26 protein-coding genes and 3 pseudogenes (1 of these 29 running past the window's edge) are annotated in these 57671 nt (G+C 71.4%); 18 read left to right on the forward strand and 11 right to left on the reverse strand.

Translation table 11 applies throughout. The features are described 5' to 3' along the window. Positions 1–176: 176 nt before the first annotated feature. Positions 177–629 carry a MarR family winged helix-turn-helix transcriptional regulator gene (locus ACIA8X_RS35490; RefSeq protein ID WP_399460021.1) on the reverse strand — a complete coding sequence of 151 codons (453 nt, stop codon included), beginning with the start codon at positions 627–629 and terminating at the stop codon, positions 177–179. A 508-nt stretch (positions 630–1137) separates the two neighbouring features. On the opposite strand from ACIA8X_RS35490, the gene ACIA8X_RS35495 reads away from it, so the two are divergent. The 4 genes and pseudogenes from ACIA8X_RS35495 to ACIA8X_RS35510 all read left to right on the forward strand — a co-directional run. After that, a complete protein-coding gene (locus tag ACIA8X_RS35495; RefSeq protein ID WP_399460022.1) occupies positions 1138–2043 on the forward strand; it encodes an NmrA family NAD(P)-binding protein in 906 nt (301 codons plus the stop codon). Between the two features lie 265 nt (positions 2044–2308). After that, a complete protein-coding gene (locus tag ACIA8X_RS35500; RefSeq protein WP_393462671.1) occupies positions 2309–2782 on the forward strand; it encodes a VOC family protein in 474 nt (157 codons plus the stop codon). A gap of 96 nt (positions 2783–2878) precedes the next feature. Next, complete coding sequence (locus tag ACIA8X_RS35505) at positions 2879–4330, forward strand: dihydrolipoyl dehydrogenase family protein (RefSeq protein WP_393462670.1); 1452 nt, start codon at positions 2879–2881, stop codon at positions 4328–4330. A 166-nt stretch (positions 4331–4496) separates the two neighbouring features. Continuing rightward, positions 4497–4685, forward strand: a pseudogene (locus ACIA8X_RS35510) (transposase); the annotation flags it as partial. 12 nt (positions 4686–4697) lie between these two features. Here ACIA8X_RS35510 and ACIA8X_RS35515 read toward each other — a convergent pair. After that, positions 4698–5183: a transposase gene (locus ACIA8X_RS35515; RefSeq protein ID WP_393462668.1), complete on the reverse strand. Its 486-nt coding sequence runs from the start codon at positions 5181–5183 to the stop codon at positions 4698–4700. A 1160-nt stretch (positions 5184–6343) separates the two neighbouring features. Here ACIA8X_RS35515 and ACIA8X_RS35520 point away from each other — a divergent pair. After that, a complete protein-coding gene (locus ACIA8X_RS35520; RefSeq protein WP_393462666.1) occupies positions 6344–6814 on the forward strand; it encodes a hypothetical protein in 471 nt (156 codons plus the stop codon). Positions 6815–6894: 80 nt separating this feature from the next. Here the strand turns inward: ACIA8X_RS35520 and ACIA8X_RS35525 are convergent, their stop codons facing one another. Both ACIA8X_RS35525 and ACIA8X_RS35530 read right to left on the reverse strand, forming a co-directional pair. Further along, a complete protein-coding gene (locus ACIA8X_RS35525) occupies positions 6895–7248 on the reverse strand; it encodes a hypothetical protein (protein WP_393462664.1) in 354 nt (117 codons plus the stop codon). 153 nt (positions 7249–7401) lie between these two features. Beyond that, positions 7402–7635: pseudogene (locus ACIA8X_RS35530) on the reverse strand (transposase); the annotation flags it as partial. Positions 7636–7667: 32 nt separating this feature from the next. Between ACIA8X_RS35530 and ACIA8X_RS35535 the strand changes: the two are divergent. Next, positions 7668–7874: a hypothetical protein gene (locus tag ACIA8X_RS35535; protein ID WP_393462662.1), complete on the forward strand. Its 207-nt coding sequence runs from the start codon at positions 7668–7670 to the stop codon at positions 7872–7874. A 162-nt stretch (positions 7875–8036) separates the two neighbouring features. Beyond that, on the forward strand, positions 8037–9290 hold the full coding sequence (locus tag ACIA8X_RS35540) for a serine hydrolase domain-containing protein (RefSeq protein ID WP_399460023.1): 1254 nt from the start codon (positions 8037–8039) through the stop codon (positions 9288–9290). 1789 nt (positions 9291–11079) lie between these two features. On the opposite strand, the gene ACIA8X_RS35545 is transcribed toward ACIA8X_RS35540, so the two are convergent. Both ACIA8X_RS35545 and ACIA8X_RS35550 read right to left on the reverse strand, forming a co-directional pair. Then, positions 11080–11955, reverse strand: coding sequence for a hypothetical protein (locus ACIA8X_RS35545; RefSeq protein WP_399460024.1), 876 nt, complete (start codon positions 11953–11955; stop codon positions 11080–11082). Between the two features lie 148 nt (positions 11956–12103). Beyond that, entirely contained in the window at positions 12104–12541 is a 438-nt protein-coding gene (locus ACIA8X_RS35550) for a glutaredoxin domain-containing protein (protein WP_393462656.1), read from the reverse strand. Between the two features lie 139 nt (positions 12542–12680). Here ACIA8X_RS35550 and ACIA8X_RS35555 point away from each other — a divergent pair. From ACIA8X_RS35555 to ACIA8X_RS35590, 8 genes and pseudogenes are all read left to right on the forward strand, one after another. Then, a pseudogene (locus tag ACIA8X_RS35555) lies at positions 12681–14105 on the forward strand (NF041680 family putative transposase). Positions 14106–14261: 156 nt separating this feature from the next. After that, entirely contained in the window at positions 14262–14468 is a 207-nt protein-coding gene (locus ACIA8X_RS35560; RefSeq protein WP_393462654.1) for a hypothetical protein, read from the forward strand. A gap of 242 nt (positions 14469–14710) precedes the next feature. Beyond that, complete coding sequence (locus ACIA8X_RS35565) at positions 14711–15121, forward strand: Fic family protein (protein ID WP_393462652.1); 411 nt, start codon at positions 14711–14713, stop codon at positions 15119–15121. Beyond that, positions 15118–15420 carry a DUF5958 family protein gene (locus ACIA8X_RS35570; protein ID WP_399460025.1) on the forward strand — a complete coding sequence of 101 codons (303 nt, stop codon included), beginning with the start codon at positions 15118–15120 and terminating at the stop codon, positions 15418–15420. The genes ACIA8X_RS35565 and ACIA8X_RS35570 overlap by 4 nt, the downstream gene beginning before the upstream one ends. Before the next feature lie 14 nt (positions 15421–15434). Continuing rightward, the gene (locus tag ACIA8X_RS35575) at positions 15435–15521 is read left to right on the forward strand and encodes a DUF5958 family protein (protein WP_399460041.1); all 87 of its coding nucleotides are present in this window, start codon (positions 15435–15437) and stop codon (positions 15519–15521) included. Between the two features lie 739 nt (positions 15522–16260). Further along, entirely contained in the window at positions 16261–18864 is a 2604-nt protein-coding gene (locus tag ACIA8X_RS35580) for an AAA family ATPase (RefSeq protein WP_393462648.1), read from the forward strand. Continuing rightward, a complete protein-coding gene (locus tag ACIA8X_RS35585) occupies positions 18837–21617 on the forward strand; it encodes an AAA family ATPase (RefSeq protein WP_393462646.1) in 2781 nt (926 codons plus the stop codon). The genes ACIA8X_RS35580 and ACIA8X_RS35585 overlap by 28 nt, the downstream gene beginning before the upstream one ends. A 425-nt stretch (positions 21618–22042) precedes the next feature. After that, positions 22043–22735: a LuxR C-terminal-related transcriptional regulator gene (locus tag ACIA8X_RS35590; RefSeq protein ID WP_393462644.1), complete on the forward strand. Its 693-nt coding sequence runs from the start codon at positions 22043–22045 to the stop codon at positions 22733–22735. 85 nt (positions 22736–22820) lie between these two features. Here ACIA8X_RS35590 and ACIA8X_RS35595 read toward each other — a convergent pair whose 3' ends face one another. Together ACIA8X_RS35595 and ACIA8X_RS35600 are read right to left on the reverse strand one after the other, a co-directional pair. Beyond that, complete coding sequence (locus tag ACIA8X_RS35595; RefSeq protein WP_393462642.1) at positions 22821–23594, reverse strand: thioesterase II family protein; 774 nt, start codon at positions 23592–23594, stop codon at positions 22821–22823. 111 nt (positions 23595–23705) lie between these two features. After that, complete coding sequence (locus ACIA8X_RS35600; protein ID WP_393462640.1) at positions 23706–26558, reverse strand: ATP-binding protein; 2853 nt, start codon at positions 26556–26558, stop codon at positions 23706–23708. Positions 26559–26914: 356 nt separating this feature from the next. Here ACIA8X_RS35600 and ACIA8X_RS35605 point away from each other — a divergent pair, with 356 nt between their 5' ends. The 3 genes from ACIA8X_RS35605 (at position 26915) to ACIA8X_RS35615 (ending at position 30419) form a co-directional block, all read left to right on the forward strand. Further along, positions 26915–28096 carry a cytochrome P450 gene (locus tag ACIA8X_RS35605; protein ID WP_393462638.1) on the forward strand — a complete coding sequence of 394 codons (1182 nt, stop codon included), beginning with the start codon at positions 26915–26917 and terminating at the stop codon, positions 28094–28096. Between the two features lie 243 nt (positions 28097–28339). Further along, complete coding sequence (locus ACIA8X_RS35610) at positions 28340–29530, forward strand: cytochrome P450 (RefSeq protein WP_393462636.1); 1191 nt, start codon at positions 28340–28342, stop codon at positions 29528–29530. A gap of 55 nt (positions 29531–29585) precedes the next feature. Continuing rightward, positions 29586–30419 (forward strand): phytanoyl-CoA dioxygenase family protein, encoded by an 834-nt coding sequence (locus ACIA8X_RS35615; RefSeq protein ID WP_393462634.1) that lies wholly within the window; start codon positions 29586–29588, stop codon positions 30417–30419. Positions 30420–30508: 89 nt separating this feature from the next. Here ACIA8X_RS35615 and ACIA8X_RS35620 read toward each other — a convergent pair whose 3' ends face one another. From ACIA8X_RS35620 to ACIA8X_RS35630, 3 genes are all read right to left on the reverse strand, one after another. Further along, entirely contained in the window at positions 30509–39079 is an 8571-nt protein-coding gene (locus ACIA8X_RS35620) for a type I polyketide synthase (RefSeq protein ID WP_399460026.1), read from the reverse strand. A gap of 11 nt (positions 39080–39090) precedes the next feature. Next, entirely contained in the window at positions 39091–56508 is a 17418-nt protein-coding gene (locus ACIA8X_RS35625) for a type I polyketide synthase (RefSeq protein WP_399460027.1), read from the reverse strand. 77 nt (positions 56509–56585) lie between these two features. After that, a protein-coding gene (locus tag ACIA8X_RS35630; protein WP_399460028.1) for an SDR family NAD(P)-dependent oxidoreductase crosses the window boundary here: on the reverse strand, positions 56586–57671 show its 3' end. 11511 nt of this gene lie beyond the right edge of the window; 1086 of the gene's 12597 nt are visible here — the last part of the coding sequence; its start codon lies beyond the right edge, outside the window; its stop codon occupies positions 56586–56588.

Genomic DNA, 57671 nt, shown 5'->3' on the forward strand with positions numbered 1-57671 from the left:
AACGGCTCGATCCACTTCGGATCATCCGCTGAGATCACCCCACCCATGCCCAGCCAACGCACCAACCGCCCCACCGGTTACGGGACAACCTCTAGGGCCCGGTGCGGCGTCGTGGCCCGCTATGGGCGTCAGTGAGCCGCCGTGACCGACCGCCGCGACGGCCCGGACGGAGCCGCCTACTCGGCCCAGGGGTGGAACCCGGTGCTGAGGACGTCCTCGAGTGCGGCGCGGAGCTGGGCGGCCTTCTCGCTGCCGAAGCTGTCTTCGAACTGGGCCTGCGCGGTGCGCCAGTAAGGGAGGGCCGCCTGCAGGCGGGCGAGGCCATCCGGGGTGATGGTGACCATGCGGGCCCGGCGATCGGTGGCTGAGGGCTCGACCGTGACGAGGCCTTCGCGTGCGAGCGGTTTGAGGTTGGTGGCCAGCGTGGTGCGATCCATGGCGATCGTCTCGGCCAGGCTCGTGATCGTTATCTCGTCGTGCTGACTCAGGTGCTGCAGGATGCTGAACTGCGTGGCGCGCAGGCCCGTCGGGGCGAGGGCCTTGTCGTAGGTGGCGCTCAGATAGCGGGCCGCTTTGCGCAGGGCCAGGTTGTTGCACGAGCCGACGCCGTCCGCCGCGGTGCGAGTCATGATCTCCTCCAGAATTCATATACGAGTATATGCGCCTAACCGTCGCCGTGCCTACCTGTCGCACCGCCGCTGCTGCCGACGCGCGACGCACGGCGGGCATTCCCTCGCTTGGCCGCGACGTTGCGCCAGTCGGGGCGTAGGCTCGATGGGTGCCGCAGTTGCCGGGTGTTGCAGCCGGGCAGACATGGGCGCGGGAACAACTGTCGCGACGTTGCCTCACCGGCATAGACGTTGCGCAGGGCGAGCGGGTCGGCGCACCTCGCACACCCCGGGAGGCGAGTGAGCCGGAGCCGGTCGGAATGGTTTGCACTCACAAAATTAGGAGCATATGCTCCTAATGTGTCGACGGGTGGCATCGCTTCCGCGTCGCGCTCTCTCGCCCAGCACGTGCAACACATGCACCACATACAGCACGTGCGCCGGCACCCCGCCGAACGGGCGCGCGCCGCCCAACACGTGCGGCACGCATACGCACAATCTTGTCCACCACGAAGAAGGTGACCCGCGGATGACTATCGGCAACCTCGTCCTGATCACTGGCGCGGGCGGTGTGGGCAGCGCCGTCCTGGAGAAGCTGCGGGCGCAGGACGTGCCCGTGCGCGTCATGGTCCGCCGGGACGACGGCCGTGCCGCGCGGCTGCGCGCCCTCGGCGCGGAGGTCGTCCTCGGTGACCTTACGCGGCCCGAGACCGTAGCGGCCGCCATGGACGGCGCCCGGAGCATGTACTTCGCCATGCCGGTGTCGCCCGACCACCTGCTGGCGGCGACCGTCGCGGCAAGTGTCGCGCGCGAGTACGGCGAGCTGGACGCGCTCGTCGGCATGTCGCAGATGACGGTGTCGCAGATGACCGCCACCAGCACCGCCGAGTCGCACCAGCAGCGGCTGCACTGGCTGGCAGAGCAGGTGCTGAACTGGTCCGGCCTGCCGGTCATACACATCCGGCCCACGTCGTTCCTGGACAACCCGCTGTTCACCACGCTCCCGGCCCGGACGATCCAGGAGAACGGCACCATCGTGCTGCCGTTCGGAGCGGGGCGCACCTCGCCGATCGCCGTGGACGACGTGGCTCGGGCGGTGGCGACCGTGCTGCGCGACCCGGGCCCTCACGTCGGACGCGTCTACGAGCTGACCGGGCCGCGCGCGATCGACATGACGGAGATGGCCGACGCCTTCGCGAAGGCGCTGGGCCGGCCGGTGTCGTACGTGGACGCGCCGCTCGAGACGTGGCGCAAAGAGGTGCTCTCGACGATCGGCCTGCCGCCGCACATCGAGCAGCACATCATCACCATGTGCCGCCTGCACCAGCAGAACCGCTACGACCGGGCTTCCGGCGATGTCGAGCGCCTGACCGGGCGCCCCGCCCGGACGATCGAAGAGTTCGTGGCGGCACGCAAGGACTTCTACCTGGGCTGATGGATACCGCAGGCGGATCGCCGCTCATCGGACGAGGCGCGGGACAGCGCAGTGCGGGTCGCCGAGCACGCAGCCCGCCGTCCGTGGTGTTCACGGCTGCGCCACAAGCCCCTTCCGCGCCGACAGCCCCGACACTCTCGTGGCCGCTATGCGCCCGCCGCCGCACCGGACCCGCTGAACGAGCGGAGAACTGGTACCAGGCCTTTCCTCTCACGACAAGTCCCGTAAGAGGTACGGGACTCGAACAAGGAAGGTGAACACAGACATGGACATGAAACTCGAACTCTTCGTCCTGCCCGTCTCGGACCTCGACCGCGCCAGGGCCTTCTACGAGAAGGCGGGATTCCGGCTCGACCTCGCCAAGGATGTCACCGACGACTTCAAGGTCGTCCACCTCACGCCGCCCGGTTCCGAGGCCTCGATCATCTTCGGCGAAGGCCTGACCACGGCCCCGCCCGGATCGGCCCAGGGGCTGTACCTCATCGTCACCGACATCGAGCAGGCCCGTGCGCAACTCGTCGACCGCGGTGTCGAGGTGAGCGAGGTCTTCCACGACGACAAGGGCATCTTCTTCCACGGACACGACGCCGGAGAGGTCGTCCACAAGGGTCAGGGGCAGGAGCGGCTCGCCGGGCCGCACCCCGAGCGCGCCAGCTACGGCTCCTACGCCACCTTCAGCGACCCGGACGGCAACGGCTGGGTGCTCCAGGAGATCACGCAACGAGCCCCCGGCCGCTGACCTCTGCTCTCACCACCGACGCCACAGGGTGCCGTCCAGGCTCCTCGCCAGGGGCGTGACGGAGCCAAGCCGAGCCGACAGGAAGCAGGACCAGAGATGAGTGGAACAGCGACCGGAACGACGCAGAGCTACGACGTCGTCGTCATCGGCGCCGGTCCGGTCGGGGAGAACGTCGCCGACCGGACCCGTGCCGCAGGGCTCAGCACCGTCATCGTGGAAAGCGAACTCATCGGCGGCGAGTGCTCGTACTGGGCCTGTGAGCCGAGCAAGGCCCTGCTGAGGCCGGTCCTGGCCCGTGCCGACGCCCGGCGTGTCCCGGGGCTCCGCGAGGCGGCGGCCCGACCGCTGGACGTCGCCGAAGTGCTCGCCCACCGCGACGAGATGACCTTCCATTGGGACGACGGCGACCAGGTCGCCTGGCTCGGCTCGGTCTCCGTCGATCTCGTCCGTGGCCATGCGCGCCTGGAAGGCCCCCGGCGTGTGTCGGTGGTGACCCCGGACGGGGACACCGTCCTGCTGACCGCGCGTCACGCCGTCGCCCTGTGCACGGGTACCACCACCGCACTGCCCGACGTGCCCGGGCTCGACACCACGCGGCACTGGACCAGCCGGGAGGCGACCAGCGCGGAGCACGTGCCCGGCAGGCTCGCGGTGGTGGGCGGCGGGGTGGTGGCGGTCGAGATGGCCACAGCCTGGCAGGCACTCGGGTCCCAGGTGACCATGCTCGTGCGTGGCGACGGTCTGCTCCACCGGATGGAGCCCTTCGCGGGCGAACTCGTCACCGACGGCCTGAGTGAAGCAGGCGTCGACATCCGCCTCGGTGTCACCGTCACCGCGGTGAAGCGGCACGGCACCGACGACGGTGAGGTGACCGTCACCCTCGACGACGGCGGCGACCTGGTCGTGGACGAGATTCTCTTCGCCACCGGCCGCCGGCCGCGAACGACCGACGTCGGACTGGAGAGCGTCGGCCTGACCCCGGGTGACTGGCTCGCCGTCGACGACTCCTGCCAGGTGACGGCCGTGTCCGGCGGCTGGCTCTACGCCGTCGGAGACGTCAACCGCCGTGCGCTGCTCACCCACCAGGGCAAGTACCAGGCCAGGATCACCGGAGCCGTCATCGCGGCCCGCGCGAAGAGCGAGCCCGTCCTGGCCCAACGATGGGGCCCGCACACCACCACCGCCGACCGTGCGGCAGTCCCGCAGGTCGTCTTCACCGACCCGGAGGTCGCATCCGTCGGCCTGACCACATCCGAGGCCGAACGGTCCGGGCGGCGGATCGAAGTGGTCGACTACGACCTTGCACACGTCTCGGGCGCCCACCAGTACGCCCAGGGCTACCGAGGCAAGGCCCGCATCCTCGTCGACGCGGACCACGGCACGGTCGTCGGTGCCACGTTCGTCGGCCCCGGCCTCGGTGAGCTGCTCTACTCCGCCACCGTCGCCGTCGTCAGCGAGGTGCCGCTGGAACGCCTGTGGCACGCCGTACCGGCCTTCCCGACGATCAGCGAAGTATGGCTGCGGCTCCTCGAGACACACCGGGGCTGAGCACAGAAGCGGCAAAACACCCCCGACGCGCGCTCCGGTCGGCGATGTCCGACTCCCGCCTCCAGACCGCGCAACGGGAGATCATCGACCGCGTGCTCGGCGTGCCGACGCGCCCCTGCGTGGCGGGGTGCTGGATCACGATCATGACAGCGCCATCATCCAGACCCCGAAACTCCGCACTCCCGACGCCGCGGACCGCTGGACCTGGATCCTGATCGTCGCCCACACCCAGCTCCGACTTGCCCGGCCCCTCGCCGCGGACCTCCGCCGGCCCTCCGATCGGCTCACCCCAGCCCGGATCCGCCGAGGGTTTCGGCACCTCCGCCCGCACCTGGGAGGCTGTCGCACGGCTCCCGCCCGGTGAACGTCAAGAGTGCTTCTTGGGCGTGTGGTTGATGAGCTTGTTGAGGTTGTGCACCGTGCCGAGGAGCTTGATCTCGGCGTCCACTGCCTGGCGGCCTCGGTAGTTGAGGTGTCGTCCGAAGTGTTGGAAGATCTGGGCGAATCCCGGCTCGACCAGGGCACTGCGTTGACGGTACTGGGCCCGTCCTGTCGGGGTGGCGAGGCGGGCCGCCATGTCCTGCTGGCTGGCAGGGGCCTGCTGACGTTTCGCGGGAAAGCCGGCTTGGTCTGCATCGCTGGTGACCGAGACCAGTAGCGGGAGGTCGGTGAGGTCCTCGAAGGACGCGGCGGAAGCGTACCCGCTGTCGGCGAGCCAGAGTTGGATGTCGCCGGGGAGTCGTGCGGCCTGATGATTGTGCTGGGTCTTCCTCACCATCGGAACGAGGGCCGTCCGGTCCGAGGGATTGTCGTGCGCTTCGATGGCCATCAAGAATTGGCGGCGGGCGCACACGATCTGGATGTTGTCCCTGCAGGTAGCCGCCGCGTTTCCCGGGAATCAGCCGGGAGTCGGGATCGCTCAGGCAGGCACGGGACTCCGGGGAGGGGGCCGGTCGGGGTGTGCGGGCCCGCTCCAGCCAGGCCCGCATCTTCACCAGTCGCGTTCGCTGGCGAACGAGGACGGTCTTGTGCTCCATCGGGACCGGCGGCCGTCCGTTCGCTCCACGACGTCCTGCCGCCCGGTCCTCTCGGACGCGGAGTTCGTACTTCTTCAGTTTCTCCTGGTGAGCCTCGGTCTCGGCGGCCAGGCGCTTCTCCGCGCGGGCCACCATCCGCTCGGCGGCTCCGACCTTGATCCGGATCTCGGTGGGTGAAGGCATAGCCCGTTCATGCAGTCTGTCCCTGGCCAACTGGGCCCGGGTGAGCCGTCGCACAGTCGCGATAGGCGAGGCCAGTTGTCCCACGCGTCCTCGCCACTGCCCTGTGCTGGCGAGCTGTCGGCCTCGACGCTGAGCGCGTGGTCGGCTGCATCCTCAATCAGCGCGTGGATCTCTTTCTCGCACTGGGAGATGGTCTCCTCCAGGCGCTGGAGCCGCTGGTTGGCGTCGCGTGAGGCGTTCGCCTCCATCGGTGAGCCGTCCACGGCCACCGCCGAAAGATCGACCAGGCCGCGTCGGCCGCACAGCGACAACACCTGCACGAACAGCGAGTTCAAGGCGGCACGGTGGCGTCGTACGAACCGCGCGACGGTGGAGTGGTCCACTCTGGCTTCGTAGGTGGAAACGGGCTCTGGCCCACTTCTTGTGGTGCGGTCACTCGCTGTCGGATCCGAAGCCGAGTTCCTGCGGCAGGTATTCCCAGGCGATCCTGGTATGCAGCACGAACAGACGAGAAATACGCGGGTATCGGGATCAGCGACCGAGGAATGGCCAGTGCCGTTTCCTACGCGGCGTAGGTTCCGGCTCGATCTCTCGCGGCGCGGGGGCGATCCGGTCCGGCTCCAGCCCCACCTTGTCGGGGTGCACAGAAGCGGCCGGCGCGTTACTGCTCGTCGCCGCTAACCTGCTCGGTCTCGGCCTGGTCGGTGCCACCGTGGTCGAAGACGTCCAGGACCAGACCGTGACTGTGCCGGATGCCGGGGCGGGCGACTGAACGAGCGGATACGGTTCCCCCATGACGAAAACTGCCCGGACCATGAAACGTACGGGAGCCCTCGTTGCGGCAGCCGCCGTGGCCGCGCTCGCCTTCCCCGCCCAGGCCCACGCCGCTGCCGTCGCCTGCGGCGGCGGGGTCTCGACGCAGAACATCGGCGCCCGGGGCTGTATTTCCGCCGAACGCTGGAAGGACGGGGAGATCTGGTGGCGCGACATCACCGCCCACGCGCTCCTCACCAACTCCCGTTCCCACGCCTCATGGGTCGAGTACGAGGCGTACCTCCACGTGCAGGGGGACGGCGACGACTGGATGAAAATGGGCAGCGGCCGGACCATCGTGGAGCGGCGTTCCACGGTCGGCCCGATCGCCATCGCCACCAACACCCGCCTCTGTGGTCCCGTCAAAATCACGATCCGCGTCCACGTGAGGCCGGCGGGGGGCGCCTGGTCGAACTGGTCCAGCGCGGCGACCTCGCAGTGCCAGACCTGACGCTGCCAGACCTCGCACACCGCAGCGCCCCCGCCTCCGCGACCAGGAGGACGGGGGCTCTCGTGTTTCCTGCGGGGGAATTATGCGGCCACGGGACGCCTGTGCAGCTCCTTCGCCGCCTTCGCGGTCTCCCGCTTCAGACGCGCCTCGAACTCCTCGCGTGTCTCTACCCGCAGCCGGTCCGGGTACCGCTTCATCGGCACCTCCTCCCCCAACGCCGCGAACCGCGCAGCGATGGCGTCACGGTCCAAGTCGGCCTTCCCCGGCACCCGGGACAGGAACCAGTCGGCATACCAGCCGGCCGGCGCCAGATGCAGCACCTCGTCCGCCCCCTTCTGATCGGTGGCAGCCGCGTTCGCCCGCGCCCGCGCATCCCTGCGTACTGCGCACACCTCGGCGACCGCCTCCGCGTCCTGTCCGATCCGCTGAGGCATCTGACGGTGGCGCTCCGCAGTGATGTCCTCCAGCCGTGCCGCATCAGAGAACCTTTGCCCCGCTGTAACGTGACGCGCGGTTCGGCTTCTGGTCCGTGGTTATGTGCGTGACTGCGGGCTCTGGCCCACTTCGTGCGGTCGTGTGACTCTCGGTCACGCCAGCAGGACTCGTTTGCGGAGGAGTTCAAATCCTGCGCGGCCGAACATCTGACGCTTGAGCATCTTGATCCGGTTGACGTGGCCTTCCACGACTCCGGAGTTCCAGGGAAGCGTGAGGCCGGCGATGACGGCGTCGAGGTCGCGTTCAAGGCGCTGGGCGAAGTGCCGGAGACTAGGCAGGTCGGCAGTAGAGGTGACCGCTTCGATCCAGGTCGGCAACTGGTTGCCCTGAAGGTGAGCAGGGGAAGGACTCACGGCCGGTGACGGCTGCCTCTTTGAAAGAGGTGCTGCACTTGCGTGATCATGCCGACCTCGCGGCGATGGGTCGCTATGAACGGCAGTACGGCGTCCTGGCCGAGGCCGTGCTCGAGGGCTGGCAGGACCAGCCGCTGGCAGCCGAGATCTCCGCGGAGGAGTTCGAGCGCCTGTGGGTCGAGGCCAGGCGAATTCATGGTGCTTCAGGCTGATCTGGCGGACTGACCGGCCTGCTGCGAACGGGGCAGTGTCGGGCCCGGTCTCCTACTCGAGGATGTGCGCCGGACTTACGTTGGGCACGGCACGCGCCCCTTCGCGACCTTCCGTCTCCGCGTGCCGCCGCACTGACCGCACGGCGGAAAGAGGCATCCGGGATGACGCGCAGCTCCGAACGCCGCAGGTGGTCGGCGGCAACAGCCCAGGGCAGACTCGCGGTGGCGGCATGCGCCGCCGCCGGGCTCCTGACAGTGACGGCGTGCACCGGCACCACGACGAACGCCCCGCCGGCGGCCGCCGCCGCGACGCCCTCCCCCAGCACCTCGGTCCGTGAACTCACCCCGGCGCTGTCGTCGCAGCTGGACAAAGCCGTCCAGCAGACGCTGAAGCAGGCGGGCGTGCCCGGGGTGACCGTGGGGCTGTGGCTGCCGGGCAAGGGCACGTACGTCCGCTCGTTCGGTGTGGCCGACAAGGGCACCGGCGCTACCATGTCGGAGAACCTGCGCGTGCGGATCGGCAGCGAGACCAAGACGTTCACGGTGACCGGGCTCCTGCGGCTGGTGGACGGGGGCCGGGTCGGTCTCGACGACCCGATCTCGAAGCACGTGGACGACGTCCCCAACGGGGACCGCATCACCCTGCGCCAGCTCGCCGAGATGCGCAGCGGACTGTTCTCGTACAGCGACGACCCGGGCTTCGACAAGGCCTTCCTCTCCGACCCCGACCGGAAATTCACGCCGCAGCAGTTGCTCGACTACGCCTTCAAGCACCCTCCGCTGTTCGCCCCGGGGCAGAAGTTCAACTACTCCAACACGAACCTGATCCTGCTCGGCCTGGTCATCGAGAAGGTGAGCGGCCAACCCCTCGGCGACTTCCTGAAGCAGCAGGTCATCGAACCGGCCGGCCTGCGCAACACGGTCTTCCCCAAGGGGGCCGAGTTCCCCGATCCGCACGCCCAGGGCTACACGGTGCAGACACGGAACGGCGAGGTCGCGAACGCGACGAACTGGGACCCGTCCTGGGCCTGGGCCGCCGGCGCGATCATCTCCGACCTGCAGGACCTGCGGAAATGGGCGCCGATCCTCGCGACGGGCACCCTGCTCGAGCCCGCCACGCAACGGCAGCGCCTGCGGATGCTGCCCACCGGCTACCCGGGAACCGCGTACGGGCTCGGTATCTTCACCACCAACGGGTGGATCGGGCACAATGGCTCGCTCCCCGGCTACGAGTCGGTGACGGTCTATCTGCCCTCGGCCAAGGCGACGTTGGTGATCCTCACCAACGCGGACTTCATCTACAAGGGCTCCGAGAACAGCACGCTGTTCGCTCAGGCCATCACCCGCATCGTGACCCCGGACAACGTCTACGCCCTGCCGCCGTCGGCGCCGTCCTCGCCGTCCCCGTCCGCCTGACGCGCCGGCCGTTCGGCGCGTCCGGGTGGGAGCACGGCCTGGAAGTAGCCGACGGCCCCGCTGGCGCCGTTAGCTGAGCTGCTGGTTGATGGCCGGCATCGGGCCGTTCTCGTCGGCGACGGTGGTGGCGATCTCGCGTCCGTACGGGCGCGCCGCGGCGACGGCGGTGAGCATATGGGAGGGCAGTGGATGCAGAACGAGCGGCGGCTCTACGTGAGGAGCTCGCCGAGTTCGCTACCGGCAACTACGGGGCCGACTCCGCCGCCCTCGTCGTGTAGGTCGTGGATCTCGCGGACCGGCACGGCCGCAAGTGGCATGAGCAGGCCGGCGCGGAGCACCGTCCGCCGCCTTCGCCTGGCAGCATCGCGCCGGGGGGGGGGATCGATCGCTCCCGAAAAGCAAGTCGCCCGGCAGGTGCGGTTCGACGTCGACGGCGGGACCGTGACCGGCGGCCGCGAGGCATGCCGTGTACGAGGTGCCGGCCGGCGTCGACACCTCGGACATGTCCGAGGAAGACGCCGAGCAGATCGCCTCCAGCAGTCCAGGAGCTGCCGTGCCGCGTCAGCGCGGTGGCCCGGGCAGCCGCTGTGCGAGGAGCTCGCCGCCGCGCCGGCCAGCTTCGGCATACACCTCGTCCGTACTGGGAACGCCGGACGTCGTTGAGTGCGGATCCGACTCGAGCGGCTCACCCGGGCGATGGGAAAAGATCTTGATATGCACGGGAAACGATCTCCGATGGCTCGGTGCTGGCCCTGATCAGCGCATTTCGTCGGTTGCCCTGCAGCCCCATGGAGCCTTCCGCCGAGAGGCGACCGCCTTCTGCACGTCACCACTCACGGCCCCGGCTGGTATCCCCCATCCAGCCGGGGCGTCGTGCATTTCCGGCGCCAACAAGCCGCCGTCTACGACAACGAGCTGTGGTGGCCGACGGACGCGACGGTTCCACCAGAGATGCAGAACAGAACATCCTGAAGCCAGTCGCATCGTTGAGCCAGACATGAAAATCGTCGCTGCCGCCGCGCTCGCTGGTGCGGCTCTCCTCACGGCCGCCATCCCCGCATCAGCAGACGACGGGCCCATTGACTTTGGCATCTTCCAGGGTGTCAACGACACCAAGAGCTCAGGTTTCACCGACTCGAGCCCGACCTGGAGACAGACAAGCAGTGGGTCGAGCGGAACCGTCCCAGAGTCGGCCCTGGCAATGCTGGTAGACAACCTGACCACTACCGGCCCACAGTGACCGGATCTCGAAGCCGACGAGGGAGGACATCGCCCGTATCTGCTGCACAGCCGGGATCAGCTGGGGACGGGCCAGGCGCGCAGCACGGCGGCGATAGCTTTGTCCGGGCCATCCACGGCCATGCCCGCCAGCGCAATCAGCCCTCCACCACTACCGAGGAGGCGCGTCACGCCCTCACGCTCGCCACCGAGTTCACCTACCAGGAGCGCCCCAAGATCCCCGAGCAGGTCCCGCGTTCCCAAGCTGGGAACGCGCCACGGCATGCGCGCCGGCGAACCCGCAGCGGCCGCCCGGCCTGCTGACCTCGCCTTGCGTATCTGTATGGCGAGGGCCGAGTTCAGCCGAGCAGCAACACATGTGCGCCGAACGCAGCTGGCCACCCGTCATATGGACCCGTGACCTGGGCTATCACTTCTGTGCGAGCGAAGCGGAACTGGAGCTTCGAATCTTGAGATAGCGCCGTACTGGACGCGTGCCCGTGTGCGCTGTCACTCAAGGTTCGATGGCACGCGATGAACCTTCCCTGGCACAGGACAATGCGCACCGCAGCTATGGCTGACCGGGCAACAGGTCTTGCAACTGCTGTGCCAGTCCGTTCGCGTCCAAGGGAGCGTTAGGCCCGGGCCCGGCCACGATCGTCTGAACCAACACGGCGACGACCTCAGCCCGCTCCTCCTCGGAAAGACCCGCGTCGGCGAGCAACCGCTCTGCCGCCAGGTAGCGGGAGAACTCCAGCGGCTGATCGAAGTATGCCTTCAGGTGGTCAGCCGCAGACTGCTGGGACTTCACGAACGTCTTGCTGATGAACCCGGCCAGCGCTGCCGAGACCGCCCCAAGCCCGCCTATCACAATTGCCCCAGTCGTGCTGCTCACGTTCAAGGCCAAGACGACGAACAGCACCAGGAGCGCAAAGCCGACCCCCATTGAGATCTGCGCACTCACAAACGAACGCCGTGCCTGGTTCGTGGCAATCTCGTGGTAGAGGTCCAGCCGTCGATGAGTGAGCGACCACAACCGGGACAGTGCCAGATACCGGCGATCTTGCTGCGTCTCCGCCTCTTCCGGGGTCAGCGCAAGGCCGCTGGTGGCCACCATTGTGACTGACGATCCGGAGCGAGCAGCCAGAGCGCCTTCCACCCCGCGCTCAGCCTCGCGAACACGCTCACGACCGGCATCAATGGCTCGGTCAGCCTGGCGCCCTTGCTGCCATACAGCCACAGCGCCGAGCCCTGTAGCCACCATCGCAACTGCTGCCCCAAGCAAGCCTGCAAGGTCCTGCGTCGAAGGGCCTTCGGGAAGCCGGTTGGCGGCCCATGCGATCCCCGCCGTCATCGCCGCTCCGACACCTACGATGACGCCGAACAAACGACCAAGTCGCAACGACTGGGGCAAGGATGAACTCTCCGGCGACGGCTCAGTACCCATAGCTGACCAGCATGGTCATCAAAGATCAGTGCCGCCGCAGAAACACCGAAACTGAGCGGCATCTGGCGGGCCAGCCACGCGCCCGTGACAGCTGTATCACCGCTCAATGTTCGATGGCACTCGCTCGAGGTTCGATGGCACAGGACAATCACGCGGAAGGGGAGAGCTGTTCGCGCACCCATTCGGGATCGGGGTTGGTGTGTGGCTGGCCCGCCACGACGACGGTCGGCACGGTCTCGTTGCCGTCGTTGGCTGCTCTCACCGCTGCGGCTCCTGCCGGGTCGCGCCAGATGTTGACCCAGTGCAACTGGCGGGCGCTGCGGCCCAGCCGGATACGTAGTCGTATGCAGTACTTGCAGCCCGGCCGCCAGAAGACGACCGGTCGGCCGTCGACCGCGCGGCGGCGTTGTGCCTCCTGCGCACCGATCGACTTCGGAAAGATCAAGGGCGAGTTCACGCCGGCGAGCGCCAGGAACGCCAGCAGGAGTGCTGCGGCTGTGCCGGGGTTCCCCGTGAAGATCTGCCCAGTCGCGACCGCTGAGCCGCTGAGCACAAGCAGCATCGGCAGGATCCAAGCGCGCATCATGGTGATGCAGGCTATCGGTGAGTCGAAATGCTCCTCGAACTAGGCCGCTCACCTGGGTGTTCGCCGGACGCTGAGGCGGCCTTCGTCTGATCATGTGCTCCGACCAAGGATGCACGTGACCACTACGAAGGCCGTGAAGGTGAGTTTGCTGCCTGATCATGTTCCGGGGGAAGCGTTCGCGAAAGCGTCACGCTTCCGGGAGGACTTATTCGACTGTCTGACCGCTCGCAGGGACGAACTGTTCGACCTCACGGATGCGCTGCTGTGTGCGGACGGGCCGGTGAGAGCGCCGGTGGAACTGACGCTGGTGGCCGAGCACCGGCGCGGGCACGGCGCCATGTACGACGCCCTGAACAACGGGAACGTGGACGTGCCCGGCTGCGGGAGGTGCTGGCCGGCCTGCCCATGCCGCAGGCCGCCGACGGCCGCCTGGTCCTCGTAGTCGACGTCAGCAACTGGCTCCGCCCCGGCGCTGTTCTGCGATGTCTACGGCCGCAGCGGATGGTCCTCGGACCAGTTCGTGCCCGGCTGGCCGTACTCGTTCGTCGCGGCCCTGGAATCGGGCCGGACGTCTTGGTGTCAGTTGCTGGACGCCGTACGTCTCGGCCCGGCCGACGACATCGCCGAGGTTACCGCCGCCCAGGTCCGCCGGGTGGTCATCGATCTGATCGAGATGGGCCGCTGGCACTCCGGCGACCGCGACATCCTGATTGTCTTCGACGCCGGCGATGACGCCCCGCGCATGGCCCACCTTCTGGCCGGGCTGCCGGTGGAGGTCCTGGGCCGGTTGCGCACGGACCGGGTGATGCGCAAGCCGGTCCCGGTTCCGTGGATCTCCCCGCCGCAGGGCGGGCGGCCTCCGAAGCACGGCAAGGAGTTCCGCTTCGCCAAGCCGGAGACGTGGGGTGATCCGGACGCGGCCACGGTGCAGGTCACCGACCGGTACGGAACCGCCCGCGCGATGGCCTGGGACCGCATCCACCCCCGCCTGACCACCCGCTCAGCGTGGATCGACCACACCGGTGAACTCCCGATCATCGAAGGCACGTTGATCCGCCTCCAGGTCGACCGCCTCCCCGGCGGCCACGACCCGCTGCCGCTCTGGCTGTGGTCGTCGGCCATCGGCCTGAGCGGCGAGGATGCCGACGTGCGCTGGCAGGCGTTCCTGCGGCGCTTCGACCTGGAACACACCTTCCGGCTGATGAAGCAGACCCTGGGCTGGACCCGGCCGAAGATCCGCACCCCCGAGGCCGGAGACCGCTGGACGTGGCTCGTGATCGCCGCCCACACCCAGCTCCGGCTCACCCGCGAAGCCGCGGCGGGTCTACGCCGCCCCTGGGAGAGGCCGACCGAGCCTGCACGGCTCACCCCGGCCCGTGTCCGCCGGGGGTTTCGGAACCTCCGCCGGCACCTTGCCTGTCCGGCCCGTGCACCGAAACCATCAACACCCGGGCCTGGAAGACCACTTGGCTCCAAGAATCGCCGCCCCGCGACCCGCTACGACGTCGGGAAGACGACCAGGCGACCCGAGAGCATCATCGAGCGCGACAGCCTCGGAGGTTAAAAGACAAGCTAGGTCCTGTCGTCAAATTCCCGCCTGCCCGGCGACGCCTGGCAGGCGGGAATTTGACGACAGGACCTAGCACCGCCGTCGAACTCGGCTGCGTCCTCGATGGATCCCTGGCACTGGGAGCGGGCGTGCACACGACTGGTCACTGTGGTGGCCGACCGCACTCAGGCCGAGAGCGGCTGGTACGGGCACTGCATTCAGGTCCTCGAATGGTTCCTCGCCTACAACGGCATTGACGAGGAGAGAGCCCGGGAGAGCGTGGTCGGTGGCCGGTTCGGCAGTTGGATCGCACCAGACGTCGCGGTGGTCGAGGCGGTGAGCTCGCGGTTCGCCCGGACCATGGGCGGAAACCGATGAGCTCCGGGCTCGACCACCACAACGACGCCCTCGCCGACTGGCTCCGTATCCGTAGGGAGATCTCCTGGCCGCGCTGGAGCGGTTAGCTCTCCGTCGCCGAACCGCCGGCGCTTGACGGCTTCCGGGACTTCTTCACCGCGACACGCGGCGGCCACAACGCCGAAGGGACCGCGCGCGTTCTGACCGCCCTCGACCGGGCTCTCACCGACGTGGAGCAGGGCGCTCAGCTGACCTTTTCCCTCATGGCGAACTGGCAGCGGACCGTGCTACACCGCGACGCCGTCGCCTTCCGCACGATGCCAGCCTTCGCGAAGGGCGGACGAGAGCGCTACAGCCTCGCGCCCGACACGCAGGCACGGTTCGAGCACTGCCTCGCCGAAAGCGCCAGCCCGGACCTGCCCCTCCCATCACGCGCCGCCCGGACCTACCTCGAGGTCCTCTTCTTTCATCCGTTCGAGGACGGCAACGCCCGCGCAGCCACGCTGGCGCTGGCCTTTGTCTTGGGCCGCGAAGGCGTCTCGCTCGACCAGGTGCACCCGCTGCAGGCCACCCGTTGGGCCGACGACGCCGAAGGCGCGGCCGATCTGGCGGTACTGCTCGGAATCCTGATCACCGCGGCGGAGCGCCGCCGGTCCCACGGGCGCCAGCCATGACCGGACGCGACGTCATACTCAACGAACTCGCCCAGGGGCTGCGCCCAATGTCACAGGGCATCGAATGGTTCGACGGTCTCAGCCGGGAGGAACAGTCCGAGACGCTGCTGTTCCTCCGCCATCACTGTGTCCAAGCTCGCGCCGTCACTGAGGACGGGCCGGAGAGCATCCGCCGTGCCGGACTGCGCCTGACGCATACGCCTGCGGTGCTGATCACACGCGGCCGGATTGACCAGCAGCTGGGAAAGATCGCCAGCCTTGCCCCCCCGACGAGCGCCGCAAGGCGTTCCGGCTGCTGATCGCGGTACTCGCGATCGCCGACGCACGGCGCCGCGAGCGCTACTGCTCCGACGGATGCGTTCACTGGTGGCACAAGCTGTCCGCCGTGAGTCCCACCTGACCGATCAGACCGGGCAGGCCTCACGGGCCGCGCGTGGCCTACTTCCCCGTACGCGGCAGCGACCCCCGGGGCGCGCCGGTCGCCGGGGCCAGCCGGGTCTGCGCCCAGCGCGGCGACGTAGCGATGCCGGTCGCGGCGGCGCTGCAACGGTAAACCACCGGATAGTCGGCCGATCCCGACAACGGAAGGCGCCCAGCGGCACCTTGAAGGAATCGAACCACGTGGTCCGATGATTCAAGGACCGGCTGCCGAATTGCAACCCGGTCCAGCTGAAAGGCTGTCAGAAGAAATCCACGCTTGAGCTCATTGGATTCGCTTTTGGCGCCGGGTAACGGACGATGGCTATGGCCACCAAGGCGGCTAATGAAGTATTCACCTACGTTACCTGCCAGTTTCTCGCCTGACACTCGGCGGTGACCGACGCAGGAGCGAGCGCATGGCCTGATCGGGCCGGGTGGCGGGCAGTAACAGCTGGACGCCGGGCGCACGTTTCAAGCAAGGCACCCCTGCCCGGCCGACTTATCAACGCGTGTTGATTCCTCGGTAACCTCAAAAAGAGCTCAGAGTTCCCTGACAAAACCGTGCGGCGCGTGCAGGTTCACTAGTCTCCGATGCGCAGGCAGAGCAGGTCACCGGCTTTCGTCAGACGAGAGGTGTGCATGACAAAGCGTCCGCGGCTCGATGACCGACCCCCCACTGTTCCCCACCGTGTGCGTGGCGCGACCCGCCAGGGTCGCCCATGACCAGCACCCCCGCTTTCCTCCTCACTCGGCTCGTCGGCAGGCAAGCCGTGCTCAGCACCCTCGACGGGCTCGTAGGGCGCCTGGACGACGGTGTCTCCGACATCGCCGTCGTCAGCGGACCCGTCGGCTCCGGCCGCAGCGCCGCCCTCGAATGGGCCGTCGCCCGGGCCCGGGCCTCCGGTCTGGCCGTCGGCGTCGCGCGCTGCTCGCCCCGCGAATCCCAGATCCCCTACGGCACCATCACGCAGTTGCTGGGCACCTTGTGCCAGCCCTCCCGGATCGGCGCCCTCGCGTCCGGCATCGGGCCCACCAGCCGCCCCACGGACACCGTCGCCCGCATGTGCGACACGCTCCTCGCACAGTCGGCCAGGCGGCCCATCATGCTGGCCGTGGACGACCTGCACCTCGCCGACCCCCAGTCGCTGCGCCGACTCGTCGACCTCATCCACCGCGCCCGCCAGGGCGCCGTCCTCGCCATCGTCACCTCCCCCGTGCCCGTCCGGTACGTCGTCGACGCGGCGGGAGCGCAGCCCGCGGCCCCCTGCCCGGTGCACACCCTGCGCCTCGACCCGCTCACCACCGACGAGGCGCGCGGTTTGGTCGAGTCCCGCGTCGGCCACTCCATCGAGCGCTCCGTGCTCACCGTGGCCGACGTCGCCGGACGGTCCCCCGCCGTCCTGCACGCCGTCGCCGAACGGATCACGGCCCTCGGCCGCCCCTTGGACACGGACGCCGTGCCCCAGCTCGTCGCCGCCGCCCGCACCGCCTGGTCGACCCGTGCCCTCACCGCCGTCCAGGGCCTGCCCACGAACGCTCTCGCCGTCCTCCGCGCGACAGCCGTGGCCGACCACGACCCGGACCTGGGCCGGCTCGCGGCCATCGCCGGGCTCGAGGCCAGCGCCTTCGCCGACGCCGTCGACGCCCTGCGGGCCTGCGGACTGCTCGCCGACGCCGACACCCCACGGCTGCGCCATCCCTGGTTCGCGGACGACGTCCTGGCGGGTATGACCGGGCCCGAACGCAACCGGCTGCACCGACACGCCTCCTCGCTGCGCGGCCAGCAGGGCTCGCGCGTCGGCACCGTCGCCGAGATGCTCGGCGACGTCGCTTCGCTCATCCGCCCCTGGAACGCGACGGACTCCGCCGACCCCTCGCGCCCTCGGCACACGGCCGACCTGACCACCGCGACTCTGCGGCACTCGCTGTGCGCGCCGGTCACCGAGACCGAGCGTGCCCGGTGCCTGGTCCGCCTCGCCGCCGCGGAGGCCGTCACCGCACCGCAGGCTGCGGACGGCAGGCTCCGCCAGGTAATGCTGCGGCACCTCACACGCGAGACCTGGCCGGACGTGCTCAATGCCGCCGACCTGCTGCTCAGTCGAGGCGACGCCGAGACCGCCCGCTGGGTGATCGCCGACGTGCACCAGCGGGCCCTGACCAAGATCCCCGACCACGAGCTGGGTCCCCTGCGTGCCCTCAGCCAGCTCGCCCACAAGGAGAAGGGCGGCCTGCCGCTCGTCGCCACGCCGCCGCTCCACTCCGACCGCCCCGGTCACCCCGCCGAGGCCGCCGTTCTCGCCTGGACCCTCGCCACCGCCGGTGACGACCGGGCCCGCGCTCTCGAACTCGCCCACTCGGCGCTCGACGAGCCCACGTCCGTGCCGTTCATGTGCCGCATAGCCGCGGCCCGGGCCCTGCTGTGCGCGGACGACGTGCCCGCCACCCTCGACCGCCTCGACGCCGTCGCCGCAGAGGCCCGTCGCGACAACGCCCTCGCGGCGGCCGCCCAGGCCATGCTCAGCCGCGCCGAAGCCGAAGTGCGTCTGGGCCGCGGCGAGGACGCGCTGCGCGACCTGACCGTCGCCACGAAGATCCTCCCGCCCGCCTCATGGCACAGCCTCCTGGCACCCCGGCTGGCCGCCGCCGAGATCCTCGCCCTGATCCGCTGCGGACGCATGGACGAGGCCCGGCGCGCCTCGGGCCGGGCCCGAGCCCGGCCCGAGGGCCACAGCGTCACCACGGCCTTCCTGCTGTATGCCCGCGCCGAACTCGCCCTCATCGACCAGGACCCCGCCCGGGCCCTGCTGTTGCTCGAGGAGTGCGGCCGCGTGCTCCGTGCGAAGCGCTGGCGCAACCCCATGCTCATTCCGTGGCGCAGCGCCGCGGCCGTCGCCCACCATCTCCTCGGCGCCCCCGCCACCGCCGACGAGGTTCTCACCAAGGAGTACGACGTCGCCGAGCGCTGGGGCACTGGGAGTGCTTTCACGGCGCTGCGCACCGGCATCCATGAGGCACTGGCGCGGCATGGCGTCGAGGTCCCCTGGGCGCCGGGCCGTGACAGGCCCTCCTCGGTGCCCGACGGGACCGGCCCGGAGCCGGATGCGCTCACCCCTTCCGAGTGCGACGTGGCCGCCTTCGTCGTCGAGGGACTGGCCAACCGGGAGATCGCCCGGCGCCTGGGCCTGGCCACCCGAACCGTCGAACTGCGGCTCACCAAGATCTACCGCAGGCTCGGCGTCAAGGGCCGTGCAGCCCTTGTTGCCCATCTGCGGGCCCTGCAAGAGGAGACTGATCCATGCTGCTGGAGCGCGAGCGGCAACTGACTGTCCTGGACGAAGCGGTGGCCCGCGCCCAGTCGGGCGCCGGCGCTCTCGTCCTCGTCGACGGCGGCACCGGCACCGGCACCACCGCGCTGCTGAACCATCTGACCGACCGGGCGTCGGCGGCCGACGCGCTGGTGCTGCGCTCCGGCGGCGCCCCGGGCGAACGTACCGTCCCCTTCGGCGTCCTGCGTCAGCTCATACTCCCGTTGGTCGCCGAACGCGACCTGCCCGCTCCGCTGTTGGCCACCGCGCCGCCCATCGCTTCCGACGGGGACGGGGTGTGCCCAGACGGCGAGAGCGGCGCCGCCGACCGCGCCGATACGCTCCACTGGCTGCACATCCTGTTCGCCTGCCTGAGCGCCGAGCGGACCGTGGTCCTGGCCGTCGACGACCTGGGCTGGGTCGACAACGCCTCACTGGAGGCTCTCGCCCATCTCACCGCGCGCCTCGACGGCCTGCGCATGCTGCTGGTCGTGGTCCGCAAGGACGGTCTGGGCGCCCGCAACCCGCTCGTCGGCGAGATCTGCGCAGCCGCCACCCACCTGGTCCGCGCCCACCCGCTGTCCCACCGTGCGGCTGCGGCGCTGCTGGCCCACCACTTCGGGCCGGACAGCCCGGACGACTTCAGCCGTGCCTGTCACGACGTCACCGGGGGCCGGCCCAAAGACCTGAAAGTGCTGTGCGACCGGGCCCGGCTCCGGCGACTGGGCGCACCCCACTGGCACACGCAGCGACTACGCGGACTCGGCGAGTCGCTGCGCCGCGAACGCCTGCTCGCGCTGCTGCGCCGAGAACCCGACGTCGACGCCTTCCTCAAGGCCACCGCCGTTCTCGCAGACAGCGCCACGGACGACCTCGTGGCGCGGCTCGCGGGCCTGAGCCGCCGACAGTGCGAACACGCCCGCGAGGTCCTCACCCACGCATGGCGCCCTGCCGCCGGCCAAGGGGAGGCCGCCCACACGCGCGCCGCCTGCGCCGTCGTCCTCGAGGCCATGGGCGACGAAGAGAGTTCAGGCCGCCACCGGGAAGCGTCCGCCCTTCTCGACGCGTGCGGCGCCGGACCGGAGCAGGCCGCCGTGCCGCTGCTGCACGTCGACCGGCTCGGCGACCCGTGGGAGATCCACCAGTTGCGCGCCGCGGCGGCGGCCGCACGTCGCCGGGGCGCGCCCGAGACGGCCGTGCGCTATCTCACCCGCGCCTTGGTCGACGTACCCGCCACCAGCCATGACCGCGCCGAGTTGCTGTACGAACTCGGGGTCACCGAACTCGACCTGAAGTCCTCGGTGGCGGGCCGCCACTTCGTCCAGGCCGCGAGGCTCATGCCCGGGCTGCGGCGCCGCGCCGAGGTCCTCTCGAGCACCCCGATGGACATCGTGCGCGGCGATCCCGAGGTCGCCGACCTCGTCCGGGAGACGGCCGCCGACCTCGGCACGCCGCAGGAGGCCGACCGGCAGGGCGCGTACCTCGCGAGGCGGCTGGAGGCGCGGGTCCGATACGCCGCTCTGGAGGACCCCGTCCTGGTGCGGTCGGCGGCGCACCGCCTGCATGAGCTGGACCAGCAGGGTTACGGCCCCTCGGCGGCCGAACGCGAACTGCGCACCGTCCTCGCCTTCACGGCCGCCATGGGCGGACAGGTCGACCACCGTTTCGTGGCCGGTATGGCCCGGCGGGTGTTGGAGGAGGAGCCCGCGCAGGACGCCCTGGCCGGCCTGGCGCTCGAACTGCTGCCTCCGGTGCTCCTCTGCACGGACACCCCGCACCTGGCCACGTCCTGGCTGCAGGCCGCCGACCTGCATGCCACGCAGGAGGACGACCGCGCGACGATGTCCCGGGTCGAGGCACTGCGCGGTCTCATGCTGCTCGCCCGGGGCGAGGTCGGCCTGGCCCGGACATGCGGCGTCCGCGCCCGAGCGTCGGCCGAGGTTGGGCCGGACCGGGACCGGGTGGAGCTCACCCTCCTCCTGGGCTGCGTCGCACTCGAACTCGAGGACGGCGAACTCGCCGAGCGGGTGCTCCATCCCGCCGAACCGCCCACCGACGCAAGGCTGTTCGCCAAACACAGGCAGCTCGAGGGCATGCTGGCGGAGGCACGGGGGGACCTGCCGGTGGCGCTCGCGCACTACCTGGACTGTGGGCGCGTCCTGGAACGCGCCGGCTGGGTGAATCCGGCGTTCGCCCAATGGCAGGTGCGGGCCGCGATGGCGCAGCACCGGATGGGCCGGACCGCGGAGGCGCTAGCGGTGGCACGGACACATCACGAGCATGCCCTTCTTTGGGGAGCCCCGACCGCCCTGAGCCGCGCGCTGCGTCTGCTCGGCGTCGTCACCGAGGGAGCGCCGGGCGTCGAGTGGCTGCGCCAGGCCGTCGACACGGTCGAAACGGAGGGCAGCCGCCTGGAGTTGGCCCGCGCCCTCACCGCATTGGGCAGGCGCCTTCAGCAGGAGTCGGTCCCGGAGGGCGACAGGTTGCTCAGACGCGGCCGCCGACTGGCCGCCGAATTGCTGGACACGCCGGCCGACACCGGGCACCGCACCACGCCCCGCCCGGCGCGGGCGCTCGCGGCCGGACTCACCCCGGCCGAGACGAGGGTGGCGGAACGCGCGGCGCGCGGTGTCAGCAATAGAGAGATCGCGGAGGAACTCGAAACGAGTCTGCGGGCCGTGGAAAGACACCTCACCAGCTCCTACCGCAAATTCTCTATTACCGGCCGGGAACAACTGGCCGAGGCTCTGGGATTGGACGAAACCCGCTAGTCTGCCCAGGACGGCCCGCACGCATGCACGCCGAGCTGCGCAGAGTTTTGTTCTTTGTGTTCACGGCATTCGGTCGACGCAAAGTCAGCACATTTTCCACAACCTTCACTGCCGCACACTCCACCAGCCCGCCCCGGCGCCCGCGCACCCACGCTGACGTGCTTGGATCCTGACCGCGGCCCCTCCCTCAGGTGAACATTCGCGGGTTACCGAACGGTACTCGGAAAGCCTCAGCAAGCGGTACCGCATTGCGCACCGAACCACCGCCGGTGGGCACCGCAGTCTTAGCCGCAAATTTGACCTACGGAAGCCGGTATGCCTTGACATGCATTTTCATTCGATGGCAATGTCATGAGGGAAGGAACACTCCCCGCCGCGGGATGCACCACTGGTCATGAGCGTTGAGAGAGAGTGGCCCACCCCCCATGAAGAACGCAGGCCTGGACTCTGCAGAAATTTTCCCCGACGCGCCGCGGAACTGGTCTCCGGAACCGTATCGCGACAGCTATTTGGCGCTTTTCGAGCAGTCCCTAGTTTGCATCGCGAATCTTGATCTGGAATTCCGGATAATGGAGGCCAACCGCTCCTTCGTCCGCCAATTCGATTGGAGCCCCGGGCAGGGTGCGGGAAAGGACTTCTGTGACCTTCTGCACCCCAGTGTGCAGGGCAAGCTCAAGAACGAGCTGATCCGGCTGGCGGACGGTCAGAGCCCGCGATTCGCCGACCACTTGGTGGCGGTGGGCGCGCAGGAGGCCGTGTTCCGCGGAGAGATGACGGGAATCGCCGTACGGAGTGGAGCCGGCCGGGTCGACCGCATCCTGGTTCTGGTCGACCCGGAGGAATCCTCGAACGGTCCGCAGCTCGCCAATGCACGGCGCAAACTGTTCAGTCCGATGCACGCCCGCATTCTGGAAGGTGTGGCATCGGGTGAGTCGACGGTCCAGCTGGCCACGAAACTCTTCCTCAGCCGCGGCGGAGTGGAATACCACGTCTCTTCGCTGCTGCGGAAGATGAAGGTGACCAACCGGCCGGCGCTGATTTCGAAGAGCTATTCCCTGGGTGTCTTCGCCGTCGGCCAGTGGCCGCCGCGGGTGCGTCCGGAGTTCGTGTCCGACTGATCGCAAGCAGCTGAAGGCCTCGCAGGCCCCGCCGTTCCCCGCGGTGGGGCCTTGCGGGTTTTGTGCCGTGGGGCCTGGGGGCCTTTCAGGACCCGGCCGCGCGGGCGCCGTCGAGCTCCTCACCGATCTCGGCATACACCTCGCTCAGGTGCCCGGTGAGGAAGAAGTGGCCGCCGGAGAAGACCCGTATGCGGAAGGTGCCCTCGGTGTGGTCCCGCCAGGCCTCGGCCTCCGCCAGGGTCGTGCGCGGGTCGGTGTCGCCCGTCAGTACCGTCAGCGCGGCACGCACCCGGCGCCCGGGCGGGCAGGTGTAGGTCTCGATGGCCCGGTAGTCGCCCCGGATCGCGGGCAGCGCCATCCGCAGCAGCTCGTCGTTACCGAACACGGCCGCGTCGGTTCCGTTGAGCAGCCGCAGCTCGGTGATCACCCCGGCGTCGTCCTGCTGGTGCACCCGCTCGTCCCGGTGGGAGGACGGGGCGCGCCGGCCCGAGGCGATGACCGCGCGCGGCGGATTGGCGCCGAGCTCCTCCAGCCGCAGCGCCGTCTCGAAGGCCAGGACGGCGCCCATGCTGTGGCCGAAGAAGACCGTGGGCTTCTCGCTCAGCCCGCGGATCTCCTCGCACAGCAGATCCGCCAGCTTTCCGATGTCCTCGACGCACGGCTCCATACGCCGGTCCTGGCGCCCCGGGTACTGGAGCGCGACCACGTCGGCCTCCGGGGCGAAGCGCACCGACACCGGGTGGAAGAAGCTGGCCGAACCGCCCGCGTGCGGAAAGCAGACCAGCCTTACGGCGCTGCCGGCCGAGGGGTGGTAGCGGCGGATCCACGCCGTGGTGGCGTCGTCGGCGATACGCGACATGGGGTCCCTTTCCAGAGTCTTGCGTCAGGACGGCGGCAACCGGCCCGCTGTCGCCGCCCATTGAACGCGGCACGCCACCTGCAAAACCCTAAACTTCCGCGGTGGACGGCCTCAGCCGATGGGTCTGCGTTCGGCGGCGAGTACCGCCGCGAGGCCCCGGCGCCCTCCGATGCCGAGCTTGCGGTACACGCTCGTGAGGTGGAACTCCACGGTGCGCTGGGTGAGGAACAGGGCCTCGGCGATCTCCCGGTTGGTGGCTCCGGCGGCGGCCCGCTCGGCGACCTGGCGTTCGCTTCCGCTCAACGCGTCGGTGGGTGACTCGGTGCCGCGCCGCAGCCGTCCGCCGGCCGCGCCGAGGGCCGGCACGGCCTGGTCGAGGAGCAGCCGGTCGCCACAGAGCACGGCGATGTCGATGGAGCGGCGCAGCCGTTCGCGCGCGCTCTCGGCGTCGCCGCGCTCCAGCAGCCGTCGGCCGAGCAGGTATTCGGCGCGGGCATGCTCCAGACGGCCCGGGGTGCCGTCGAGGAGGCCGGCGGCCTCGGTGAGTTCGTCGATGCCGGTGTCGCCGGGGGTGAGGACACCGCGGGCGAGGGCCAGCATGCCCCGGGCCCGGGGCGTGCCCCAGCACCCCACGGCCGGGGCCACGCGGTCGACGAGGTCCCGTCCCTCGCCGTGCCTGCCCAGTTCGGCGAGCAGCTGCGCGGCGTCGTACCACCAGGGGGCCAGGACAGGGTTGCCGATGCCCGCCTCGGCGAGGCTGTCACCGCACCGCCGGAGGTGACCGAGGGCTCCTTCCAGGTCGCCCAGCGCGGCACGGGTGCGGGCGCGGCTCATCAAGTACGTGTGCGACTCCAGCGTGAACTGCTCCAGGCGGGGCCGCCGGACCAGGTTGAGCACCTCCTCGGCGCGGCTGGCGTCGCCGCGGCGGACCAGGACGTCGGCGAGGGTGCAGTGCGGGCCGACGGCGCTCTTCACATGGAGGTCGCGGTGGACGAGGTCGAAGGCGAGCTGCGCGTCCGCCAGCGCCTGCGCGAGGTTGCCGGTCCACATGTGCACCTGGGCGCGGGTGCTGGAGGCGAGGGCGCTGTTCCAGGCCTGGCCGCCCTTCTGGGCGTGCTCCAGCAGGGCGGTGAGCGCGAACTCGACGGGCTTGACCTCGTCGGCGAGGTAGAGCGTGAGGCTGGCTCCGAGGGCGCCCCAGCCGCCCAGCGAGACGTCCCCGACCCGCAGGACCCGCTCGGCCGACGGGACCAGCTCGGCGGCGGGGCGGCCCTCCAGGGTGCCCAGCGCGCACAGCATGCCGAGCAGCAGCCGTTCCTCGGCGGTCTCGCCGGGCGGCCACACATGGTCGCGGAACCCCTCGCTGACACGGCGCACGGTGGACTTCTCGTCGAGCCCGGAGACCAGCGCCATCGCCTCGACGAGGTTGCGCAGCGCCTTTTCCTCCGGGGAGTCGCCGAGCTCGGACTCCACCAGGGGCAGCGTCTCGCCCACCAACTCGAAGGCGCGCAGCGAGTTCTGGGCGCCGAGGGAGGTGACGACGTACTGCAGGACCAGGCGGCAGCGCACGCGCGGGTCGGTGACGAGGGACAGCGCGTGTTCCAGTCGGCCGAGCGCGGTGGGGTGGTCGGTATGGGCGAGTAACCGGGCCGAGGCACACAGCAGCTCGATGTCGTCGACGTCATGCAGCAGGGCTCGGGAGAGGTACTGGCCGGCCGTGGCGGGGGCGCCGCGCTGCTCGGCGCCGAGGGCGGCGGACCGCAGGACGGTGACCATCCAGGGCTCGGGCACCTCGGGCAGGTGCATCAGCTGGGCGGCGACCTGGTCGCTGGGGCGCCCGGAGTCGTTGAGCAGGCGGGCGGCGCGCTCCCGCAGCGCGAGGCGTTCCGCAGCCGGCGTCGTGTCCAGGACGGCCTGGCGCATGAGGTCGTGGCGGTAGGTGAGGGAGTCGGGGCGCAGCAGTCCCGCCGCGCGCAGGGCGTCGACGGCGCCGGCGGCGGGGCCGGGGGTGGTGCCGGCGAGAGCGGCGACGGATTCGATGTCGTCGGACTCCAGGACCGCGAGCGCTTTCGCGACGGCGAGCCGTTCGGGGCCGAGCCGGTCGAGGTGGAAGCGGGCCACGGCGCCGTGCCCGAGGACGTCCCGGAGCGCGGCGGCGGCGAGTCCGGTGACCGGGGCGCGTTCCCTCATCTCGCGGGCGACGAGCTGGACCAGGAACGGGGTGCCGCCGGTGAGTTCCATGCAGCGTCCGACGACGGACGCGTCGGGTGTGACGGGGAGCTCTGCGGCGAGCATGGCGCGCACGGCGTCGTCGGTGAGCGGCTCGACGTCGACGGTGAGACAGGAGGCGTCGTCGGCCATCTCGTCGAGCACGTCGGGGCGCGCGTGCTCGACCTCGGTGCGCAGCGTCAGGAGCAGGGCGACCGGCAGGCCCTCGGCATGGCGCAGCAGGAAGCCGAGCCAGCGCAGCGAGGCCTCGTCGCACCACTGGAGATCGTCGACGGCGAGGATCAGGGGCCGCTCGGCGGCGAGGGAGGCGGTCAGCCAGTACAGGCCGTGCATGACGCCGTACATGTCGGCCGGCCGGCCGTCGGGGGCTCCGTCCGCCGTGAGAGCGGGCAGGGCGAGTGCGGCGCTGCCGGCGAGTGCCACGCTGCCGGCGAGCAGCGGATGGCGCGCGGGGTCGCCGGCGGTGAGGTCGAGCGGGGCGAACAGCCCGCGTACGGCCTCGTAGGCGGCGCCGCCGCTCTCCTGGCACTTGACGGTGAGGACGCGGGCGCCGGGGCCCAGTTCGGCGAGCGCGGCGGACATCAGCCGGGTCTTCCCGATGCCGGCGGGTCCGCGGAGCAGTACCGCACGTCCGTCGCCCGTGCCGTGGAGGTGCTCGCGGACAAGGGCGAGTTCCAGGTCTCGGCCGACGAGCGCGGGTTCGTCTTCCGCCTTCAGCCCGGGAGTCAAGGCCACCGCTCCTCCTGTACTGCCCCGCCACGCAGAGGAGTTGGCGGAATGCACGAATCGAACAACTCTTTCTTGTCTGATCATACGTACCTACCGGTGAGTTCATCGGTCGTGCGCGATCCGATCGCGAGCGCTTCGCGGCGGCCTTCATGCATTCACGGTCGCAAACACGAGCCCGGTTCCCAGCGCCTCACCGCCGGTCAGGCGCCGACGGCGGCGACCCGGTCCGGTGCGGTCCACGTCCACTGCGGCGAAGGTGAGGGAAGCTCATCTATATATGTGGCGCACTCCACATGGCGGGCTTCGCCGGCCGGCGTCGAACTCTCGGGAATTCGTGGGCACCGGGACGACAGGCTCGGGCCATGTCATCCACACCGCAGTTGCCGGCGCTCGACACCGCCTCACACCCCGTATTAGCGCCCAGCCCGCTGCGTACGCTGCGGGACAATGCGGCCGTCTGCCGGGTGCTGACGCCGGCCGGCCACGAGGCCTGGCTCGTCACCCGGCACGCTGAGACGAAAGCGCTCCTGCACGACGAGCGACTGGGCCGCTTCCACCCCACCCCCGCCACGGCGCCCAAGTACGTCGACAGCCCTCTCGTGCAGATGCTGATCAGCGACGACGCCGACACGGCACAGGAGATGCACCGCCAGGTCCGCGCCCTGCTCGGCCCGCAGTTCGCCGCGCGCCGTATGCAGGCACTGAGGCCGCGCGTGGCCGCCGCCGCGCGGGCGCTCGCCGGGGACTTCGCGGACCGTGGGCAACCCGCCGATCTTCACCGGCACTTCGCGCTGCCGTACTCGCTGAGCATCCTGCACGAGCTGATCGGCGTGCCCGCCCAGGAGCGCGAGCGTGCGGCGCGACTGCTCGCCGACATCGGCCGGGTCGGGACGGACCGGACGGCCGCACCGGGGCCGGGCCCCCTGTTCGCGCTGTTCGGCGCGCTCGCCGAGGCCAAGCGGTCCGCACCGCGGGACGATGTGCTGTCCCGGCTCGTCGCCGCCGGCACCCCCACGGAACAAGCCGCCGCGCTCGCCGCGACGCTGCTGATGGCGGGCCTGGAGAGCGTGGCGAGCTTCATCACCCTGGGCGTCGTACTGCTCACCCGCCACCCGGAGCAGCCGCGGACCGCGCTGGACGATCCGGAGGCGATGACGGCGCTCGTGGAGGAGATTCTGCGCAACGGCAAGCAGTCCGGCTCGGTCCTGCCCCGTTACGCCGCCGCCGACATCGACATCAGCGGGGTGACGATCCGGGCCGGCGAACTCGTGTTGCTGGACTTCGCGCTGGCCAACCATGACGAGCGCGTCTTCGAGCGAGCCGGGGAGTTCGAGCCGGGCCGTACGCCCAACCCGCATCTGTCGTTCGGGCACGGGATCTGGCACTGCCTCGGCGCGTCTCTCGCCCGGATCGAGCTGGCGGAGGCGTTCAGCGCACTGTTCGGGCGCATGCCGGGGCTGCGGCCGGCGGTTCCGGACGAGCGGCTCGTCACCAGCGCCGGTCGGCTCGTCGGGGGGCCCGCCGAACTGCCTGTGCGGTGGTAGCGGGGCCGGCGTTGCGGCGGTAGCGAAGGGCCGGCGCGGGATAGCGCGGGATAGCGGGCGGTCCCGGCAAGGTCCCGGATCGTGCAACCGGCCCACGGAGCGTGGTCCAGGACCAGGGAACGCGCCCCAGGACCAGGGATCGCGGGCCAGGACTAGGGATTTGCTCGCCGCCGGCGGCCCATCCTTCCTCTCGCACCGGGGTCCGGATGCCCCGGTGCACCTCCCGGTGAGAGGGGACGCCACGTGACAGCGACAGACATGAGGGACGACGCCGCACAGCAGGTCGACTTCCCGTTCCGCAGGCCCGGCGAGCCCTTCCCACCGCCCGGTTACGCCGAGATACGCGAGCGGGACGGGCTGGTGTGGTCGATGATGCCGGGCGGCCAGCGGGTCTGGCTGCTGACCCGGTTCGAGGATGTGCGGGAGGCCCTGCTCCACCCGTCGCTGAGCTCGGACTCCCGCAACGAGGGATTCCCCACCCCGGGCCGTACGGGCGGTCCGCCCGCGCAGACGCAGATTCCCGGCTGGTTCGCCACCCTCGACCCGCCCGAGCACGACCGCTACCGCAAGATCCTCATGCAGGCCTTCACCGCACGGCGGATGAAGGAACTGCGCCCCCGGATCCAGAAGGTCGTCGAGGACTGCGTGGAGTCGCTGGCCGCCAAGGGCAGCCCGGCCGATCTGGTCGCCGACTACGCGGTGCCCATCCCGTCGCTGGTGATCTGCGAGCTGCTCGGCGTGCCCAACGCCGACAGGGCGTTCTTCGAGTCCCGTATCTCGGTACTGGTCACACTGGCCGCGACCGACGAGGAACGGGACAAGGCGACGACCGAACTCCTGCGCTATCTGGGCCGGATGGTCAGCATCAAGCGGCACCGGCCCGGCGACGACCTGATCAGCACCATGATCGCCTCCGGGGAGCTGGCGCCGATGGAGGTCGGCGGAGCCGCCCTGCTGCTGCTCATCGCGGGCCAGGAGACCACCGCCAACAACATCGCCCTGGGCGCGGTCCCCCTCATGACGCGTCCGGAGTGGATCGGTGACCCGGGGATCGTGGACGAGTTGCTGCGGTTCTACTCCGTGGCCGATCTGGTGCCGCTGCGGGTGGCCGTGGCGGACCTGGAGATCGGCGGCCGGCTGATCCGGGCGGGCGAGGGCGTGGCACCTCTCGTGGCCGCCGCCAACTTCGACGAGGGCAAGTTCGCCTGCCCGCACGCCTTCGACCCGAGCCGCTCGGCGCAGGGCCACGTCGCCTTCGGCCACGGGCGGCACAAGTGCCTGGGCCAGCATCTCGTGCGCGTCGAGATGGAACTCGCCTACCGCGTCCTCTTCGAGCGGCTGCCCGGGATCCGACTCGACTGTGCCGTCGAGGACCTGCGCCACAAGGACAACGGCGTGCTGTACGGGCTCACCGAGCTGCCGGTGCGCTGGTGACCGCCCCGCCGCACCGCCTCATCGCCGACCGAAACCGACAGAACCAGGATTCCGCATGCCCGCAGATCTGACCCGGCTTCCCGCCACCGCCCCGGTGTCCGACGTCACCGCCGTCCTGGAACGCGACGGCGGTGTGATCGTCGAGGACCTCGTGGACGAGACGACCCTGAAGGGTCTGTGGGACGACCTCGGTCCCGCACTCGACGCCACCGGCTACGGGGACAGTTCCTTCACCGGCCAGCGCACCAAGCGGCTCAGCTCGCTGTTCGCCCGCTCCCGGCACATGGAGCGGATCGCGCTCGACCCGCTGTACCTGGGCGCCGCCCGGGACCTGATCGAGCGTCCCTCGACGAACTGGTTCGGCCGCACACGCACCGACCTCGCCCCGAACGTCCAGGTCAGCATCACCCAGGTGATCCAGATCTGGCCCGGCGAGACCGCGCAGCCGCCGCACCGCGACGACATCGCGCACCTGCTACCCAGCCCCGGCCCGACGAACCGGGTGCAGATCATGCTGGCGATGAGCGAGTTCACGGAGGAGAACGGCGCGACGATCGTCCACCCGGGCAGCCACCTCTGGGAGGCCGAGCGCGCGCCGCGCCCGGAGGAGGCGGTACAGGCGGAGATGGCGCCGGGGTCCTGCCTGATCTGGGTGGGCGGTCTGTTCCACGGCGGCGGCGCGAACCTCGCCGACGACGCGCGTACGGGCCTCACGCTCGCGCTGGTGCGCGGCAATCTGCGCCAGGAGGAGAACCAGTACCTGGCCGTGCCCAAGGAGATCGTCCGCGAGTACCCGGAGGAGCTCCAGCGGCTGCTGGGCTGGGGCCTGTGCCCGCCGTTCCTCGGCTGGTACGAGCAGGAGGACCCGATCCACCTGCTCAACGACTGATCTCGGCCACTGACCGACAACGGAGTACGGCTCGTCGCCCGTGGCACCCGAAGGCCGCCGCGCACACCGCGCGGCGGCCCTCGGCGTGTTCAGCGCTCCAGCAGCCAGCCGTGTACGGCCCGCGCGGTGGTGCCGGCGTCGCCGTCCAGCAGGCTGACGTGGTTGCCGGGTACCTCCACCTGCTCGTGCGGCAGCGGCCAGGCGGGCCGGTCGGCGCCCAGGAGCAGGGCGGGGTCGTGCTCGGCGGCGGCCACGAACAGGGTCCGCGGCGCATCCGCGGTGGGCACGGGCCGCCACCGGGTGAAGAGGCGGCCGTAGTGGGCCGTCGCGGTCAACTGGTCGGCGTCGACCGGTACGTCGGGGAAGTCCCGCATGAGCCGGCAGGAGGTGGCGACCATGGCGAGCGCGAGGTTCTCGTCGGGCGTCCTGGGCGAGTCGAGCAGCACCAGGCCGCGCGGTGGTGCGCCCGCCTGGGTCAGTACGGCGGCCAGGAGGTGGGCCTGCCAGCCGCCGGAGGAGTAGCCGACGAGGGTGAGCGGCTTGTCACCGAAGGCGGCGAGGACGGCCTCCGCCTGCCGGGCCGCAGCGGCCTCGGGACTGTCGGGCAGCGCCTCGCCGGGCGCGTAGCCCGGTGCGGGCAGCACCCAGACGTCGCGGGCGCCGTGCAGAGCGGCGGCGAACCGGGAGTACTGGTAGGCGGTGGCGGGCGCGACCAGGGACGGCAGGCACAGCAGGGCCTCGCCCTCGGTGCCGGTGGCGAGCCGGACCGGCCGGGGTCCGGGGACCGTCGTGCCGGGAGACGCGTCCAGGTCGGCCGTCCTGCCGGGCGGCGTTTGCGGCAGGCCGAACCCGGTACGCATCGCGGCCGCGAGGTGCAGCACGTCCAGTCCTTTGTCGTACTGCTCCCGCTCGAAGGCGTGGCGCACAAGGGCGGTCACAGCGTCGGTGGGGGTTGTCGACTGCCCTTCTCCATCGGCCAGTTCACCGCTGACATACGCGGCGAGCGCACGCGGTGTGGCGTGGTCGTACAGGGCGGAGGCCGGCAGCCGGACGCCGCACGCGCGGCCGACGCGGTTGCGCAGGTCGCCGAGCGACAGGGAAGTGAAGCCGAGTTCGAGGAACCGCTGTGTGACGCCGACCTCGCCGGTGTCGGTGTGCCCGAGGACGTGGGCCACCTGTGCGACGACGAGCTCCAGGACGGCACTCTCGCGCTCGGCCCGGGGCAGGGAGCGGAGGCGGTCGGTGGGGGTGGACACAGATGCGGGCTCGGCGGGCGAGGCCGACTCGCTCGGGGCCTGCGAGATTCCGAGGAAGCTCATCGCGCCGTTCTCGCCCGTACGGTCGGGCAGCCAGTAGCGGCGGCGTCGGAAGGCGTACGTCGGCAGGTCGACTCGGCGGGCGCCCGTCCCGGCGAACAGGGCCCCCCAGTCGACGTCCGTTCCGTGGACGAAGACCTCGGCGAGGGCGCTGAGCAGCGTGCCGACCTCCGCCCGGTCGCGGCGCAACACGCTGACGGCCACGGCGGCCCCGACGGGCGCCTGCGCGGTGAGGACCGGGTCGGGGCCGATCTCCAGGAGCCGACCGGCCCCTTGGCCGGCGGTGGCGGTGGTGACCGCGTCGTGGAAGCGCACGGGCTCGACGAGCTGGTCCACCCAGTAGCGGGCGGTGGTCCAGTCACCGTCCCGCAGGGCCTGCCCGGTGACGGAGCTGACGGCGGGCGCGGTGGGCGTGCGGTAGGTGATGCCGTCGGCCACGGCGGCGAAGTCGTCCAGGACCGGTTTCATCAGCGGCGAGTGGAAGGCGTGACTGACCCGCAGCCGGGTGGCGCGGCGCCCCCGCTCCCGGAAGACCGCGACCACGACATCGACGGCACCCTCCGCGCCCGACACGACGACGGACTGCGGCCCGTTCACGGCGGCCAGGGCGACGTCCGCGCCCATCGCCCCGGCAACCTCCTCTTCCGTGGCCTCGATCGCGGCCATCGTGCCGCCCTCCGGCAGGGCCTGCATCAGCCGAGCGCGCGCCGCCACCAGCCGTACCGCGTCCGGCAGATCGAAGACTCCGGCCGTGTACGCCGCCGCAAATTCCCCCACCGAGTGGCCGACGACGCAGTCGGGCTCGGTCCCCCAGGAGCGCAGCAGCTCCACGAGGGACACCTGTAGGGCGAACAGCGCCGCCTGCGCATAGCCCGTACGGTCCAGCAACGCGGCCTCCGCCGAGCCCTCCGGCGCGAACACCGCGTCCCGTACGCCCGTCGGGAAGCCGACGGCGCCGTCGAACTCCCCGTCGAGGTGGGCGCACACCTCGTCGAAGGTCCTCGCGAACACGGGGAACCGGGCGTACAACTCCCGTCCCATTCCCGGTCGCTGGCTGCCCTGCCCGGTGAACAGCCACGCCGTTCCGCCCTCGGTGAGCGTGCCGCTGACGATGTCCGCAGTGGTCGTCCCGGTTGCGAAGGACGTGAGGGCGGCGGCCATCGTCGGCGTGTCGGGACCCAGGACGACGGCGCGGTGGGTGAGGGCGGCCCGGGTGGTGGCCAGCGAGTAGCCGATGTCATGCGCGGAGAGGTCGTCGGTGAGCGCGGAGCCCAGGCGGTCGACCTGCTGGGCCAGCGACTCGGGCCGGTGGGCCGAAAGGACCCAGGGTACGAGCGGGACCAAGGTGTCGGTCCCGGGCTGCTCGGGCCGCTCCGGCTCGGGGGCTTCTTCGAGGATGACGTGGGCGTTGGTACCGCTGATCCCGAACGCCGAGACACCCGCCCGCCTCGGCCGCTCACCACGCGACCACGGCCGCGCCTGCGTCAACAACCGGACCTGCCCCGCCTCCCAGTCCACATGCGACGACGGCCGATCCACATGCAACGTCACGGGCAGCGCCTCCCGCTGCATCGCCAGCACCATCTTGATGACACCCGCCACACCCGCCGCCGCCTGCGTATGCCCCAGGTTCGACTTCACCGAACCCAGCCACAAAGGCCCACCCCGGCGCCCCCGGCCATACGTGGCAAGCAACGCCTGCGCCTCGATCGGATCCCCCAGCGCCGTCCCCGTACCATGCGCCTCCACCACGTCCACATCCGCGGCTTCCACCCCCGCGTTACGCAAAGCCTGCCGAATCACCCGCTGCTGGGACGGCCCATTCGGCGCCGTCAACCCATTCGACGCACCATCCTGATTTACCGCACTCCCCCGCACCACCGCCAAAACCCGATGATTATTCCTGCGAGCGTCGGACAACCGCTCCAAAACAAGCATGCCCGCACCCTCACCCCACACCGTCCCATCCGCACCCTCAGCAAACGCCTTGCACCGCCCATCCACCGCAAGACCCCGCTGACGCGAAAACTCCACAAACGCAGCAGGCGTCGACATCACCGTCACCCCACCCGCCAACGCCAAACCACACTCCCCCGACCGCAACGCACCCACCGCCAGATGAAGAGCCACCAACGCCGACGAACACGCCGTGTCCACCGTCACCGCCGGCCCCTCCAACCCCAACGCATACGCCACCCGCCCCGACATCACACTCGCAGCAGACCCCGTCCCCACAAACCCCTCAACCCCACCAAAACCACCCCGCGACGCCAACACATAATCCTGACCATTCGTCCCCACAAACACACCCGAAACCGACCCCCGCACCGACACCGGATCCACACCAGCCCGCTCCAACGCCTCCCACGCCGCCTCCAACAACAACCGCTGCTGCGGATCCATCGCCAACGCCTCACGCGGCGAAATCCCAAACAACTCCGCATCAAAATCAGCAACACCAGAAAGAAACCCACCCGCATCCACATACGAAGTCCCGGAATGCTCAGGGTCGGGGTGATGAAGATGCTCGATGTCCCAGCCACGGTCCTCAGGAAACGAGGTCACACCGTCACGCCCGGCCGCGAGCATCTCCCACAACTCATCCGGCGACGACACGCCACCCGGAAAACGACACGCCATCCCCACGATCGCAACGGCGTCGTCGTCGATTGAGTTGCCGCTGTCGGCGCCCGAGTTCGCTTCGTGGTCCTCGGCGTGGGCGTCGTCGCCGGGCAGTTGGGTGCGGATGTGGGCCGCGAGGGCGGCCGGGGTGGGGTGGTCGTAGACGAGGGTGGCGGGCAGGCGCAGCCCGGTCGCGGCGCCGAGGCGGTCGCGCAGTTCCACCGAGGTGAGGGAGTCGAATCCCAGGTCGCTGAAGGGGCGGTCGGCGGTGACCGAGGCGGCGGAGCTGTGCCCGAGGACCTCGGCGACGGTGGACCGTACGTGGGCGAGGACGAGGCGTTCCCCTTCGGCGGGCGGACGGCCGTGCAGGGCCGTCGCGAGTTCGCCGCCGCCTGCCGCGGGTCGTTCAGGGCCGGTGGCTCGGGCCTCCTGCTGTGCGGGGGCGGTGAGTTCGCGCAGGAGTGAGCCGTGGCGGGCGTAGGCGGTGGTCTCGGCGAAGCGGGCCCAGTCGGCGTCGAGGACGGTGACGCAGGTGCGGTCGTCGTCGAGGACGCGCCGGAGCGCGTCGACGGCGGTGTCGGGGGTGAGAGGGCGGATGCCGAGCCGGGCCAGGTGCGTGGTGACGACGGGGTCGGCCGCCATGCCGTCGCCCGCCCAGGGTCCCCACGCCACGGAGGTGGCCGGCAGCCCGAGGGCACGGCGATGCTGGGCGAGCGCGTCGAGGCGGGCGTTGGCGGCGGCGTAGGCGGCCTGGCCGGCGTTGCCGGTGACGCCGGCCGTGGACGAGAACAGCACGAAGGCGTCGAGGGCCCGGTCGGCGGTGAGTTCGTGCAGGTGCTGGGCGGCGTCGGCCTTCGCGGCGAGGACGCGCGCCAGCCGGTCGGGGGTGAGGTCGGCGGCGAGGCCGTCGTCGAGGATGCCCGCCGCGTGGACGACGACGGTGGGCGGATGGGCGTCCAGCAGGCCGGCGACGGCGGTGCGATCCGCCATGTCGCAGGCGACGAGGGTGACTTGGGCGCCTCGTCCGGTCAGCTCGTCGCGCAGTTCCTGGGCGCCGGGGGCGTCGGCGCCGCGCCGGGAGACCAGGACGAGGTGCTCGGCGCCCTGGTCGATGAGCCAGTGGGCGATGTGCCGGCCGAGCGCGCCGGTGCCTCCGGTGACGAGGGCCGTGCCGTGGAATCGGGGGCCCTGCGGTTGTGCGTCCGGGGCGGCGGGTTGTCCGCCCGGGCCGGTGTCCCGTACGAGGCGGGCGGCGAGGATGCCGGTGGGGCGCAGGGCGAGCTGGTCCTCGTCGCCGGGTGCGGACAGCAGCCGCGTGAGGCGCTGCGGCTCGTCGGGGTCCGGGCACGCGGGCAGGTCGACGAGGCCGCCCCAGCGGTCGGGCTGTTCGAGGGCGAGCGTGCGTCCCAGTCCCCATACGGCCGCCTCGTCGGGCCGGGACGGGCTGTCGCCGGCGCCGACCGACTGCGCGGACCTCGTGGCGCACCACAGGCGGGCGGCCGGGGCGGCGTCGGACAGCGCCTGCCACAGGGCCAGTACGGCACCCGGCGAGGGAAGCAGTGCCAGGGCGTGGGTGGGCTCGTGACCGGTGGCGCGGATGCGGTCCGCGAGGTCGGTGCGGGTGTCGGTGGCGTCGACGGTGATCAGTTCGACCTCGGCGCCGGCCCGGCGCAGGGCCGCCGCGATGTCCTCTCCGGCGGGCTCGGCCGTGGCCACGAGCCAACGGCCCGGGAGCACGGCGGTGTCGGCGGCGAGACGGGTGGGCCGCCAGCGGACGCGGTAGCGGCGCGCCGCCTGCTCCAGGGCGCGACGACCCTGCCGACGCCAGGCGGACAGCGCGGGGACGAGGGTGCCCAGGTCTTCGTCCCCGGCCAGGCCCAGCCGCTCGGCGAGCGCGTCGACCTCGCCGCGCTCCACGAGATCCCAGAAGCGTGCCTCGACGCCGTCGGGGCCGCTCTCCGAGCCGCTCTCCGCGACGGCGTGGTCGGGCAGCCAGTACCGCTCGCGACGGAACGCGATGGTCGGCAGCTCCACCCGCCGCGCGCCTGTGCCTTCGAAGAGTGCGGCCCAACGGACGTCGGCGCCCAGGACGTACATCTGGGCGACGGCGGTCAGGACGGCCTGCGGCTCGGGCTGCCCGGTGCGCAGGGTGGCCGCGGCGGCGTGTCCGGTCTCCCGGGCGAGCGCGGTGAGGACGGGGTCCGGGCCGATCTCCAGGAGCCGGCCGGCCCCCTGGGGGCCGGTGGCGGTGGTGAGCGCGTCGTGGAAGCGTACGGGCCGGCGGACCTGTTCGATCCAGTACGTGGGAGTGGTCCAGTCGCCCTCGCGCAGGGCCTCCCCGGTGAGGGTGCTGACGGCCGGCACGGTCGGCGTGCGATAGCCGACACCGGCCGCCACGATGGTGAACTCGGCGAGCATCGGGTCCATCAGCGGTGAGTGGAAGGCGTGGCTGACCCGCAGCCGGGTGGCGCGGCGCCCCCGCTCCCGGAAGACCGCGACCAGGGCATCGACGGCGCCCTCCGCGCCCGACACCACGACGGACTGCGGCCCGTTCACGGCGGCCAGGGCGACGTCCGCGCCCAGTGCCCCGGCAACCTCCCCTTCGGTGGCCTCGATCGCGGCCATCGTGCCGCCCACCGGCAGGGCCTGCATCAGCCGGGCGCGCGCCGCCACCAGCCGTACCGCGTCCGACAGTTCGAAGACTCCGGCCGTGTACGCCGCCGCGAACTCGCCCACCGAGTGGCCGAGCACGCAGTCCGGTCGCATGCCCCAGGACCGCAGGAGAGCCACGAGGGCCACTTGCAGGGCGAAGAGGGCCGGCTGGGCGTAACCGGTACGGGCCAGGGTTTCCGCGTCACCGGCGAACATGAGCTCGCGCAGAGGAATGTGACCGGGGTCTTCCGCACCGAGTTCGGCGTCCAGGAGGTCGCAGACCTCGTCCAAGGCACGACGGAACTCCGGAAACAGGTCGTGGAGTTCGCGTCCCATGCCGGGCCGCTGGCTGCCCTGCCCCGTGAACATCCATGCCGTACGTCCCTTGAGCACATGTCCGGTGACGACAGCCGGGTGCTGCTCACCGTCGGCGAGGGCCCGGACGCCGGTGCTCAGCTCGTCGCGGCCGGATCCGAGGACGACGGCGCGGTGGGTCAGGACGGCGCGGGTGGTGGCCAGCGAGTGGCCGAGGTCGGCCGGGGACGCCGGGTTCGTGGGGAGGTGCGCGGCGAGGCGCTCGGCCTGCGCGCGAAGGCTGTCGGCGTCACGCCCGGCCAACAGCCAGGGGGTGAGCGGGAGTTCGGTCGTTCGGTCTGGCTCGTCGGAGGGCCTCTCAGCCCTTTCGGCCGGGGCTTCTTCGAGGATGACGTGGGCGTTGGTACCGCTGATCCCGAACGCCGAGACACCCGCCCGCCTCGGCCGCTCACCACGCGACCACGGCCGCGCCTGCGTCAACAACCGGACCTGCCCCGCCTCCCAGTCCACATGCGACGACGGCCGATCCACATGCAACGTCACGGGCAGCGCCTCCCGCTGCATCGCCAGCACCATCTTGATGACACCCGCCACACCCGCCGCCGCCTGCGTATGCCCCAGATTCGACTTCACCGAACCCAGCCACAAAGGCCCACCCCGGCGCCCCCGGCCATACGTGGCAAGCAACGCCTGCGCCTCGATCGGATCCCCCAGCGCCGTCCCCGTACCATGCGCCTCCACCACGTCCACATCCGCGGCTTCCACCCCCGCGTTACGCAAAGCCTGCCGAATCACCCGCTGCTGGGACGGCCCATTCGGCGCCGTCAACCCATTCGACGCACCATCCTGATTTACCGCACTCCCCCGCACCACCGCCAAAACCCGATGATTATTCCTGCGAGCGTCGGACAACCGCTCCAAAACAAGCATGCCCGCACCCTCACCCCACACCGTCCCATCCGCACCCTCAGCAAACGCCTTGCACCGCCCATCCACCGCAAGACCCCGCTGACGCGAAAACTCCACAAACGCAGCAGGCGTCGACATCACCGTCACCCCACCCGCCAACGCCAAACCACACTCCCCCGACCGCAACGCACCCACCGCCAGATGAAGAGCCACCAACGCCGACGAACACGCCGTGTCCACCGTCACCGCCGGCCCCTCCAACCCCAACGCATACGCCACCCGCCCCGACATCACACTCGCAGCAGACCCCGTCCCCACAAACCCCTCAACCCCACCAAAACCACCCCGCGACGCCAACACATAATCCTGACCATTCGTCCCCACAAACACACCCGAAACCGACCCCCGCACCGACACCGGATCCACACCAGCCCGCTCCAACGCCTCCCACGCCGCCTCCAACAACAACCGCTGCTGCGGATCCATCGCCAACGCCTCACGCGGCGAAATCCCAAACAACTCCGCATCAAAATCAGCAACACCAGAAAGAAACCCACCCGCATTCACATAAGTACGGCCAGGATGTCCGGGAACGGGGTCATAGAGGCCATCGACATCCCAGCCACGATCCACGGGAAAAGGCGTCACACCGTCACCACCGGCCGCCAGCAGCTCCCACAACTCCTCCGGCGACGACACACCACCCGGAAAACGACACGCCATCCCCACGATCGCGATGGGTTCGCGGGAGGCCGCGACGAGTTGCCGGTTGCGCTTCTTCAGCGTCTCGGTCTCCTCCAGGGACTTTCGCAGGGCCTGGACGACCTTTTCGTACGGTGCGCTCATCGATGCCTCTGTCAGTCTCGTTCGTCGGAGTCGGAGTCGAAGCCGAAGTCGTCATCGGCGGCGGGGGCGGGGTCGGCTGTGTCATCCGCGTCGCCGAGAGCGAGGTTCACCAGGTCGTCGACGGCGAGGTCGGCGATGGCGGTGTCCTCGTCGAGGGTGTCCTCGGACCAGATCGCGCCCTCGTCCTCGGCGCGCCGTTCGGCTGCCTCAGCCTGGGCGAGGAGGGTGCGTAGGCCGGGCAGGAGGCCGGCGTCGCGCAGCTGGGCGAGCGGGGCGGCGGCGAGGACGCGGCGCAGGCGCGCCTCGTCGAGGTCCGTCACGTCCTGCGTGGAGCTGTCCGCGGTGTCGTCCGGGAAGAGCTCGGTGTGGAGGTGGCGGGCGAGCGCGGCCGGGGTGGGGTGGTCGAAGACGAGGGTGGTCGCGAGCCGGAGTCCGGTCGCGGCCATCAGTTGGTTGCGGAGGTCGACGGCGGTCAGGGAGTCGAAGCCGAAGTCCTTGAAGGCGCGGTCGGCGTCGATCGCGGCGGGTGTCTCGTGGCCGAGCACCGCCGCGACGCGGGACTGGACGAAGTCGCCCAGGGCACGCTCGCGTTCGCCGGACGGCAGGCCACGCAGCTGTCCGACGAGTTCGCCGGCCTGCGCGGTCGCCGTGCCGGTGCCGTTACGGGCGGCGCTCTTCGCGTCGGGAAGGTCGGCGAGCAGGGCACTGGGCCGCGCGAGGGCGAACGCGGTCGCGAAGCGGTCCCAGGAGACGTCCACCACCGTGGTGCAGGGGCGGTCGTCGGCGAGCACCTGGTCGAGCGCGGCGAGCGCACGCTCGGGCGGCAGGGGGCGCAGCCCGGAGCGGCGGATGCGTTCCTCGGCGGCCCGGTCGGCGGCCATGCCGTCGCCTGCCCAGGGCCCCCACGCCAGGGAGGTGGCCGGCAGTCCGAGGGCACGGCGGTGCTGGGCGAGCGCGTCGAGGTGGGCGTTGGCGGCGGCGTAGGCGGCCTGGCCGGCGTTGCCGAGGACGCCGGTCACGGAGGCGAACAGGACGAAGAGCCCGAGGTCCCGGTCTGCGGTCAGTTCGTGCAGCAGGTCGGCCGCGTGGGCCTTGGCTGCGAGGGCGTCGGCGAGGTGCCGTGGGGTGAGGTCGCCGAGGACGCCGTTGGCGGGGATGCCGGCGGCGTGCACGACGCCGGTCAGCGGGGTTTCCTCGCCGATGCCGTCGATCAGGGCGCGGACATCGTCCCGGTCGGTGAGGTCGCAGGCGGCCAGGGTGACGCGGGCGCCGAGTGCGGCGAGTTCGTCGCGCAGTTCGGTGGCGCCCGGGGCGTCGGCGCCGCGCCGGGAGGCGAGCAGCAGATGCCTGGCGCCCCGTTCGGCGAGCCGTCGGGCGAGGTGCCGCCCGAGCGCTCCGGTGCCGCCGGTGATCAGTACGGTGCCGTGGGTGCCGTCCGTGAGGGCGCTTGCGGGGTGGGCGGTGCCGGGGCCGTCGTCCCGTACGAAGCGCGCGGCGAAGACGCCGCCCGCGCGGACGGCGAGCTGGTCCTCGGACCAGGTGGTGGAGCGGCCGTGGGCGAGCAGTTGGGCGAGCCGGGTCAGGTCCCGGTGTCCGGGCCGGGCCGGCAGGTCGGCCAACCCGCCCCAGATGTCGGGGTGTTCGAGCGCGAGGCTGCGGCCGAGTCCCCACAGCTGTGCCTGCGCGGGGTGCTGGAGCGGATCCCCGGTGCCGACGGACACGGCCGACCGGGTCGCGCACCACAGCGGCGCGCCGGTGCCGCCGACCGCGTCGGCCCAGGCCTGGGCGAGCAGCAGGGTGAGCCCGGTGGCGGCGGGCGGCTGTCCCTTGTCCTTCGGCTGTCCCTTGTCCTTCGGCTGTCCCTTGTCCTTCTGCTGTTCCTTGCCCTTCGCCTGCTCCTCGGCCCAGCCGAGCAGGGACAGCGCACCGTCCGGGGCCAGTTCACGGACCCGGGCGGCGAGTGCCGTACGGCTGTCGTGGTTTCCGACGGTCAGGACGGTGACCTGGGCGCCGGCGTCGCGCAGGGACCGCGCGCACTGTTCGACGAAGCCGTCCTGGTCGGCCGTCACCTGCTCGGGGGCGACGACCAGCCAGCTGCCGCTGAGCGTGGCGGCCGGTACGCCGACCGGCTTCCAGGTGACCGCGTAGCGCCAGGCGGCGAGTTCGGACGCCTCGCTCTGCCGCCTGCGCCAGTCGGACAGCACCGGCAGCAGGGAGTCGAGGGACGCGTCGGGGCTGACGCCGAGCCGGTCGGCGAGTGCGGTGGGGTCGCCGCCGTCGACGAGGTTCCAGAAACCGCCGTCGGTGCCGGGCTGTTGTGTGCCCAGGGCGCGCTGTGCCCGGCGGTCGCGCAGCCAGTAGCGGCGGCGTTGGAAGGCGTAGGTGGGCAGCTCGACGCGCGCACCGGCCGAGTCGTTCGTGGGGTCGGCGGCCGCGTTGACGGCGGCCCAGTCGGTCTTCATGCCACGGACGAAGAGTTCGGCGACGGCCGTGAGCAGCGTCTCGGCCTCAGGACGGCCGCTCCGCAGAGCGGCTGCGGCGGTGACCCGTCCGTCCGATGAGGAACGGGCGAGCGCGGTCAGGACCGGGTCGGGGCCGAGTTCCAGGAGCCGGGTCGCGCCGTGGCCGGTGGTGGCCGTGGTGAGGGCGTCGTGGAAGCGCACGGGACGGCGCACCTGGTCCACCCAATAGGCGGCGGACGCCCACTGTGTCGTGAGGGGCTCGCCCGTGGCGGTGCTCACGGCGGGGAGCGTCGGGCGGCGGTAGGCGATCGTCTCGGCGACGGTGGCGAAGTCGGCGAGCATCGGGTCCATCAGCGGCGAGTGGAAGGCGTGGCTGACCTGCAGCCGGGACACCCTCCGCCCCTGCCCGCGCGCCACGTCCATCGCCTCGACGACCAGTTGCTCGTCGCCGGACACGACCACGGACGACGGCCCGTTGACGACGGCGACGGCGATCTGACCGGCGCCGGACAGCCCCTTCAGCAGCTCCGTCACCTCGGCCTCGGTGCCCTCCACGGCGGCCATCGCGCCGCCCTCGGGCAGGGCCTGCATCAGCCGTGCACGGGCTGCCACCAGCCGTACCGCGTCCGGCAGTTCGAAGACTCCGGCGGCGTAGGCAGCGGCCAGCTCGCCCACCGAGTGGCCGAGCACGAGGTCCGGGCGTACGCCCCAGGACCTGAGGAGCTCGACCAGGGCCACTTGCAGGGCGAAGAGGGCCGACTGCGCGTAGCCGGTGGCGTCGAGCGGGTGGGCGTCGTCCTGCTGACCGTCGGCCTCGACGAGCAGCACCTCCCGCAGCGGACGCGGGAATCCGCCCTCGGGTCCGAGTTCGGCTTCGAGCAGCTCGCACACGGCGTCCAGCGCCTGCGCGAACACCGGGTAGGTGGCGTGGAGTTCGCGCCCCATGCCGGGCCGCTGACTGCCCTGCCCGGTGAACATCCACGCCGTGCGGCCCTCACCGACGGTGCCGGCCACGACCGTGGCGGGCCCGTTCACGGGGGCATCTTCGGCCGCCAACGCCTCGACCCCGGCGCGCAGTTGTTCAAGGTCGGCGCCGAGGACGACGGTACGGTGGTCCAGCACGGCACGGGTCGTGGCCAGCGCGTGTGCGATGGCGGCGGGGGCAGGGGGGTCCCCGGCGGAGAGGAGGCCCGTCAGCCGCGCTGCCTGTGCCCGGGTCGCCCGGTCGGTACGGCCGGACACCACCCAGGGCACGAGCGAGGGACCGGTACCGGCGTCGTCCCCGGGATCGCGGGTGCCGGCCGGCTCCCGTCCGCCCACGCTCTCCGCGGCGGCCGGGGCTTCCTCAAGGATGACGTGGGCGTTGGTGCCACTGATGCCGAACGACGACACACCGGCGCGGCGCGGATGCCCGGCCGCCTCCCAGTCCCGGGGTTCGGTGAGCAGCCGTACCGCTCCGGACTCCCAGTCGATGTGCTCGGAGGGCCGGTCCACGTGGAGGGTCCGGGGCAGGTGACGCCGCTGGAGCGCCATGACCATCTTGATGACGCTCGCCGCCGCGGCGCCCGCCTGGGCATGCCCGATGTTCGCCTTGACCGACCCGAGCCACAGCGGTTCGTCGTCGGTACGGGCCTGTCCGTACGTCCCGAGCAGGGCCTGGGCCTCGATGGGGTCGCCGAGCCGGGTGCCGGTGCCGTGTGCCTCGACCACGTCGACCTCGGCGGGCGAGACGCGGGCCGCCTTCAGCGCCTGGCGGATCACGCGCTGCTGGGACGGGCCGTTGGGCGCGGTGAGCCCGTTGGAGGCCCCGTCCTGGTTCACGGCGCTGCCGCGCACCACCGCCAGCACCGGGTGCCCGAGGCGCCGGGCGTCCGAAAGCCGCTCCAGCACGAGCATGCCCCCGCCCTCGCTCCACCCGGTGCCGTCGGCACTGTCGGCGAAGGACTTGCACCGCCCGTCACCGGCCAGTCCGCCCTGCCGCGCGAACTCCAGGAACATGCCGGGCGTCGCCATCACGGTGGCGCCACCGGCCAGGGCCATGTCGCACTCACCGGCCCGCAGCGCCTGGGCGGCCAGGTGCAGGGCGACCAGGGCCGAGGAGCAGGCGGTGTCCACCGACACCGCCGGACCCTCCAGCCCGAACACATACGACAAACGCCCCGACGCCACACTCGGCGTACTCCCGGTCAGCAGATAGCCGTCGGTCTCCGGGTCGGCGTCGTCGTCCTCCTGCCCACTGGCGTACCCGTTCGCGGACACGCCCGCGTACACACCGGTCGCCGAACCCTGGAGCGAGAACGGGTCGATGCCCGCGCGCTCCAGTGCCTCCCAGGCAGTCTCCAGCAGCAACCGCTGCTGCGGGTCCATGGCGAGGGCCTCTCGCGGCGAGATCCCGAACAGCTCGGCGTCGAACTCGGTCGCGCCGTCGACGAATCCGCCGACCGCCGCCACGCCCTCCAGCGTCTTCATGTTCCAGCCGCGGTCGAGGGGGAACGGCGTGATGCCGTCACCGCCCGCGGCCACCAACTCCCACAGCGCTTCGGGCGAGTCCACGCCGCCGGGGTAGCGGCAGCCCATGCCGATGACGGCGATGGGCTCGTCGGCGAGCCCCGCACCACGCGGGGCGATCTCCTCCGTCGTGTCGTCGGCCGACGCACCGACGAGCTGCTCACGCAAGGACTCGGCCAGCGCGGCCGGCGTCGGGTGGTCGAAGATGACCGTCACCGGGAGGGTGACGCCGGTGGCGGAGCCGAGCCGGTTGCGCAGATCAACGGCCGTGAGCGAGTCGAACCCGAGGTCCTTGAAGGCACGGGACGCGTCGACCGAGCCCGCGGACGCATGGCCCAGCACGGCGGCCACCTGCGCCTGCACCAGGTCCAGCAGTTCGCGCTCCTGCGCCTCGACGGACAGCTCGCCCAGCCGTCCGGCCAGGGCACCCCCGCTCCCGGCCGGGCCGGCGGCCCGACGTCGGCGGTCGGCGGCGGGCACGACGCCCCGCAGAATGGCGGGCAGGGAGTCTCGTACGGCGGCCAGGGCGGGGGTGCGCAGGGCGACGGGGACGGCGGTGGGCTCGTCGACGACGAGTGCCGCGTCGAGGAGGGCCAGGCCTTCGCCGGTCTCCAGCGCCGGGAAGCCCCGGCGCGCCATCCGCTCCAGCTCGGCCTCGTCCAGCGTTCCGCCCATGCCGTCGGCGGTGGCCCACATGCCCCAGGCCAGCGACACTGCGGGCAGTCCCTGGGCTCGGCGGGTGGCCGCGAGGGCGTCCAGGGCGTTGTTCGCGGCCGCGTAGGCAGCCTGACCGGCGTTGCCCACCACACCCGCGAAGGAAGAGAACAGCACAAAGGCGGACAGGTCACGTTCGGCCGTCAACTCATGCAGATGCAGAGCCGATTCGGCCTTCGCCGCCAGCACAGCGGCCAACCGCTGCTCAGTGAAGTCGGCGATCAGACCGTCGTCGAGTACACCCGCCGCGTGCACCACAGCGGACAGGTCGACGCCGTCCAGGGCCGTGGCCAGCGCCGCCCGGTCGGTCACATCACACGCCCGGACCCGGACACGGGCACCCAACTCTTCGAGACCCGCGACAAGTTCGCAAGCACCAGGAGCCTCCGGCCCGCGCCGGGAGACCAGCAGCAGGTCCCGCACTCCGTGCGCGGTGACCAGGTGCCGGGCGACCTCCGCGCCCAGCCCACCGGTGCCGCCCGTGATCAGCACCGTGCCTTCGCCACTCCAAGGCGACGGCACCGTGAGGACGACCTTCCCGACATGCCTGGCCTGGCCCAGCAGCCGCAACGCCTCCGGCGCACGCGCGATGCCGTAGGCGGTGACCGGGGCGGGCCGCAGGGCACCCCGCTCGAAAAGCTCCAGCAGCGCCGCGAACATCTCCGCGATGCGATCGGGGCCCGCGTCGATGAGGTCGAAGGAGGTGTAGTCGATGCCGTGCTCGGCCCGCACCTGCTCGGCGTCGCGGATGTCGGTCTTGCCCATCTCCACGAATCGGCCACCGGGACGTACGAGCCGCAGCGAAGCGTCCACGAACTCACCCGCGAGCGAGTCCAGCACCACATCGACGCCCGGCCCGAACCGCTCCTCGAACTCCGTCGTACGGGACGAGGCGATGCGCTCGGCAGGGACACCCAGTTCGCGCACCACCGGCCACTTCGGCTCACTGGCGGTCGCGAACACCTCGGCCCCCAGGTGCCGGGCGAGCTGTACGGCCGCCGTCCCCACACCACCGGCAGCGGAGTGGATCAGCACCGACTCCCCCGCCTCCAGACCGGCGAGGTCCATCAGGCTGTAGTAGGCGGTCAGGAACACGATCGGTACGGACGCCGCCTGCTCGAACGTCCACCCCTCCGGCACCCGCGCCAACAACCGCGCATCAGTCACAGCCGTCGGAGCGAACGCCCCGTCCAGCAGACCCATCACCCGATCACCGACAGCGAGTCCGCTCACATCCGGACCCACCTCGACGACCACACCGGCACCCTCATGCCCCAGCCGCCCCGCATCCCCCGGATACATCCCGAGGACGTTCAGCACGTCACGGAAGTTGACGCCGGCCGCCCGCACCGCGACCCGCACCTCGCCGGGGCCAAGGACACGCGGCTCCTCGGAGACGAGCCCCACACCGTCCAGCCGCCCCTGAGCCACCACATCCATCCGCCACCCGGTGCCCATCCCCACGGGCGGCGTCAGCACCCCACCCGAAGCCATCCGCACCATCCGCGGCACCCACACCTCGCCCGCCCGGATCGCGACCTGCTGGTCCTCGAAGCGGGTGGCGGCCAGGCGGTAGGACGCGGGGTCGTCGTCGATGTCGACGAGGGTGAAGCGGCCGGGGTGCTCGTTCATGGCGGAGCGCAGCAGGCCCCAGACGCCGGCGCCGCCGACGTCGGGTGTCTCGCCGTCCCGCACCGCCACGGCTGCGTTGGTCACGACCACCAGGCGTGCGGTGGCGAAACGCTCCTCGGCGACCCATTCCCGGACGGCCGCCAGTACGTCCGTCACCGCGGCCATACCCGCCCCACGGCGGACCGGAAGCAGGACGGTGTCGGGTACGTCGCCGTCGCACCGAACGAGGGTGAGACCGGCCCCGTGCCACGGTTCGGCAGACTCCGGCGCATGCAGGACGGTCACCGGGCCGGCCAGGTCGGCGGTGGGCTCGACGGGGGCGGGGGTCCACTCCACGCGGTAGAGATGCTCGGCGCTCGTGGCGGCGCCGCCGGCGGCGAACTGGGCGGGCGACGCCGGGCGCAGCAACAGCGACTCCACGGTGGCGGCCGGGGCGCCGGTGGCGTCGGCGATCTGGAGGGCGTAGGTGCCCGAACCGCGGGGGACGATCCGGACGCGGACGAGGTTCGCGCCGACGGCGTGGCAGGACACACCTGTCCAGGCGAACGGCAGCAGGGCACCATGCTGTTCATCCGCTCGCAGGGCCAGTGCGTGCAGCACCGCGTCGAGCAGTGCCGGGTGCAGTCCGAAGGAGGTCGCCTCGGTGGCCACGCCTTCGGGCAGCTCGGCCTCGACGTACAGTTCCTCGCCCCGGGCCCAGACTTGCCGCAGGCCACGAAACGCGGTGCCATAGCGCAGGCCCCGCTCGGCGAGCCTGTCGTACAGCCCGGCCATGTCGACCTGTGCGGCGTCCGTCGGAGGCCAGGCCCGCAGCTCCGAGGACCGGGCGGGTTCCGTGCCGCCGCTGACCGTTCCCTCGGCGTGCAGGGTCCAGAGGCTGTCGTCGTCGGTGTTGTCCGGGCGGGCGTACAGACGCAGCGGGCGGACGCCTGTGCCGTCGTCGGGCGCGTCGAGCGCGATCTGCATCTGGACGGCGCCCCCCTCGGGGAGCACCAGCGGGGCCTGGAGGGTGAGTTCATCGATGCGGTCGCAGCTGACGCGGTCGGCTGCCGCCAGGGCGAGTTCGACCAGCGCCGTTCCCGGTACGACGACGACCTCGCCCACGACGTGGTCCGCTAGCCACGGTGCGCCGGCCGTCGACAGCCGTGCGGTCAGCAGGACGGCATCCGATCCGGCCACGGGGACGGCCGCGCCGAGCAGCGGGTGATCGGCGGCTTTCAGCCCGAGGCCACGCGCGTCGCCGGCCGATCCGGCGTCGCGCAGCCAGTACCGCTCACGCTGGAACGCGTACGTCGGCAACGCGACGCGTACGGCACCGCTGCCCTCGAACACGGCCGACCAGTCGACGGCGGTGCCGCGGACGTACAGCTCGGCGACGGCACGAAGTGCGGTCTCCGCCTCGGGCCGGTTCCGGCGCAGCGCGGAGACGGCGAACGCCGGTTCCACCGTGGCGGACAGCACCGGATCGGGGCCGAGTTCGAGGAAGCGTACGGCGCCGAGGTCCTCGACAGCCGTGCGGGCGGCGTCATGGAAACGGACGGCCTCGCGCACCTGGCGCACCCAGTAACCGGGAGTGGTCCAGTCACCGTCGCCGAGCGCGGCACCGGTCAGGGTACTGACGGCCGGCAGCGTCGGCCGACGGTAGGTGATCTGCTCGGCGATCGTGGCGAACTCGTCGAGCATCGGCTCCATCAGCGGGGAGTGGAAGGCGTGGGACACACGCAGGCGGGTGACCCGGCGACCGCGCTCGCGGACGGCGGCCATGACCCGCTCGACGCCTTCTTCGGTGCCGGAGACGACGAGGGCGGCCGGTCCGTTGACGGCGGCGATCGTCACGTCGTCGGAGGTCAGCAGCTCGGCGATCTCCTCCTCGGCCGCCTCCACGGCGGCCATCGCACCGCCCTCCGGCAGCGCCTGCATCAGGCGGGCGCGGGCGGCCACCAGCCGTACGACGTCCGGGAGTTGGAAGACTCCGGCCGTGTACGCGGCGGCGTATTCGCCGATCGAATGGCCCAGCACCACGTCGGCGTGCAGGCCCCAGGAATCCAGCAACGCCGCGAGTGCGGTTTCGACGGCGAAGAGGGCTGCCTGTGCGTAGCCGGTGCGGTCGAGGAGGGCGGCCTCCTTGGAGCCGTCCTCGGCGAACAGCACGTCCCGCAGCGGGAACGGGAAACCTTCCGCGCCGGACAGCTCGGCCTCCAGCAGCGCGACCGTCCCATCGAAGACGCGCGCGAACTGCGGGTAATGCGCGTGCAGTTCACGCCCCATCCCCAGGCGCTGGCTGCCCTGACCGGTGAACATCCATGCCGTACGACCCTCGGTGACGACCCCGGTCACGGCAGGCTGGGCGAGCCCCGACCGCAGGGTGTCGATGTCCGGGCCCAGGAGGACGGCCCGGTGCTCAAGCGCCGTACGCGACGTGGCCAGGGACAACCCCACGTCGAGCGGGGACAGTTCGGGCCGTTCGGAGAGGAACGTGTCGAGCGTCTCCGCCTGCGCGTCCATGGCCTGCCGGCTGCGACCCGACAGCACCCAGGGAATGACGGGCACGTGAGTCGGAGACTCCGGCCGGCGCGGAGACGGCGCGGTGGGGGCTTCTTCGAGGATGACGTGGGCGTTGGTGCCACTGATCCCGAACGACGACACACCCGCCCGACGCGGCCGCTCACCACGCGGCCACGCCCGCTCCTCGCGCAACAGCTCCACCGCACCCGTCGACCAGTCCACATGCGAGGACGGCTCATCCACATACAGCGTGCGCGGCAGACGCTCACGGCGCAGCGCCATCACCATCTTCACCACACCCGCCACACCCGCCGCCGCCTGCGCATGCCCGAGGTTCGACTTCACCGAACCCAGCCACAGCGGATCCTCGTCCGACCTGGCCTGTCCGTACGTCGCCAGCAAGGCCTGCGCCTCGATCGGATCACCGAGCCGGGTACCCGTGCCGTGCGCCTCGACCACGTCCACCTCAGCCGCATCGACTCCCGCGGCAGCCAACGCCTGCCGGATCACCCGCTGCTGCGACGGACCGTTCGGCGCGGTCAGCCCATTGGACGCACCATCCTGATTGACCGCGCTGCCCCGCACCACCGCCAGCACCGGACGGCCCTGGCGGCGGGCATCCGACAACCGCTCCAGGACGAGAACGCCCCCGCCCTCAGCCCAACCCGTCCCATCAGCACTGTCGGCAAACGACTTGCACCGCCCGTCACCAGCCAGCCCACCCTGCCGCGCAAACTCCAGAAAGATGCCCGGCGTCGCCATCACCGTCGCGCCACCGGCCAGAGCCAGATCGCACTCACCCGAGCGCAGTGCCTGAACGGCCAAGTGCAGGGCGACCAGGGCCGACGAGCAGGCGGTGTCCACCGACACCGCCGGACCCTCCAGCCCGAACACATACGACAAACGCCCCGACGCCACACTCGGCGTACTGCCCGTCAGAAGATAGCCACCGGTCTCCCCCTGCGGGCTCTGCATGTTCCCGCCGTAACCGCTTCCGGAGACGCCGGCGTAGACACCCGTCGACGTGCCACGCAGCGACATCGGGTCGATCCCCGCGTCCTCCAACGCCTCCCACGCCGTCTCCAACAGCAACCGCTGCTGCGGATCCATCGCGAGCGCCTCACGCGGCGAGATCCCGAACAACTCCGCGTCGAACAACGCCGCGCCCTCGACGAAACCACCGACCGCCGCAAGCCCCTCCAACAAGGCAGGATCCCAACCACGATCCGCCGGCAACGCCGACAACCCATCCCGCCCCTCAGCGACCACACCCCACAACCCCTCGGCCGAAACCGCACCACCCGGGAAACGACACCCCATCCCCACAATCGCAACCGGCTCATCCAAAGCCGTACGTGTGCGGGTTGCGGCAACCGCGGTGCCGTCCGAGGTGTGCTCCCCACCCAGCAGCTGGGTCTTGAGGAAGTCGGCGAGGGCCGTGGGCGTGGGGTGGTCGAAGACGAGGGTGGCGGGCAGTGTGATGCCGGTGGCGGTGCTCAGCCGGTTGCGCAGGTCGACGGCGGTGAGCGAGTCGAACCCGAGGTCCTTGAAGGCACGGGACGCGTCGACCGACCCTGCGGACGCATGGCCGAGCACCGCGGCCACCTGCGCCTGCACCAGGTCCAGCAACTGACGCTCCTGCTCGGCCGGCTGGAGTTCGGCCAGCTTGCGGACCAGCCCGGTGGTGGCCGCGGCCTCCGCTCGACCGACGGCGCGCCGTCGCCGGTCGGCGGCGGGCACGAGGCCCTGCAGGATGCCGGGGAGGCTGTCGCGAACGGCCGCCAAGGCGGTGGTACGCAGCGCGACGGGGACGGCGACCGGTTCGTTCACCAGCAGAGCCGCATCAAGCAGGGCCAGGCCCTCGCCGGTCTCCAGCGCTGGGAAGCCCTGCCGCGCCATCCGCTCCAGCTCGGCCTCGCCCAGCGTCCCGCCCATACCGTCGGCGTTCGCCCACATGCCCCACGCAAGCGACACGGCCGGCAGACCCTGAGCACGACGGACCACCGCCAAAGCGTCCAGGACATTGTTCGCAGCCGAGTACGCCGCCTGACCGGCATTACCCACCACACCCGCGAACGACGAGAACAACACAAACGCGGACAGGTCACGGTCAGCCGTCAACTCATGCAAGTGCAGGGCCGATTCGGCCTTCGCCGCCACTACCCCGCCGACGCGCTCAGCCGTCAGATCACCGATCAGACCGTCATCGAGAACACCCGCCGCATGCACCACACCGGACAGATCGACCCCAGCCAGGATGGCGGCCAGCGCCTCACGATCGGTCACATCACACGCCTGAACACCGACACGGGCGCCCAACCCCTCGAGCTCCGCCTGGAGTTCGGCAGCACCCGGAGCCTCCAGCCCGCGCCGGGAGACCAGCAGCAGGTCCCGTACGCCGTGCGCGGTGACCAGGTGCCGGGCGACCTCCGCGCCCAGCCCACCGGTCCCGCCCGTGATCAGCACCGTGCCCTCGCCGCCCCACGGCGACGGCACCGAGAGGACGACCTTCCCGACGTGCCTGGCCTGACCCAGCAGGCGCAGCGCCTCCGGGGCCCTCGAGAGGTCGTACGAAGTCGCCTTCACGGGCCGCAGCGCGCCCCGCTCGAACAGGTCCAGCAGCGCAGCCCACATCTCGGCGATCCGGTCCGGGCCGGCGTCCATCAAGTCGAACGAGCGGTACACCACCCCGTGCTCGGCCCGCACCTGTTCGGCGTCGCGGACATCGGTCTTGCCCATCTCCACAAACCGGCCACCCGGACGCACCAACCGCAACGACGCGTCCACGAACTCACCCGCGAGCGAGTCCAGCACCACATCCACACCCGGCCCGAACCGCTCCTCGAACTCCGTCGTCCGCGACGACGCAATCCGCTCCTCCGGGACCCCCAGCTCACGCACCACCGGCCACTTCGGCTCACTCGCCGTCGCATACACCTCGGCCCCCAGATGCCGGGCAAGCTGCACCGCAGCCATCCCCACACCACCAGCAGCGGCATGGATCAGCACCGACTCCCCCGCCTCCAGACCGGCCAACTCCACCAGGGCGTAGTAGGCCGTCAGGAACACGATCGGCACCGACGCCGCCTGCTCGAACGACCACCCCTCCGGCACCCGCGCCAACAACCGCGCATCAGTCACAGCCGACGGAGCGAACGCCCCGTCCAGCAGACCCATCACCCGATCACCGACAGCAAGCCCGGTCACCCCAGGGCCCACCTCCACGACCACACCGGAACCCTCATGCCCCAGCCGCCCCGCATCCCCCGGATACATCCCGAGGACACTCAGCACGTCCCGGAAGTTCACCCCCGCCGCCCGCACCGCGACCCTCACCTCACCGGAGCCAAGGACACGCGGCTGCTCAGCGACCAGCCCCACACCATCCAGCCGCCCCTGAGCCACCACATCCATCCGCCACCCAGCACCCACCCCGACAGGCGGCACCAGTACCCCACCGGACGCCATCCGCACCATCCGCGGCACCCACAGCTGGCCGTCCCGCAGGACGACTTGGTCGGTGTCGTCGGTGAGCAGGGCGGCGGGGGGCAGCTCGCTGTCGTCGATGTCGAGGAGGGCGAAGCGGCCGGGGTGCTCGTTCATGGCGGAACGCAGCAGGCCCCAGACGCCGGCGGCGGTCGGGGCGGGGCTCTCCTCCGGTGTCACGGCGACGCCGTCCGTCGTCACGATCACCAGGCGGGAGTCGGCGAACTGTGGCTCGGCGAGCCACCGTTGCACCACCGACAGCGTCCCGGCGAGGACGTCCGCGACGGGGCCGTCGGCGGCGACGGGCAGCAGGACCCGGCGCGGAGTGTCGGCCCCGGCGTCGAGGGCGGAGCGCAGCGCGTCCAGGTCGGGGTGGACCGAGGCGTCGAGACCGCGAGCCGAGTCGCCTATGACGACCGTGCCGGCCGTCTGCCGTTCGGTGGTCGGCGCGGCGGCCGCGGTCCACTCCACGCGGTAGAGGTGCTCGGTGTCCTGCGTGGCCTGCTGGGCAACGAGTTCCGTCGTCGAGACGGGGCGCAGGAGGAGAGAGTTGACCGTGGCCACCGGTTCGCCCGTCGCGTCGGCGACGCGCAGGCCGATCTCGCCCTCGCCGCGCATACGCAGCCGGGCCCGGACCGACGAGGCTCCGACCGCCGTGAGGGTCACGCCGGACCACAGGAACGGCAGGAGTGCGGTCCGGTCGTCGCCGCCGCGCAGGGCGAGGGCGTGGAGCACGGTGTCGAGGAGGGCGGGGTGCAGGCCGAAGGCGGCGGCGCCGTCGGCGATGGGCTCGGGGAGGGTGGCCTCGACGTACCAGTCGTCGGCGTTCCGCCAGACGCGGGAGATGCCCCGGAAGGCGGGGCCGTACTGGAGACCGACGTCGGTGAGGCGGTCGTGGAGGCCGGCGAGGTCGGCGGGCTCGGCGTCGACGGGCGGCCAGGCGCGCAGGTTCCAGTCATCGCCGGGCGTGGTGCGGTCGCTCACCGTGCCGGTCGCGTGGAGCGTCCAGGCCTGTTCGATCTCGGCGTCCTCGACGCGGGCGTAGACGCGCACGGCGCGGCGGCCGTCGTCGGTGGCGGCGTCGATGACGACCTGGACCTGGGCCGCGCCCTGCTCGGGGAGGATCAGGGGGGCCTGCAGGGTGAGTTCGTCGAGGTGGTCGCAGTCGACGCGCAGGCCTGCCTGGACGGCGAGTTCGACGAGGGCGGTGCCCGGGACGACGGCGAGTCCGCCGACCAGGTGGTCGGCGAGCCACGGGGTGGTGGCGACGGACAGGCGGGCGGTGAGCAGGACGTTGTCGGAGCCGGCTACGGCGACGGCGGCGCCCAGCAGCGGGTGCCCGGCGACCCCGAGGCCGAGGCCGCGGGCGTCGGAGGCGGGCCGGGTGGCGTCCAGCCAGTAGCGGTGCCGCTGGAAGGCGTAGGTGGGCAGGTCGGTACGGCGGGCGCCGGTGCCGGTGAACACGGCGGTCCAGTCGGCGGTGGCGCCCCGTACGAACATCTCGGCGAGCGCGGTGAGCACAGAGCCGCACTCGTCGCGCCCCGCGCGCAGGGTGGCCACGGCGGTGGTGCCGGGGGCGGCGGTCTGGACGAGGCCGGTGAGGACGGGGTCCGCGCCGATCTCGAGGAAGCGGGTGACGCCGAGTTCGGTGGTGGCGGTGCGGACGGCGGCGTGGAAGCGTACGGCGTCGCGGACCTGACGTACCCAGTAGTCGGGGCTCGCCCAGTCGTCGGCGGCGGCCCGTCCGGTGAGGGTGCTGACGGCGGGCAGGACGGGGCGGCGATGGGCGATGCCCGCGATGGCCTCGGCGAACTCGTCGGTCATGGGGGCCATGAGCGGGGAGTGGAACGCGTGGCTGACCCGCAGCCGGGCCACGCGCAGTTCGCGTTCGCGTGCCGCCTCCATGATCCGTACGACTGCCTGCTCGGTGCCGGAGACCACGACGGCGCGCGGTCCGTTGACGGCGGCGATGACGGCGCCCGTGGTGAGGAGTGTGGTGACCTCGCTCTCGTCGGCCTCGATCGCGGCCATCGCGCCGCCGTCCGGGAGCGCCTGCATGAGCCGGGCCCGGGCGGCCACCAGCCGTACGGCGTCGGGGAGTTCGAGGGCACCGGCGGCGTGGGCGGCGACGATCTCGCCGATCGAGTGGCCGATCACGACGTCGGGCTCGGCGCCCCAGCCGCGCAGCAGGGCGACGAGGGCGGCCTCGACGGCGAAGATGGCCGTCTGGGCGTAGCCGGTGCGGCCCAGCAGCGCGGCCTCGGGGGTTCCGGGTTCGGCGAAGCACACGTCGCGCACGGGCGCGTCGAAGCCGGGTGCGCCGCCGAGTTCGGTGTCGAGCAGGGCGCATACCTCGTCGAAGGCACGCGCGTACGCGGGATGCGCGGCGTACAGTTCGCGGCCCATGCCGGGGCGCTGGCTGCCCTGACCGGTGAACAGCCATGCGGTGCGGCCCTCGGTGACCGCGCCCTTGACGGCGGCGATGCCGGTGACGTCGGCGAGGGCGGCGCGCAGGGTGTCGCGGTCGGGGCCGAGGACGACGGCTCGGTGTTCGAGGACGGCGCGGCCGGTGGCCAGGCTGTGGCCGATGTCGAGGGCGGAGGCGTCGGAACCGGTGACGTGGGCGGCGAGGCGTTCGGCCTGGGCCTCCAGTGCGGTGGCGCTGCGCGCGGTGAGGACCCAGGGGACGCAGGGCAGGGTGCCCGACGCCTCGTCGGTGTCGTCGGCCGTGGGCGCGGGGGCTTCTTCGAGGACGACGTGGGCGTTGGTGCCGCTGATGCCGAAGGAGGACACGGCGGCCCTGCGGGGGCGTTCGGCGTCGGGCCAGGGCCGGGCCTCGGTGAGGAGGCGGACGGCGCCCGCCGACCAGTCGATGTGGGAGCTGGGCCGGTCGGCGTGCAGGGTGGGCGGCAGGTGGCGGGCGCGCAGCGCCATGACCATCTTGATGACACCGGCCGCGCCGGCCGCCGCCTGGGTGTGCCCGATGTTGGACTTCACGGAGCCGAGCCAGACGGGGTTCTTCTCGTCCCGTCCCTTGCCGTAGGTGGCGAGCAGGGCCTGGGCCTCGATGGGGTCGCCGAGCCGGGTGCCGGTGCCGTGCGCCTCGACGGCGTCCACGTCGGCGGTGGTGAGCCGGGCGAATTCCAGCGCGCGGCGGATGACGCGCTGTTGCGCGGGACCGTTGGGCGCGCTGAGGCCGTTGGACGCGCCGTCCTGGTTGACGGCGCTGCCGCGGATCACGGCGAGGACCGGGTGGCCCAGACGCCGGGCCTCGGAGAGGCGCTCCAGGACGAGGACGCCGGCGCCCTCGGCCCATCCGGTGCCGTCGGCGTCGTCGGCGAAGGCCTTGCACCGGCCGTCCCCGGCGAGTCCGCCCTGCCGGGAGAACTCGACGAACGTGGTGGGCGCGGCCATCACCGTCACGCCTCCCGCGAGCGCCGTCTCGCACTCGCCGGAGCGCAGGGACTGGCAGGCGAGGTGCAGGGCGACGAGGGACGAGGAGCAGGCGGTGTCGATGGTGACGGCGGGTCCCTCGAAGCCGAAGACGTAGGCGATGCGCCCGGAGAAGACGCTGCCCGCGTTGCCGTTGGCGAGGAACCCGGCGACGTCCTTGGGCACTTCCCGCAGGCGGGAGGCGTAGTCGTGGTACATGAGGCCGGCGAAGACGCCGGTCGCCGTGCCGCGCAGGGAGGTCGGGTCGATGCCCGCGCGTTCAAGGGCCTCCCACGAGGTCTCCAGCAGCAGCCGTTGCTGCGGGTCCATCGCCAGGGCCTCGCGTGGGCTGATGCCGAACGCTTCGGCGTCGAACTCGGCGGCCTCGTGCAGGAATCCGCCCTCGCGGGTGGCCGAGGTGCCGGACGTCCGCTCCGTGTCGGTCGCGAACAGGGCGTCCAGGTCCCAGCCGCGGTCGGTGGGGAACTGTGTGATGCCGTCCCCACCACCGCTCACCAGCCCCCACAGGTCCTCCGGCGAGGCGACGCCGCCCGGGAAGCGGCAGCCCATCCCGACGATGGCGATCGGCTCGTGGTCCTTGGCCTCGGCCTCGCGCAGTCGAAGGTGGGCGTCCTGGGCGTCGGCGATAGCACGCTTGAGGTATTCGCGGAGCTTTTCCTCGTTCGCCATCTGTTCCTTGTCCTTCGAAAGAGCGCGGAGAGCCGAGTCAGGGGCTGGGAGTGGTGCGGGATCGCCTGGGCGGGCGGTCAGTCGGCGACCCAGGGCTTGTCGTCGAGCAGCGCGAAGAGCTCGTCGTCGGTGGCGCTGTCGAGTTCGACGCGGTTGCTCTGCTCCGCGTCCTGTCCGCCGTCGGTGGCGGCCGCCGACCAGGTGGCGAGCAGTTGCTGGAGCCGGTCGCCGATCGCCGCGCGCACGGTGTCGTCCGCGGTTGGCGCGGTCTCGGCGAGGACGCCGCGGAGCTTGTCCAACTCGCCCATGAGGAAGGTGGTTTCACCGTCGTCGCCGGAGGCGAGTTCCGCGCTGAGGTGGTCGCGGAGGGACAGGATGGTGGGGTGGTCGAAGATGAGGGTGGCGGGCAGCTGCAATCCGGTGACGCCGTTGAGACGGTTACGGAGATCCACCGCCGTCAGTGAGTCGAAACCGAGCTCCTTGAACGCGCGTGAGGCGTCCACGGACCCGGCCGAGGCGTGGCCCAGCACTCCGGCCACCTCGGCCAGCACCGCGTCCAGCACCACACGGTCCCGCTCCGCCGAGCCCAGCCCGCGCAGCCGCTCCGCCAGACCACCGTCACCGGCGGCGCCACCCGACGCGGCAGCTCCCCAGCGCCGGCCCACCACCGGAACCAGGTCCCGCAGCACGAACGGCACCCGGCCGCCCGCCAGGGCCGAGGTCCGCAGGGCGACGGGGACGGCGTTCGGCTCGTTGACGATCAGCGCGGCGTCCATCAGTGCCAACGCCTCACGCGCGGTCAGCGGCGGCAGTCCCCCACGCCGCAACCGCGCCACGTCCGCCTGCGCCATCCGGCCGCCCATGCCGGCCTCCCACATGCCCCAGGCCAGCGACACGGCGGGCAGTCCCTGGGCTCGGCGGGTGGCCGCGAGGGCGTCCAGGACGCTGTTCGCGGCGGAGTACGCGGCCTGACCGGCGTTGCCCACCACACCCGCGAAGGAAGAGAACAGCACAAAGGCGGACAGCTCGCGGTCGGCCGTCAACTCATGCAAGTGCAGGGCCGATTCGGCCTTCGCCGCCAGCACGCCGGCCAACCGCTCCTCAGTGAAGTCGGCGATCAGACCGTCGTCGAGTACACCCGCCGCATGCACCACGGCCGACAG

This window comes from Streptomyces sp. NPDC051738 (assembly GCF_044453205.1).
Taxonomy (GTDB): Bacteria; Actinomycetota; Actinomycetes; order Streptomycetales; family Streptomycetaceae; genus Streptomyces.

Coding starts and splice junctions, on each gene's coding strand:
- ACIA8X_RS35490 (WP_399460021.1), bottom strand. CDS start 629: ATGACTCGCACCGCGGCGGACGGCGTCGGCTCGTGCAACAACCTGGCC.
- ACIA8X_RS35495 (WP_399460022.1), top strand. CDS start 1,138: ATGACTATCGGCAACCTCGTCCTGATCACTGGCGCGGGCGGTGTGGGC.
- ACIA8X_RS35500 (WP_393462671.1), top strand. CDS start 2,309: ATGGACATGAAACTCGAACTCTTCGTCCTGCCCGTCTCGGACCTCGAC.
- ACIA8X_RS35505 (WP_393462670.1), top strand. CDS start 2,879: ATGAGTGGAACAGCGACCGGAACGACGCAGAGCTACGACGTCGTCGTC.
- ACIA8X_RS35520 (WP_393462666.1), top strand. CDS start 6,344: ATGACGAAAACTGCCCGGACCATGAAACGTACGGGAGCCCTCGTTGCG.
- ACIA8X_RS35525 (WP_393462664.1), bottom strand. CDS start 7,248: ATGCCTCAGCGGATCGGACAGGACGCGGAGGCGGTCGCCGAGGTGTGC.
- ACIA8X_RS35540 (WP_399460023.1), top strand. CDS start 8,037: ATGACGCGCAGCTCCGAACGCCGCAGGTGGTCGGCGGCAACAGCCCAG.
- ACIA8X_RS35545 (WP_399460024.1), bottom strand. CDS start 11,955: ATGGGTACTGAGCCGTCGCCGGAGAGTTCATCCTTGCCCCAGTCGTTG.
- ACIA8X_RS35550 (WP_393462656.1), bottom strand. CDS start 12,541: ATGATGCGCGCTTGGATCCTGCCGATGCTGCTTGTGCTCAGCGGCTCA.
- ACIA8X_RS35565 (WP_393462652.1), top strand. CDS start 14,711: ATGGCGAACTGGCAGCGGACCGTGCTACACCGCGACGCCGTCGCCTTC.
- ACIA8X_RS35570 (WP_399460025.1), top strand. CDS start 15,118: ATGACCGGACGCGACGTCATACTCAACGAACTCGCCCAGGGGCTGCGC.
- ACIA8X_RS35580 (WP_393462648.1), top strand. CDS start 16,261: ATGACCAGCACCCCCGCTTTCCTCCTCACTCGGCTCGTCGGCAGGCAA.
- ACIA8X_RS35585 (WP_393462646.1), top strand. CDS start 18,837: ATGCTGCTGGAGCGCGAGCGGCAACTGACTGTCCTGGACGAAGCGGTG.
- ACIA8X_RS35590 (WP_393462644.1), top strand. CDS start 22,043: ATGAAGAACGCAGGCCTGGACTCTGCAGAAATTTTCCCCGACGCGCCG.
- ACIA8X_RS35595 (WP_393462642.1), bottom strand. CDS start 23,594: ATGTCGCGTATCGCCGACGACGCCACCACGGCGTGGATCCGCCGCTAC.
- ACIA8X_RS35605 (WP_393462638.1), top strand. CDS start 26,915: ATGTCATCCACACCGCAGTTGCCGGCGCTCGACACCGCCTCACACCCC.
- ACIA8X_RS35615 (WP_393462634.1), top strand. CDS start 29,586: ATGCCCGCAGATCTGACCCGGCTTCCCGCCACCGCCCCGGTGTCCGAC.
- ACIA8X_RS35620 (WP_399460026.1), bottom strand. CDS start 39,079: ATGAGCGCACCGTACGAAAAGGTCGTCCAGGCCCTGCGAAAGTCCCTG.
- ACIA8X_RS35625 (WP_399460027.1), bottom strand. CDS start 56,508: ATGGCGAACGAGGAAAAGCTCCGCGAATACCTCAAGCGTGCTATCGCC.